This window comes from Variovorax sp. 05L425 (genome assembly GCF_056397705.1).
Genome location: NZ_JBFTNY010000031.1, coordinates 1 through 54,721, shown reverse-complemented (window position 1 = coordinate 54,721; position 54,721 = coordinate 1). Strand labels below are relative to the sequence as shown.

The window sequence follows — 54,721 nt, the reverse complement described above, 5'->3', positions numbered from 1 at the left end:
TGGCAGGTCAGCACATAGCCGTTCTCGGCCTCGTCGTCGGCGAGCGCATCCTCGATGTAGTCGCCCATGGTGAAGCTGCCGCTCTCGCAGTGGCACTTGCAGGTGCCGCAGGCGCCGTCGCGGCAGTCGAGCGGGATGTTGATCTTGGCGCGGTACGCGGCGTCGGCGACCAGTTCGTTGGGCTCGCACGGGATGATGCGCGAGACGCCGTCCTCGAACTGCAGGGCGATGTTGTACGTCATGGTTGTCTCCTTGACCCTTGAAAAGCTAGATGTGATAGATGTCGAGCAGGTGGTGGATGTAGTCGTTCTTCAACACCACGTACTTGCGCTTGATCAGCGGCTTCTCGCCTCGCGTGTCGAGCGTGTATTGCGAGCTGCCGAAATAGACGTCGACGATGTCGTAGCGGAAGCTGTGCGTGGTCCAGTTGAAGGACACGACGCATTGCTCTTCGTCCTGGGACAGGACCTCGAGGTTGTTGATCGCATGGCCCGTTCGTGTGTCGGGCATCGTGGCGCTGGAGCGCTCGGTCTGGATGCGGAAGACGCGGTCCTCGAGCCCCTGCTTGTCGGGGTAGTAGATCAGCGAGACCTCGTTGTGCGGATCCGTCGTGAGCCTGTCGTCGTCATCCCACGAGGGCATGAAGAATTCGGCGTCGTCCGCGTAGTACGCAAGCCAGTCGGCCCAGCGGTGTTCGTCGAGCGCGCGGGCTTCCGAGTAGACGAAGGCCTGGAGTTGTTGGTAGGTCAACATCACTGGCCTCCTGCGGCGTGTTCGGCAACCACGGCCTTCTTCATCGTGTCGAGCCAGTACTCGTGCTGTCCGATGTAGAGGCCTTCGTCCTCGGTCTTCACGCAACTGAGGTCAGGCTTGAGGTCGATCAGGTCGGCGGTGGCATCGGGCCCCTTGATCCAGTGCGTGGCGCCGCGGCTCATGTCGTTCCACTTCACGGCCCGCGCGCCGTAGCCGTGCTGGCAGGAGCGGAACTCCTCCAGGTCGTCGGGCGTGGCCATGCCGGTCGCGTTGAAGAAATCCTCGTACTGGCGCAGGCGCCGCGTGCGTGCTTCCGGCGCCTCGCCCTTCGGCGCGATGCAATAGATCGTCACTTCCGTCTTGTTGACCGAGATCGGCCGCACGATGCGAATCTGCGAGCTGAACTGGTCCATCAAATAGACGTTGGGGTAAAGGCACAGGTTGCGGGACTTGCCCAGCATCCAGTCGGTGCGCGCTTCTCCGAACTTGCCGATCCACTCGTCCCGCTTCGAGTACAGCGGCCGGTCTTCCGGGTTCGCCCAGTTCGTCCACAGCAGCAGATGGCCGTGCTTGAAGGTGTAGGAGCCGCCGCCTTGTTGCGCCCACTTGCCCGCGTTCATGGCCTTCACGGTGTCGACCTTGCCGTCGACGCTGCGGCGGCTGGTGGTGGCCGCGTAGTTCCAGTGCACGGACGACACGTGGTAGCCGTCGGCGCCGTTCTCCGCGCCGAGCTTCCAGTTGCCGTCGAAGGTGTAGGTGGAAGCACCGCGCAGCACTTCGAGGCCGTCGGGCGACTGGTCGACGATCATGTCGATGATCTTGGCGGCCTCGCCGAGGTGCTCCTTCAGCGGCACGACGTCAGGGTTGACGCTGCCGAACAGGAAGCCGCGGTAGTTCTCGAACGCGCCGAGCTTCGCCAGGTCATGGCTGCCTTCGCAGTTGAAGCTCGAGGGGTAGCCGGCCTCGGCGCTGTTGTCCTTGACCTTCAGCAGCTTGCCTGCGTTGTTGAAAGTCCAGCCGTGGAACGGACAGGTGAAGCTGGACTTGTTGCCCTTCTTGTGACGGCACAGGATGGCGCCGCGGTGTGTGCAGGTGTTGGCCAGCGCGTTCAGCTTGCCGTCCTTGCTGCGCGTGATGACGACCGGTTGCCGGCCGACATACACGGTCAGGTAGTCGTTGACGTTGGCGATCTGGCTCTCGTGCGCCAGGTAGACCCAGTTGCCTTCGAAGATGTGCTTCATCTCCAGGTCGAACAACTGCTCATCGGTGAAGACGGAACGGTCGAGGCGGTACTTGTGTTCGACCGGATCGTCTTCGAGCAAGGCGTCGAGCTTGGCGAGGTTCGGCGTCGACGGGACGGGGTAGATGGGGATCATGCGTGTCTCCTCGGAGGTAAGCGAATGGGAATTCACTGAAAGGCGGTCGTCGCCAGGCCGAAGCACGCTGCTTCACGCATCGACGATCGGTATGGAAATGGGCTGGAATGGACTCCTGGCCGGCCAGCCCTGCCGGCTCAGGAGCAGCAGCGTCGGATCAGCCGACGGCGCGGGCCACGCGGGCCTGGGGAGAGGCCTCGCTCTCGTCAACGGCCGGCTGCATGACGAAGTCGAACGGCACGCGGGTGAAGGGTTCGTTCACGCCGAGCGATTCGTAACCCTTGGCAGGCGTGTTCTTCTCGAGCTGGAGGATCAACCCGTCACGCGTCGCGAAGGCGAAGTCATCGTCGATGAAGCTGTCGCCCGGAACGTTGACTTGCGTCGTGAGCGTGCGCAGGCCCGGTGCGACCACGAGGAAGTGGATGTGCGCCGGACGGTTGCCGTGGCGTCCGATCGCGGTGAACAACTCCGAGGTCGGGCTGTCCGGGGGAATCGCATAGCCCGGCGGCAGGAAGCTGCGGAAGCGATAGCGGCCTTCGGCATCGGTCTCGATGCGGCGGCGCAGGGCGTACTCGGCCTGGTCCGGATCGAAGTGCGAATAGCGGCCCAGTTCGTTGGCGTGCCACACATCGACGATCGCGCCAGCCACGGGCTTGCCGTGGATGTCGAGCACGCGGCCTTCCATCACCATCGTTTCGCCGCGCTTGGCGTCGCCTTCTTCATCGACGCGCACTTCGTACTTGGCGAGCGGCGCTCCGGCGATATACAGCGGCCCTTCGATGGCGCGCGGCGTGCCGGCATTGCGGCCTGCGCGTTCGTCGGCTTCGTCGAGGCGGATGTCCAGCAGGCGATCGAAGCCGAGGCCGGCGGTGATCAGGCCGGCCTGGCCGCTCGATGCCAGGCGCGAAAGCCAGTCGACGCCAGCCCAGAACTCGTCGGGCTGGATGTCCAGGTCGTCGATCGCCCGAAAAAGGTCACCGACGATGCGCGCCGTGATCTTCTGGACGCGCGGGTTGCCGTTGGGCCGGTTCGAGTGGGTGACTCTTTCCAGCAGTTGGGTCTTGCTCATTTCGTTCATGGCTTTGTCTCCGTGGGGTCGTGGGGGTGGGTTGAAGAAAAACGGAAGTCAGCGGTCGTCTTGATGAATGGACGAGGCGTGACGACAGAGCGGCCGCACCTCGATATCCATGTAGGGGAACAAGGGCAGCGTTATCAGCGTGTCGTGCAAGGCCGCGTTGTCGGCCACGTCGAAGATGCTGACGTTGGCGTAGCGCCCGGCAACGCGCCACAGGTGGCGCCAGACGCCGTCGCGCTGCAGGCCCTGCGCAATTTCCTTCTCGCGCGCCTTGAGCTGGTCGGCTTGCGCCGGTGGCATGTCGTGCGGGAGGCGAACGGTCATTTCGACGTGGAACAGCATGGTGAGGACCCTCAGGCGGTGACGGCGACGGACTGCGAGGCGCGGTCGCGGCGATAGAAGTCGAGCTTGTCGAGATCGAGTTCCACGCCCAGGCCGGGCACTTGCGGCAGTTGCAACTCGAAATCGCGGTAGTCGGGACGCTTGACGACGATGTCGTCCTTGAGCAGCAGGGGTCCGAATAGTTCGGTGCCCCAGGCGAGCGTCGGGCAGGCCGCAAACACATGGGCGGCGGCGATGCTGCCAATGCTGCCTTCGAGCAAGGTGCCGCCGTAGATGCCGACGCCGCCGGCGTCGGCAACGGCCGCGGCACGCAAGGTCGGCCAGAGGCCGCCGGCTTGCGAGATCTTGAGCGCATAGACGTCCGCAGCGGCGTTCGCGGCCAGGTCGAAGGCATCGATGGCGTCGTGCACCGCTTCGTCGGCCATGATGGCCACGTCGAAGCGGGAAGCGAGCCGCTGCAATGCACGGCGATTGCGGCGTGCCACAGGTTGCTCGATGAGGCCGACGCCGATCGCTTCGAGCGCCGCGATACCTTGCACGGCGGTGGTCTCATCCCAAGCCTGGTTGACGTCGACGGTGAGCATCACGCCATCGCCAAGACCGCGTCGAATGGCTTGCACGTGGGCAATGTCTTCGGCCAGCGGGTGGCTGCCGATCTTCAGCTTGAAGACGTTGTGGCGGCGCGCCTCGATCAAGGCAAGCGCCTCGTCGACATCGCGTGTGGCATCGCCGCTGGCGAGCGTCCAGAGGACAGGAAGCGCACTGCGCATCGCGCCGCCCAGCAAGGCGTGGACGGGAAGGCCGAGGCGTTGGCCCTGCGCATCGAGCAGTGCGGTTTCAATCGCCGACTTGGCGAACGAGTTGCCTTGCACGGCGGCCGACACGCGCTGCATCGCGACGTTGACACCGGTCGCGTCCGTGCCGACCAGCAGCGGGGCGAGGTAGTTGTCGATCGCGCTCTTGATGCTTTCCGGGCTCTGGTCGCCGTAGGCGAGGCCGCCGATGGTGGTGGCCTCGCCGATACCGGTGAGGCCGTCGCTGCAGACGAGGCGAATGATCACGAGCGTCTGGCGCATCATGGTGGTCATTGCCAGCTTGTGCGCACGGATGGTCGGCAGGTCGACCAGGACGGCTTCGATGGATTGAATGGTGGGGCTCGTGTTCATGGGTTGAATGTTCTTCTTCACGATGCCTTTGGTCCAATATCGATTGGGTCCGGCAAAATACCTTCAAGGTATGGAGACATCGGGTTTCCACTGACCCGCGCATTCTTCGAACAGGAGATTCCATGCACCTCGAATTGCGTCACTTGCGCTATTTCTGCGCGGTCGCGCGCGAACTGAACTTCAGCCGCGCGGCCGAGCAGTTGCACATTGCACAGCCGCCCTTGAGCCGACAGATCCGCACGCTCGAAGAGGAACTTGGCGTGGAGTTGCTGGACCGCAGTTCGCGGCCGCTGCGTCTCACGCCGGCCGGTCGGTTCTTCCAGATCCAGGCGCAACAGTTGCTCGATCGCATGGCGGAGGTGCAAGCCGCAACGGTACGCATCGCCGGCGGCCGGCGCACCTGGTACGCGATCGGCTTCGCGCCCTCCACGTTGTATGGCAAGTTGCCGGACGTGATCCGGCAATTCCGCGCAGCCCAGCCGACGGTCGAGTTGAACCTCTACGAGATGACGACGGTGCAGCAGGTGGAGGGCCTCAAGGCGGGCCGTATCGACGTGGGCTTCGGGCGGCTGAACTTCGACGATGATGACGTCGTTGGCGAACTGGTCCGCGAGGAGCCCGTGATGGTGGCCTTGCCCGTGAACCACCGCCTGGTCAAGCACAAGAAGATCGGCCTGGCCAAGCTGGCGACGGAGCCGCTCCTGCTGTACCCCGCAAAACCACGGCCGAGCTATGCCGACCAGGTGCTGGAAATGTTCCAGTCGCGTGGATTGAAGCCCATGATCGCGCTGGAGGCCAACGAGGTGCAGACCGCCATCGGGCTCGTGGTTGCCGGCCTCGGCTATGCGCTGGTGCCGCAGTCGGTGCAGAACCTGCACCGGGAAGGCGTGCTCTACCTGCCTTTGAGCGACGAAGGCGTGACGACGCCCGTGATCATGAATCGCCGCCGGAACGATGAATCCGAGCTGACGACCTATCTGGCCGAGATGGTTCGGTCATTGCCGAGCTCTGTACGCAGCATGGGCAGGCGGGCGGAATAGGGCGGCGGATCAAGGTCCGATCAAGGCTTGTCCTTGACTGGCCGACGGCGCGCGACCAGTTCGAGGAAGCCAGTCGCTGCGTCATGCTCGCGCAGCAACTCCCAATCCGATGCCTGCACAAGCAGCAGTTCGGCCGTGGTCCTGACCACATTGCCGTACACGACGTGCCCACCCCTGACATCACCTTCCGAAGACGCGATGCTCATGTGCAGATGCGCGCCCTGAGGGGTCACGGTGCCGGTCAGGGTGAGGATCTCGAATGGGCCTTCGTAGCACGCTTCCTCGCTCTCCCCGGCCAGCCGAAGTCTTGGATCGATGAGACTGCCGATGCCGCAAAGCACGAAGGCGCCATTCTGGAATTGATCACGGCAAAGCGTCTCCAGCGCGCGCCTGAGATCGCAGCCGGGCGGAAGGCGAACGGGCAGTGGGTGCATTCGCGAAGGGTACACGGCGGGCTACGCACTGGAAACGACATGCACGCCCGCGGCCACCCAAAGCGCGGCGAGAACGCCGTTGCTGGCGGCAAACGCGGCCAGCCGATGCGGAACCCGGTTGTAGGTCAGGTGAATCAGGCTGTGAACAATGCGCAGTGCGACGTACGCCCATGCCAGCACGAGGGCCTGAAGCGTCACGCCGGAAGTGACGTACAACAGCAGGCACACGACATAGAACAGCATCGGCGCTTCGAGCAGGTTCATGTAGTTCCGATTGGGAATGCTCACCCGTGTCGGCACGGACGCCGATTCCCCGAACCTGAAGTCCAGGAAGGTGACTTCGCGCCGATGGCCCGCGCGAAACCGCGCGACGGGAATCAGCAACAGCACGAGGCCGGTCCAGGCCGCCAGCGCGAGAACCGGGTAGAGGATTTCAGCGGCACGCATCGACATCCGCGAATTGTCGGCCGCGAAACGCTCATTGGGGCATTGGCCGGTCGCTGCCAGCGGGGAAGTCGGCGCCGAGCGTGGTCGACTCCCACCGATCGAAGTCGCCGCGCATGAAATCGAGCTTCTTGCGTGCCAGTTCCAGCGCCGTCTTGCCGAGCAGCAGCCGCAAGGGCGGGGTATCGGAGAGCGCGGCGTCGATGATGGCCTGGGCCGCGCGAACCGGATCGCCCGCCTGGTTGCCGCTGCGCGCCTCGGTTTGCTTGCGGCGCTCGCCAGCGGTCGCGTCGTACGCGTCGATGCGCGTGGCGGACTGCTTGATGGAAGGGCCGGCCCAGTTCGTGCGAAACGGGCCCGGCTCGACGATCAGCACATCGATCCCCAATGGCTTGACTTCGGTCGCAAGCGATTCGGAAATGCCTTCGACCGCGTATTTGGTGCCGTGGTAGTAGCCGGTTGCGGCAAAGCTCGAGAGGCCGCCAATCGACGACACGTTGACGATGAGCCCGCTCTTCTGCGCGCGCATGGTTGGAAGGACCGCCTTGGTCATGTCGATCAGGCCGAAGACATTGGTCTCGAACATCGCGCGAACCTCCGCATCTTCGCCTTCCTCGATGGCTGCGAGATAGCCGTAGCCCGCGTTGTTGACCAATGCGTCGATGCGGCCGAAGCGCTGCTTCGCCTGCGCGACGACGTCGCCGATCTGTTCAGGCCGGGTCACGTCGAGCGGGAGCACGAGGGCCCTGTCGCCATGGCCTTCGGCGATGTCCTTGACCTGTTCGGGCTTGCGCGCCGTCACGACGGCACGCCATCCACGCGCCAGCACCAGCTTGGCCAGTTCACGGCCGAAGCCGGTGGAGCAGCCGGTGATCAGCCAGACAGGTTCGGATCGATTCATCATGAGGAGGCTCCTTGAAGGTTGGTGAAGCAGTGCCAGGGCGCGAACCCAGCAGTCTAGCCATGCGATCGGCATGCCGGCGTAGGACCTCGCCGATGGCAGTCCATCACACTCAGCCGTTGCGAAAGAGGAAGCTGTAGGCGTTGAGGGCCGGCACGCCACCAAGATGCGCATAGAGAATCTTCGAGCCCGCGGGAAATTCGCCGAGCCTCACCTTCTCCATCATCCCGTGCATCGACTTGCCCTCGTACACCGGGTCGGTGAGCATGGCCTCCATGCGGGCGCTCAGACGGATCGCTTCGAGCGTTCCTTCGTTGGGCAGGCCGTACTCCGGCCCACCGAAGCGCGTGTCGAGCACCACGTCCTTCTCCGTGATCTCGCGGCCGAGACCGACCAACTCGGCCGTGTGCCTCGAGATGCGCAAGATCTGGTCGAAGGTCTGCCGTGGCTTGGCCGATGCGTCGATGCCGATCACGCGATCGGCGCGCCCGTCGGCCGCAAAGCCCACCACCATGCCGGCTTGCGTGCTCCCGGTGACGGAACAGGTGACGATGTAGTCGAACTTGAAGCCGAGCTCCGTTTCCTGCTGCCGCACTTCTTCCGCGAAGCCCACGAAGCCGAGCCCGCCCTTCGGATGCTCGGAGCAGCCCGCGGGAATCGGGAAGGGCTTGCCGCCGGCCTGGCGCACGCTGTCCATCGCGTCTTCCCAACTCTTGCGAATGCCGATGTCGAACCCGGCGGCATCGAGCCGCACGTCTGCGCCCATGATGCGCGACATCTCGATGTTGCCCACGCGGTCGTACACCGCATCTGAATAGTTGACCCAGTTCTCCTGCACCAGCACGCATTTCATGCCGAGGTGGGCCGCCACCGCCGCGACCTGCCGCGTCTGGTTCGACTGGATGCCGCCGATGGACACGAGCGTGTCGTATCCGCCTTCGATGGCCTCGGGGATCAGGTACTCGAGCTTGCGCGTCTTGTTGCCCCCGAAGGCCAGGCCGCTGTTGCAGTCCTCGCGCTTGGCATAGAGCTCGACCTTGCCGCCCAGATGCGCGCTGAGCCGCCGCAACGGCTGGATAGGCGTAGGCCCGAAGGTGAGCGGATAGCGCGGAAATTGGTGCAGGTTCATTGCGATTCCTTGTTCAAGAGATGAAGTGAATCGTAGAAAGAATCGCTTGAACGAGGGTTGCAAAATCATGGCGATTCACGACACTAAGAATCGCTGGTTGAACAAACGACCGAGATTCATGCTGCGAAAGGCGCCATGAGCACAACAAAATTGCAAGACAAGAATGGACTGGACCGAACCGATCGCGCCATTCTTCGGGCGCTGCAACGCGATGCTTCGGTGTCGAACGTGGCGCTCGCTGCCAAGGTCAACCTGAGCGCGCCGGCCTGCCTGCGGCGAGTCGAGCGACTCAAGTCGCTGGGGCTGATCAAGAAGGTGGTGGCGCTGCTCGATCCGGCGGCGCTGGACTTCGGCACGCTGGTGATGATTGGCGTGGTGCTCGACCGCTCCACGCCAGAGTCGTTCGCCAGTTTCGAAAAGGCCGTGCAGAAAGTGTCGGGTTGCCTGGAGTGTCACGTGGTCACCGGTGAGTTCGACTACTTCATGCTCGTGCGCACGCGCGACAACGACAGCTACAACCGCTTGCACGCCGAGCAACTGCTGTACCTGCCCGGTGTGCGGCAGATACGGACCTTCATGGTGCTCAAGCAGGTGATGTCGACGACGCAGTTGCCGCTGCAGGCATGAGGCAGCGCCGGCGCCCTAAGTCAACACCGCCAGCAAGCTGACAACGCCGATTCCCACCGCCGCCAACGCATCGCCGGCGATCAACCCTCCGCCGAACAGCGAAGCGCTGCTCATGTCCTCCGGCACATCGCGCCGCGCGGGCGCGCGTGCCGTCCACAGGCTGCCGGCGACGCCGCCCGCACCGAGCCACAGCGATGTCGGCAGGTTGACGAAGCCGCCGAATGAAAGCGCATAGGGCGAAGGCAACACGATGGCGTCGAGCACGAAGCTGCGCGGTCGCAGCCATTTGCGCAGTACCTCCACGGCCAAGCCAGCTGCAATGCCCACGCCGATCGCGGTGCGCTGGAACGGCAGGTCATTGGTCAGGCTTCGCAGCACGCCGACGAACTTGTACGTCATGGCCGAGCTCCACTCGGCCGGCTGCTGGTCGGCCTTCAGCACCGTCTGGTCCAGCAACAGCACCGGATAAGCCGCCATGAACAGTCGCGCGAAGACCACCGCCAGCGTGGCGCCCACGACGATGCCCAGCACCTGGTAGCGGAACTGCATCACGCGCGGGGTGCCGAGCCGCCAGCCGGTGGAGCGGTCCTGCTGCATGTCGCAGGCCACGCTGGTCGCCACCAGCAGCACCGCGCCGGCCATCAGGCCCACGCCGGGGTCGCGCAAGCCCAGGGCGGCAAGGATGACGATCGTCACGACGAAGGCGGAGGAGATCGGATTGGAGTCGCTGACGCCCACCGAGATGCCGTTGACCAGCGCAAAGAGAAAGACCAGTGCCACTGCCACGACGAGAAAGAAGAGCGGCTGTCCCAACAGCCAATGGCCGCAGGCCACCGTGGCGCCGGCCCAGAAAAGCACCCACCGAATGAGGCGCGTGCTGTTGATGCGGCGCCAATCGTCGACGACCGGCGGCTGGGCATCGCGTGCAGCCTGAAGTCGCGCGCGCGGAAGGGCTCGCGCGAAGATCAGCGCCATGTCCACCAGCGCAGCGCCCATGATCGTGCCCAAGGCAATGAGGAACATGATCTTGCGCGGAGGGTCGCCCGGCTGCAACCAGCCGATCGAGACGAAGTACGGCTGCAATACGACACCGATCAGACCCCCGATGACCGCGGGAATGCCGATGCGCGCGCCGATCACGAGCCCCGCGCCGAAAGTGGATGCGGACAGGCCGATGGCGCCCAGCAGCGGCACGCGGGCCGAAGCCAGGCCCGTCACCAATCCGACAGTGATGCCGCCTCCGAGTTGCCGCACCGAGCGCCGCAAGAGCGCGGGGTCGGTCAGCGCCCGCAGAATGTTGGCGACCGCCAGCCCGGAAGGAAAGGCCAGACGCATCCTGTCCACGAGCACCGGCGTGTAAAGCATGCCCACGCCGACGCCGAACATGCCGACGCAGGCGAGATACAGCACCATCTGCCAGGCCGGCGGCTGCGCCAGGCCCATCCACGCCATGGCCTGGAGCAGCACGCCCATACCGCTCATGCTGGCCACCGAGGCGGCGGCGGTCTGGATGTAGTTGGCGCCGTGGCGCCCCGGCGCACCGTAGCCCGCGGTGACGGCGGAGCCGAGCAGGCCCGCCAGCACCTGCCCGCCCACAAAGAAGCCGAGCGAGAAGTTCATGTAGGCCGCGGTCACGCCGGCCAGCGGCCCCAGAATGAACATGCCCGTCCCGGCCAGGAGCAGGTGGTATCGCCAGCTGCCCTCGACGGGTAACCAGCGCCAGCGGGGGCCTTGGTGTGGGTGCATGGACGCGAATGATCTCGCACTCTCGTCCGCGTCGTCGGAGACTCTGCCTTGCCCTCGCTTCAGGCGGCCTTCAAGAGGCCGAGTTGGGTCAACGCCTTCACGCCGTCGTCCAGACCAATCTCCTCGACAATCTTTCCGTCCTTCAGGCGCAGTACCGTCGTTCCGGTGAAGTGCATCTTCCGACCCGTGGCCGCCGGCAGTCCGCCGACCAGGAAGTCGTCGAACGCGGGACCCGTGTGCGTACCGCCGCCTTCCCACCGTCCGACCACGTAGTCACCTTCCGCGATCAGGTCCGCAGCGCCCCAGAAGTCGAGATCGGGAAACGCCTTGCGGAAGTCCGTCATGAAGGCCTTGATGGCCTCCCGGCCACGACGCGGCTCGTGCAGCGAGTACTGCAAGAGCATGTCGGACGCAGCGATTTCATCGACGATGCCGAGATCGCAGGTCTTGCCCCAGAAACTGGTGAACCAGCGGCCGACGATGGCCTTGTTGTCTTGCTCGATGGACATGAGAGTGCTCCTTCTTGAGAGTGGGTGATGAAGGGAGCGTAGTGAACATGTCCGCGAAGAACGATCCGTTTCTTGCGCTTGAACTCACACGGGCAACGCGATATCGATCGCAAGGACCGGAGTGACCCAACCCCCTTGCGTTCCTAAGCTGTGATCACTGCAACACCAACTTCACCTTGCCCAAAGCCTGGTGAGCGAGGAACGACCATGAAGATGATCCTGAGTGACCTGACGTCGCCCTTGGGTGCGATGCTGCTTGCCGCCGACGAACGCGGTCATGTCCGTGCGCTGGAATTCGCGGAACGGCGTTCGCGCATGCATCGCAACCTGCGCGAGCAGTACGGCACGTATGAACTGATCGAAGGACCGGCACCGAAAGCCGTGGCCGAAGCACTGCAGCAGTACTTCGTCGGGCAACTGGACGCGCTCGGCAACATCGAAGTGGCGACGGCCGGTACCGAGCAGCAGGAAAGCGCATGGGCAGCGCTGCGCCGCATTCCCGCAGGGCAGACGACGACCTATGGGTCAGTCGGCAAGGCGATGGGCATCGATGACTGGCGTGCGGCTGTTGACGCGGGTTCGGCGGTGGGCGCGAATCCGATCGCCATCATCGTGCCATGTCACCGCGTTCTTGGCGCGGGCGGCGACCTCAAGGGCTATGCATGGGGGCTGCACCGCAAGCGGTGGCTGCTGGAGCACGAGAAAGCCATCGAGACTCGCCCTGCCGCCCCGCAGACCGGTAGGCAGCAGGCCGCCCGACCTACAACCGGAACGACTTCGCCATCTCCACCACGGCCTGCTTGTCGAAGGCATTGACCTCGTCGATCAGTTCGTTCGTGAACAGACGATTCGGATCGCCCAGTTCTTCGCCCAGCTTCGGGTTCTTGCTGCTTTCGGCGGCCATCTCGATGTTGGCCTTCCACTCGGCCGGCGTCGATGCGCCCATGCGCTGGTCCGGATCGTCGGGGCGGCGCATCCAGCTGTTCTTGCGGTCCTTCAGGATGAACGACAGCTCCTTGCGTGCTTCTTCCTCGCTGCGGCCCTTCGGTCGGCTCTCGGGGTACACGGCCCAGTGCAGGTCGATGGCGGCGTCGAGGTTGCTGTTCGCGAAGATGGTGGACTTGGCGATGCCGCGAAACAGCGCCACCAGGTTCTTGTGCTCGTCCTTGAGAAGTTTGCGCGGCACGCAGATCCAGCCCGAACCCACCTGCGCAAACTTCGGCGTCAGCGGCACGTAGCGCAGCGGCGTGCCCACCAGTTCGATGCGGGCCGCGGCCGTGTCGAAGGCCACCATTGCATCGACACGGTCGTTGTCGATCGCCGCGCCGGCCGGCGCGCCGTCGCCGATGGCGATGTATTCGCACTTGTCGTCCTTCAGGCCGAGTTCGGCGAGCATGGTCCGGGTGATCACGATCCCGGTGTCGCCCTGGCTGCGCACGCCGATGCGCTTGCCCGCCAGGTCCGCCGCCGTCTTGATCGGGCTGCCCGGCTTCACCACGATCACGTTGGCATTGCGGGGCAGCCACTTGTACACGCTCACGAGGTCCAGCGTCGGGTCCTTGGCCATCGCCGGCAGCAGGATGCCGGGCACGGCTGGCCCGAAATCCACATGACCGGCGCGCAGGCTTTGCAGCGCCTGGGTCATGCTCGACATGTTCACGTACTCCACATCCACGCCGCCGGGCTTGTAGAAGTCGAGCTTCGGGTACTGCCCCGCGGTCACGAAGCACTGCTGCGGGTCGTTGACCGCGGCAGTGTTCGCCACCTTCATCACGCGCAGGTTCTGTGCCATGGCAGGCAAGCCGCCGCCCACGAGACCCAGGGCGCCGATGCCCAATCCGAAATCACGTCGTGTCAACATGGTCCGCTCCTTGCCGGCATCACGCCGGCGATGTTCGAGAAAAATCTAGACATTCACCGTGCGCTGCGAGGTGTCGGCGGGCATCCAGTGCAGCACCCGCCGTTGAATGCGGCGCAGCAACACCGTCAGCGCGATGCCGATCACCGAGAGAACGACGCACACTGCGAAGCTGCCGCCGGTGTCGGCCTGCGCTTCCATCTGCAGGATCAGCACGCCGAGGCCCGCCTGCGCGCCGACGAATTCGCCCACCACGGCGCCCACGACGCTGAAGGCCGCGGCCATGTTGAGACCCGCGAAGACGTAGGGCAGGGCGCTCGGGAACTTGGCCTTGCGGAAGATCTGCCAGGGCGTGGCGGACAGCGAGCGCAGCAGGTCGATGCGGTCCGGGTCCACCGCCTTGAAGCCCGCGATGCTGGTGACCAGCACCGGGAAGAAGGTCAGCAGGCAGATGATCATCACCTTGGAGCCGATGCCAAAGCCGAGCCACACCACGATGATCGGCGCCACCGCCACCTTGGGCACGCTCTGCAGCGCCGCCACGTAGGGTTCCAGCAGTGCCTCCACCTTGGGCATCTGCGACACCACGATGCCGATCGCCAGGCCGACGCCGCTGCCGATCAGGAAGCCCAGCAGGATCTCCGCAAGCGTGACGCCGCCGTGGTACCAGAAGCCGTCCTTGGCCAACGGTCCCGTGGCCAGGCCACGCCAGAGTGCGACCGCGATGTCGCTGACCGGCGGGACCAGGTGCTGGGGCACCTTGAACAGCCGCACCGCCGCCTCCCACGCGCCGAGCAAGGTGACCAGCAGCAGGATGGATTGCACTCGGGTGGACGCCAGCGGGTTGGCACGGCGCGGGCGCGGCGGCTTCGCGGGCCTGACGCCGGTGGAATCGGAAGTCAACGTGGCAGTGGTCATGGCAGCACCCTTTCAATCGAACGAAGCGGCATGCGAGAAGCGCTCGCGAATCGAAGCGGCCGCCGATGCGAAGACCGGATGCGACATCGCTTCCATCGTCCGTGGTCGTGGCAGGTCGATGGGCAGCACGCGTTCCAGCGTGCCGGGGCGAGGCGACATCACGAACACCTGGTCGCCCAGGAACACGGCCTCGGGGATCGAGTGCGTGATCAGCACCACGGTCTTTCCGCTTTCCATCCAGATGCGCTGCAGTTCGAGGTTCATGCGCTCGCGCGTCATCGCGTCCAGCGCGCCAAAGGGCTCGTCCATCAGCAGGATCTTGGGGTCGTGCAGCAGGGCGCGCGCGATGGAGGCGCGCTGTTGCATGCCGCCGCTCAACTGGCGCGGCAGCTTGTGCTCGAAGCCCTCGAGGCGGACCATGTGCAGCAATTGCATGGCGCGTTCGCGTGCCACTTTCCTGTCCAGGCCGAGCACTTCGGCCGGCAGCATCACGTTCTCGATGATGGTGCGCCACGGCAGCAGGATGGAGCTCTGGAACACCACGCCCACATCGCGCCGCGTGCCGCGAACGGGTTGGCCGTCGAGCAGCACGCTGCCGACTTCATAGTCGAGCAGTCCGGCCAGGATGCGCAGCAGCGTGCTCTTGCCGCAGCCGCTGGGGCCGACGATGGTGACGAAGCTTCCCTGGCGGATCGTGCAGTCGATCTCCTTGAGCGCAAGCACGCCGTCGTTGCCGCCGCCGAATGTCTTGGAGAGTCCTGCGATGCGGATGTAGTCGGGTCTGCCATTCGTCGTGTTCATGCCTTGACTCCCGCGGGGCTCAGGAAACGAACCATGTGATGGGCGAGCACTTCCGGCGCCTGCATGGCCGTCACGTGGCCGATGGATGGCAGCAGGACGGCATCGGCACCGCGGATGCGCCCCGCCATGGCCAGCGTCACGCTGGGCGGCACCACGCGATCCAGCTCGCCGGCCAGCACGAGGGTGGGTGCCACGATGTCCGCAACGCCGTGGTCCAGCGTCGTAGCCACCGTGGCTGATCGCCGCGCGGCGCGAGCCGACACCGGCCGGGCATTCGTGAAGACGCGACGCAGTTCCGGACGCTGCGCAAGAAAGGCTTCGGGGAAGAACCATGTCGCCAGCTCTTCCGCCGTGCCGGGCAGGCCCTGCCGCAACTCGGCCAGTCGGTGTGCGTCCGGGCACAGCTCTTCGTACGGGCGCGGCAGCGGCCAGGTGCTCGCGAGCACGAGGTGATCGATCGACTTCGGATACAGCAGCGCCAGGGCCTGCGCCACGCGTCCGCCGAAGGACGAGCCGAACACATGCGCGCGCTTGAACCCCATCGCCCTGATGAACTGGTGAGCGTCGTTCGCCAGGTCCGCCAGCGTCGACGCGCGCTCGGGTGCCTGCGTGTCGCCGCAATCGCGCTGGTCGTACGTGAGCACGGTGAAGTGCTTCGCGAGATGTGGCACCAGCGCGGCGAACATCTGGCGCGAGGCCTCCGCGCCGTGCATCAGCACCAGCGCTGGGCCCCGGCCTTGGCGCTCGAAGGCGACACGCACTTCGCCGGCCTGAATGAAGTCGGTCATGTCGCGTTCCCTTCTTCCTGGCCCATCCAGAAGGTCATCTCGATCTTCAGCCCGCGTGGATCGTGGAGGAACAACTGATGGATATCCCATCCCGGAATCGGCGCCTCTGCAAACGGCACGCCCATCGCACCGAGGTGCTCGCGCATCTCCTTCAGGCCGCGCGAGCGGAACGAGATGTGGTCCAGGGGGCCGGTCACCGGCTGGGTTGCGGCGTCGGGCGCCGACAGATGCGCATACAGGTGCACGATCGGCTGGCCGTCCGCGTACAGCCATGCACCGGGTGCAGGGATTTCAGGCCGGGCGCCGACTTGCAGGCGCATCACGCGCGTGTAGAAATCGACCAGCGGCGGCAACTCGTCCGGCGTGCACCGGATCGTGTAGTGGTGGAGTGCGGTGACGGGCATGGCATCAGTCCAGTAGTCGGGCGAGCGCGGCCGACAGCTCGGCGGCCGGATCCGATGGCGTCCATGGCATGCGGAACGCCACATGCCCGTCAGGCCGCACGAGCACCGCACCGCGCAGGCCGAGCAGCAGGCCGTCCTTCTCGTGCGAGTCGTCCAACTGGTGAGCCTGCACCGTGCGTCCGTTCTTGCCGGACACAGCACTCGCTGCCTCCATCCATCCATCCGCCTTCGGCCCCGCCACCAGCACGAAGTCCTTGTCGAACCAGTCGAGCGTGGTGTGGCGCCGCGCCAGGTCCAGCCACAGGTGCGGAAAGCGCATGCCCGGCCGGTCGCTCGGCTCGTAGCAGCGCGCGCGCATCACATGCTTGCCCGTGCCGTCTGGGATGACAGCACCATCCTCGTAGCAAAAGCCCAGCGACTGCCCGATGCTGTGGATGTGGTTGTCGCTGTCGCGGATCCAGAAGTCGATGCGGTCCGGGTTGCCGGAGCGCAGGGCCTCGTCGCACTGGATGAAGCGCGTCGCGTTGTGCAGGCTGAAGTCGGCGTTCGATTCCGCCACGGGGCGGCGTTCGCTCTCGTAGCTGTCCAGCAGGCGCGCGCTGGCGCGACCTGTGATGACGAAGGCCAGCTTCCATGCGAGGTTGTGCGCGTCCTGGATGCCGGAGTTCATGCCGTAGCCGCCGTTCGGCGGAAAGCGATGCGCCGAGTCGCCCACGAGCAAGACGCGCCCCTTGCGAAAGCTCGCGGCCACCTGGCGGCTCATGCGCCACACCGAGCGATTGATCACCTTCACATCGAGGTTGGGAACGCCCGAGATAGTGCGGGCGAGTTGCACCACTTCGTCATCGTTGCGTTCGCCGATGCGTTCGTCCACCTCGCGTCCCACCGGCAGGAGGTTCAGCCATCGGTCCTTGCCGTTGGTGTTGAGCACGGTCGTGATCGGGTAGGGCGAATCCTTGGCATACACGCGCCAGCCGGCGCAGGTGGCCGCGTCGCGCACGTGGGAGAGGTCGGCCTGCCAGAATTCGTTGGCCATCACGGCCAGCGTGGCGGGTCCGCGCATCTCGATGTCGGCCTGGCGGCGCACAGCGCTCGTGGCGCCGTCCGCGGCAATCAGGTACTGCGCGTGCCAGGTCATGGTCTCGCCGGTGTCGAGCTTGCGGCCGGTCACCGCAATGCCGCTGCCGCCCTCGTCGTAGTGCAGGAACTCGTGGCCGAACAGGAAGCGGCCGACTTCGCTCTTGCGTGCATGGTCCAGCAGCTCCGTCTCCACCGTGTCCTGCGACTGGATGATCTTCCAGCACGGCGAGTGGCCCACGTTGGGCTCCGGGGTGGTGCGGCCCCATTCGTGGCCCGTCATCGACTCGCAGAAGGAGAAGAAGTCGGCGCCGTCCGGCAGCGCATGGCGCTTCATCAGGCCGTCGATGCCCCACTGGCGAAAGATCTCCATCGTCCGCGTGTAGGTGCCCCGCGCCTTGGGGTGGGTCGTGGTCGTCGGGCTGCGTTCGAGCAGCACGAAGTCGATGCCGAAGCGCTGCAGCAGGATCCCCATCGAAAGGCCCACCGGGCCGCCGCCGACGATCACGACAGGTACTTTGCTTTGCATGGTCAAGCCTCCAGAGGATGGGTAAGGGATGCGCCCGCGAAGCGGTACGACAGGCCGATTGCGCGCGGCACCCAGCGCGCCGCGGCGAGGGCCAGCAGGCGGATGCCGAGGACCTCCTGCGGCAGCCAGTGCGCCCGGGTGCCGAAGACGTTGAAGGTGGCGTAGCAGAGGTTCCCGTGGAGCAGCGGCACGTTGATCACGCTGCGCAGGCCGTAGGGACGCATCTGGTCGAAGTCGTCGAAATGGCTTGCCAGCGTCTCCTCGCCCTCGCCGACGAAAACGCGGCCCTGTATGAAGAGGCACTCGGTCCACGGCGTGAGCGTCTTGCGCTTGGCGCCGTTCACCGGATAGTGCTCCGACACCGATGAATAGAAGCGGCGCAGCCGGATCTCGTCGACGGGGTCGCGTTCGGTCGTCACGTTCTGCTGGATGCTGAACACGCTGTCGCCGGCGATGAGGGTTCGGCAGCGGTCGACCTCGCGCATGGCGGCGTCGGCATTGCGCGCTGCTTCGAGCCCATCGAGGAGCTTGGCCGTGAAGACCGTGGAGATCGATTCGGTGGCTGTCGTCGCGGAGGGCATGGAGAAAGTCTAGGCGCCTCAATTCACCGAAATGCATTAAATTCTGATGGACCGATAACCATGGAGTTATGGCTTGCCGACCGCCCGCGACCCCGCCGCCGACCTGCAGCACGCGCTGCTCTCTCGCCTGAAGCTGCGGCAGTTGTCGCTGCTGCAGGCCATCGACCGCCATCGCACGCTTGGCCGCGTGGCCGCCGAGATGCGGTTGAGCCAGCCGGCCATCACCAAGGCCTTGCGCGAAGCGGAGGACATCTTCGGCAGCCGACTCTTCGAACGCACGAGCCGCGGCCTAGTGCCCACACCTTCAGGTGACGCGGTGCTGCACTACGCGCGGCGTTGGCTTGCGGAACTGGAAGCCACCACGCGCGTCCTCACCTCGCTCGAAGCTGGCCGCAGCGGGCGCCTGCGCCTGGGCCTGACGCAACAGGTGCCCCAACAACTGCTGTCCGCAGCGCTCACCCATTTGCTGGATCGAAGCCCGCGCATGGCGGTGATGACGCGCGAAGGCACGACCGACGAACTCGTCGCCGGACTCATCGCGCGCGAACTCGATTGCGCCATCGGACGCTCTTATGACGGCGATGCGACAGGCCTCGTGCAGGAGGCGATCTACGAGCAGGCGCCTTGCCTGGTGGTGGCCGCCAAGAGCTTGAAGCGTTTGTCCCGCGGGCCGCTGGACTGGGCGCGATTGGCGCAACTCGACTGGATCCTGCCGCCGCCGAACACGCCCATGCGCAGGACCTACAACGCCATCTTCGTGGGCGCCGGCGTGCAACCCCCGGTCCCGATGCTGGAGACGACGTCGATCCGCAGCATGGAGACGGTGCTGCGGACGGAGCCGAACGCGATCTCCATCCTGGCCCGCGACGTCGTGGCCGAGATGGAGCAGGCAGGAAACTGCGCGGCGCTACCCCATCGCCTGAGCTGGAACTTGCCGCCGGTGAGTTTCTTCACGCTCAAGGAATTGGATGAGCACCCGATGGTGCAGTCCCTCAGGACGGTGGTGAGGAATGTCGCGCGGGGCATGCAGCGCAGGGCTGGATAACGCGTCGGCGCGATTCAGCGGCGGCGTTCGCCACCTATGAGCACTTGGGCGCGCAGACCAGATGGTTCTTGCCGAGGAATCGGCGCGACGTCATCGAAGTGCGAATGACGAACTTGCCGCACTTGAAGCAAGACATCATGGATTCGGCGCGGGGCGTGGTGATGATGGAGCCTGGCGCCTTCTTGACATAGCGCAGGCCATCCTGGGTGAGTTGGGTATCGGTCATGGGGGCAGCATTTTACCCGGATTAATTCCTATCACCGATCCCTACGGGTATGTCCCAGCCTCAGATCCGCTTGCGCCGCGGCACCACGTTGAGTTGCAGAGTGGCCTTCGCAGGTGCGTCGTCGAGCATCACCTGGAGCGGCGCGATGTCGATGAGCTGGTCCGCGTGCCACACCTTGATCGACGCGGCGCCCTCCGGGACATCGAGCGCGGCGATGCCGTCCGGGCCCGTCAGCGCCGCCCAGGGCGAGTCGCTCACGTAGACATGCCCGCGCATCGAGCTGTGCAGGTGACAGCCGAGCAGCACGGCGCCGGCCTTGTCGAAGGTGGCATCAGCGACCTTGCCGGGCTTGCCCTCTGGCTTGCCTGCGATCATCAGCTCGAAGCCGCCCCCCGGACCCACATCGAACTGCGCAACGCCGGCGGCGGAAGCGCGCACATGGTGCTCCCACGGGTCGTTGTTGACGAAGTGCGCCTTGGCACCGGGGGCGACCAGGCTCACGGCCGGCACGAAGCGCATCCTTTCCTGGCTGATCGTCACTTCCTTGGGCAGCGGCCGGGACGGTGCGGCCTTCGAAGCGGTGACCACGACGACCACCGCATCGACGACGGGTTGTCCGTCCTTGTCGAGGACGCTGACCTGCAGAGGCGTCGCCGCACAGAGCGCGCAAAGAAGGGCGCCGGCCAACGCGACGACTGAACTGCGCACGCCCGGCATGCGCAAGGATGAAGGGTTGCGCATGTGATCAGAGCTGGCTCGTCTTGATGACGTGCCAGACGTTGTCGTAGTTGTCGCCGTAGACGTCGCCGGGCTCCTGGTCCTCGGGCCAGGTGTAGAGCGGTTGACCCTTGAAGGCCCACTGCTTGCCACCGTCGTCACGGGTGATCATCGACAGGCTGCCGCTCGGCTTGGCGCCTTCGGGGGCAATGACCGGCGGCCACGTCACGGCACAGTTGCCGTAGCAGACCGAGCGGCCGCTGTTCGGTGCGTCCTTGTCGAAGGTATAGAGAGTGAACCCCTTGTCGTTGACAAGCATGCCGTTGAGAAGCTTCACGGAAGAGACTTCCTTGACGGCGGTCGGCGCATGCGTCGCGCAACCGGTGAGAAAGGTCAGGACGAAGGCGAGACTGGCAGCTGCAATACGCACGAAGTGGCTCCTTTGTGATCGCGAGGGGGAGTTCGCCACGTATTAAACATTTGGATACAGTCTTGTCGCTGCGTAATTTGTCACGAGCGGAATGCTTTCGTTTGCCGGAGGTCGCGTCGAGAGCCGGCATGGAAAGAGGCATCAATCAGACGTCCCTCACGTCGTCGCACATTGCGGAGATGGAGGCCTCGGGCGGCATCGACACCCCCGCGCTGAGGCATGGACTGAGGCGCTTGAGGTGCTAGCGTTGGAGGCATTACCGGGCCTGTGGGCGGCGTGAATACGGGCTTCGGAATGGGAGGTGGCGGGTTAGTCATGCGTCCTCGAATCTCCTGCACGACCATGGTCATGTTGGGATTGGAAGGGTTCTGATTGGCGTTGCGCTCGGCGAGCGTCACAAGATTCTGAACGGGCGAATCCGGCGTTGCGGAGGCCAGTAGTGGCGCAGCCTGCGGAGACGCAAGATAGCCCATGACCTTGCGTGGATCGGTTCCGGGCTCGCTCAATTTGGCAACGATGATGTCGTCTACGCTGCGACCAGTGTTCGCGTTCTCGATAGCCGCGCTTGCCTGCATCCATTCCGTGTATTGAACGGCTACTCCCAAACTGAATTGACCGACCGCCGATGGGAATTGCGGTTCTGTCTCGCGCAACAGCGCCGCCATGTCTTCAGAAGTTTTGAGAAAAGGTGCGGCATTGACATCTGCGCCAGAATTCAGTGCGGAGGAAAGAATAGCGGACGCGTATTTGTTCGACGATGCTTTAATTTCTGCCAAAAATTCCTTTTGCTTGTCTGGAGGCGAGGTCGGGATGAGATGGGCAAGCTCACCGTAGTAGTCATCCTGCTGAAGAACACCCTTGCCAAAGGCTTCTTTGAGAACAGACTCCGTTCCAGGCAGATATCCCAAGCGGGAGAGGCCGATAGCGGCCCGTCCGGCTACTTGCTTGTCTGAGTCGGCGGCGAGTGCCCTCAACTCCAATTCAATATCGCTGTTCTCGCCAGTGGAATTGTCCCGATTGTGAAGACCCTCAAGCATGCGGATCAAAGGAAGTTTTTCATCCCGACTTAATTGCCCTCTCTTCAGAAGAGCTTTTATTGCATCAACTGATTGCGCGGTTGCAGGTAAACCATTGAAATAGATCTCGTCCAACGCATTGCGCCCATCGATACCGGGCTTCGGTGTGTATAAAGCCAGCGGGTGCTTCTCATCGATTCTTGATCTGGTAATGGCAAGGTTTGCCATGTATTCGGCCGCACCGTCTGTTTTGGTGACCGATTCGGAAGCGCCCGCGATAGCACTCCTCGATATCGTAGAGTCAATGGAATTCAATTGCTCCGATTCCGAAGGAAACGCATAGGCGATCATCGCACCTACCACAAGAGCACCTCCGACGCCGACAATCCAACAAATTGTTTTTAGTTTCATTTGCATTTCAACCGGTGAAGCTCTTCAATTTATTGAAAATAGTTAACGGAGTAACGAGGCTGAGATTTCCATTCAAATCATTCGCCCTGAAGTTAATCCATCGAGCAAGCGCCGGCCAATTGAAAATTGCATCCACCGACAACTCAGTGCCATTCGCGTCCGATATAATTCCGTTGTCTGCATAGACATCCAACACGTATGTGTCGCAGCGATAGACGCCCCGTATGGGTTGATGGTTCCGAGAATTCGGTTCGGCGCGAGTGTAATAGGTGATGTACGTGTAATCGACGCCTATTTGCCAAATTTGATTGGCGCGCAATACCATCATCCAGCGCGCCGCAAGCGTTTGATTGTCGTTACCATCTCTGCAGGACGGCTTATAGCAACCCCAAACAAAATAATCTGGAATACTAGGTGAAGCCCCGCCCCAATATCCATTGAAAGCCCTCCTTTTAAATTCATCAACCGAATTGTAGGCGGCGGCATTGGGTGCCCCATCGTTAAGCACCTCATAGATATTGCCTCCATCAAAAAAGCCAATGTGCCCGAGAAAGGAATACGGCATATTGCTTTCCATTTCACGGCCTACGGCGTCCCCCATGAATTGAGGCTCCGGTACTGGCGGCGGCGGGCGTGTTGCGGGATCGTCTCCAATGCTCCAGAGGGCTTGCCCGTTGTGGTACACGACCAAATCGCCATTATTTTCTGCGGTCAGTATTGCGCCCGGGAACCCGCTGGTGTTGGACCACCACGTAGCATAAGTTGCGGGGGTCTCTTTTTGGTACTGAGGTACACCACCTTTACCGGGAAGAATCACTGGGGGTGTGTAGTACGTCACCGCATTCCCGTCGCCCTGCATGGTGAGTGTGGTTCCCGGAAGACCTGCTGTGTTGGTATACCAGCGTACGGCCCAATCGGAAGTCCTGTAATACACAAGGTTGCCATCGCTCTGCATCGTCAGCAAATATCGACCATCATCCGAGTAGACGCCTTGACCTGGGGATAACGTCCAGCCTGATGGCAAATTGGCGGCGCTACTCAAATTGGCCATGCAAAAAAAGACGATCGAGAACAACCAACGCGCAACAGTATTCATCTTCTTTTCCGATTTATAGAATTTTCATAGCGTCCTTTCTCGTGATCGGTGCTTCAATGAGACTTATCTGAAAAGCGATTTTTGGGTACTTGGCCGATTGTCAAGGGCGACCGGAATGTGCACTTCGGGGCTTTTGCTGCGCGCGTCCTCAATGGGCTGTGCGTTGGTCTTCATGCGCGAGTCGCTAGTCAGCACGATGCCTGCCGGCAAGCCTCTCTGGTCTGGCGACAGTCCGACAACAACCCGACGCTTCAATCGTTCCTGACCGTCGTTTCGGGCTCCAGGCATTCCTGAGTTTCGAATCCCGCCGAAGCCATCGAGCTTCGCGCTCGTGGTGACGGTTCCACTCTCTCAGTCGTCCCGCCCTGCGGCCGGCACGCGTGTCGCGAGCGGCGCACTTCGGTACTCGGGCCGCAGGTGGCAGCCCTTGCCGAATGCGGGCTCCGTCTGCGTGCACAGCTGCGCCACCTTTTGTGGCGTCGGGCGCTCGCCGAGCTCGACCCAGTCGAGCAGCGCTCGCATCAGCGCGGGATATTCGGCATCGCTCAGATAGCTGTGCTCGGCCTCGTCGGCGAAGGTCTGCACCAGCCATTGCGAGGCGCCCGCGCTGTCGACGATCTCGCGGTAGGCGCTTTCGAGTTCGACGAACGCGGTCGGGTCGTGGATCGCATGCAGCGTCAGCACCGGCAGCCGGAGCCGGCCGCTCGGACGGCTGTCGGCCGCCAAGGCGCCGACGGCCTGCGGATCGGCCTTGTAGCGCAGCACGCCGGCATTGAGCGCCGCATCGTCGCTCGAACCGCTGTAGACGACGTGCGCATTGCCGAAGGGATTGCGGTTGCCCAGGCGCTTCTGCGTCAGATCCTGGAACAGCCAGGTGGCCCAGTTGAGGTGAGAGACCAGAGTGCGCTCCGGAATGTGCACCACCGACAGGATGGTCTTCAGATGCGCCTGCTGCTCGGGCGTGCGCTGCGCGGCCGGCAGGCCGACCCCGGTGCATTCCTTGACGCGCGCGACCAGCTCGGCGCGCGTGAGTTTCGAATCGAGCGGCAGGCCTTGCCACAGTGGGTACTGCGGCTCGTCGGGCCGCGGATGGTTGTGGCAGACGTACTGGTAGATCACGCGCAGGTCGAGCCGGAAGTCATAGGCGTTGCCGCCGCCGCCGAGCACGCCGCTGGTCAGCAGCACGCCGTCATAGGCGGGCCGCTCGCCGGGAACCGGGCCGTAGAGTTCCGCCGCCTTGGACGCGACGCCGCCGCCATAGCTCTGGCCGTGCAGGATAGTTCGCTCGGGCTGGCCGAAACGCCGCACGAACAGGCGGCGCAGACGTTCCGTGTCCTCGGCCGCCATGGTCACACCGTAGCCGCCGCGCCGGTAGGTCGAACCGGCCCATGCGTAGCCGGCCTTCACCATGACGGACCAGCGCTTCAGATCCTCGGCGCCGCGCTTGAGCGTCGGCGCGTCGACCTCGGGGCCGCCATGCGCATGCATGACCAGCACGTGGTTCCATTGCGCGGGAATCGCGATCCAGTAGAACGCGCCTTCGCGGTCGCGGCCGTTGTAGCAGTGCGCGTCGGCCGGGACGGTGGCGGGGCAGGTCGCGGTCTGCGGCTGCGTGGCGGGCTGCGCCGGAACGCTCGCGGCGAAAGCAGCCAGCGACAGGGCGCAGCCGAGGCGCGCGATGAAATGGGCGGTGTTCACTCTCTGCCTCAGCTTGCGACGTGCGCGGTCTTTGCGTTGACAAGCGCCTCGGGCTCCTGCGCCTCGATCCAGTTTTCGTTGTTCAGCCCCGCCCGCAGGCGCTCCTCGTCCAGTTCGTTCGTCCATTTGGCCACCACGATCGTGGCCACCCCATTGCCGATCAGGTTCGTCAACGCCCGCGCCTCCGACATGAACCGGTCGATCCCCAGGATCAGCGCCAGCCCCGCCACCGGCACGTGCCCCACCGCCGAGAGCGTCGCCGCCAGCACGATGAAGCCGCTGCCCGTCACCCCCGCCGCCCCCTTGGAGGTCAGCACCAGCACCGCCAGCAGCGTGATCTCCTGCATGAGGGTCATCGGCGTGTTGGTGGCCTGCGCGATGAACACCGCCGCCATCGTCAAATAGATCGACGTGCCGTCTAGATTGAACGAGTAGCCCGTGGGGATCACCAGCCCCACGCAGGTCTTCCTCGCCCCCAGGTTCTCCATCTTCTCCATCATGCGCGGCAGCACCGATTCCGAGGAGGAGGTGCCCAGCACGATCAGCAGTTCCTCCTTGATGTACTTGATGAACTTCCAGATGCTGAACCCATGGAGGCGCGCCACCAGCCCCAGGATCACGAAGATGAACAACAGGCAGGTCAGGTAGAAGGTTCCCATGAGCTTGCCCAGCGAGAACAGCGAGCCGATGCCGTACTTGCCGATGGTGAAGGCCATGGCGCCGAAGGCGCCGATGGGGGCCAGCTTCATGATGTAGTTGACGATGGTGAAGAGCACGTGCGAGCCCTTCTCGATGACGTCGAAGACCAGGGTGCCGCGCCCGCCGAAGCGGTGCAGCGCAAAGCCGAAGAGCACCGCGATCAGCAACACCTGCAGGATCTCGCCCTTGGCGAAAGCGTCAACCAGGGTGTTGGGGATGATGTTCATGAGGAAGTCGACGGTGCCCTGCATCTTGCCCGGGCCGGTGTAGGCAGCGATGGCGTGGGTGTCGATGCTGGCGGGGTCGACGTTCATGCCGGCGCCTGGCTTCAGGAGGTTGACCATCACGAGCCCCACGATCAGGGCGATCGTGCTCATGACTTCGAAGTACAACAGGGCCAACCCACCGGTCTTGCCGACCTTCTTCATGTCCTCCATGCCGGCGATACCGACCACGACGGTGCAGAAGATGATGGGCGCGATCATCATCTTGATGACCTTGATGAAGGCGTCGCCGAGCGGCTTCATGGACTCACCCACCGAGGGATGGAAGTGCCCCACCAGCACGCCGATGATCACCGCGGTGATCACCTGGGCGTAGAGGGAGCGGTAGAGCGGCAGTTTGCGCGCGGGCGCTGAAAGGGACGTGGTCAATTGCGGACTCCGAGTTGAAGGACGGCGCCGGTGCCGCTGGCGGGAACGAAGCCCAGCATGCCGGCGTTGTAGATGAAGTTGCCCGCGCTTGCGCCGACGCTCTGCACCACGCCGAGCACGGGGTTGTCGTAGGCCAGCGTGCCGCTCGCGCCGCCGAGATTGAAGCTGCTGCCGCTGACCGTGGCCTCCGACTGGCCGCCGTCGTTGTCGATGGTGACGAAGTGGCCGTCGGCCGTGCCCGGGCTCAGCGTCGTCTGCGGCGCATAGAGGCGCATGCCGTAGCTGGTGGCCGATTCGCGCACCAGCACGATCGGCACCGTGACCGCGCCGACCTGGCCGAAGATGGCCGAACCGCTCGGCGTGCCGCCGGTGGTCGTCGCGCCGCCGGTCGGCGAGGTGGCCAGCATGTCGAAGGCGTTGCGCGCGCTGTTGTAGCTGAGGTAGCCCTTGGTGGTCGATGTGCAGTTGGCGTCGTAGGTGATGAAGCCGCCGCTGATCGGGTCCTGGCAGGACTGGAAGGTGCCCGCATTGCGCACGCGCGACGAGGCCGTGTAGGCGCTGGCGGCGCCGGCGCTGCCGTACTGCACGCCCACTACGTTGAAGATGTTCGCCACCGGATTGAACACGGCCGGCGTCGACGCGTTCTGGAAGGTGTTCTGGAACGCGATCAGCGGTACGAAGCTCGCACCCGACGGCGCGGCGACGCCGCCCTGCACGGCGCCGCCCGCGCCGAAGGTGAAGCTGGCGCCGTTCTCGCCGCTCGCATAGTTGCAGTTGCCGTGGGACACCAGCGTGCCGCTGCGCTGCGTGCCGGCCGCGCGCTGCAGGCTCGCGTCGATGGTGACGGTGTAGTGCAGCGTGCCCGGGTCGACCGCCAGGCTGAGCTCCTCGCCGAACAGGTCGCCGCCCTTGTAGGTCGTCGCGCTCGCCGGCAGGTTCGGGCAGGCGAGCGGGTCGCCGACTTCCTGCACGCAGCTGTAGTTGACCGCCGCATCCATGCTGCCGCTGCCCTTGAACTTGGGCCAGGCAGGAAACTGGCACAGCGGCCGGGTGCGGCCGTAGGTGCCGGCCACGCTGTCGGAGACCACGCCGGTCGCGGGCGCGAGACCGTGCTCGACCCAGTTCTCCAGCGCCGCGAGCGAGTCCCAGGCCGGGATGAAGACGCCCGTCCCATGGCCCATGCCCGGCACGGTGTAGAAGCGGATGCCCTTGTCGACCGCAGCCTGGCCCATCGTCGCGATGAGGCGGTTGTAGTAGTCGATGGTCGAGTTGTTGCTGATCACCTCGTCGGCCAGACCCTGCATCATGATCAGCCGCCCGCCGTGCGCGAGGAAGGGCGTGAGGTCGGAATTGGTCGCATCAGTGATGGCCGAGACCGCGGCCACGCGCGCGGTGTAGGCGCCCGGGTCCAGGGGATCGAGCGTGAGCGTGTCGAAGGCCGCGTTGCGCGTCACGAAGTACTTGGCCCATTGGTCGCCGGTGACGTACATGTTGGCATCGGACGTGCTGGCCGGATTGCCCGGCACCGCGCGCGTGCCGAGGTCGCGCGAGGTGAAGGGCCCCGCCACCAGCGCGCCTTCGAGCAGGTTGTAGCCGCCGGCGCGCGTCACGCCGTTGGCCAGCGTGTAGTTCGTGAACACCAGCGGCGACTCGATCGCGCGGATGGTGGCGAGCTGCGGATCCGACAGGCAGGTGTCGCCGTTGTCGGCGCCGCCCGCGCAGCGCAGCGAGGCGAGGATCTGCGCGTTGAGCTGGCGGCAGCTCTCGACATTGCTGACGATGCCGTCGGCCGCGCCGTCGAGCTTGTCGCAGGCGGCCAGCACCGTCTTCTGCACCAGCAGCGTCTTGGCGAGGTTGACCCAGCCCACGCCGCCGTTGGCATACAGCGCGCGGCCGACCGCGACGTTCGACAGCCGCGTGCCGGTGTAGTTGAGCGCCGGCTCGTTGGCGATCACGCCGTCGTAGTCGTTCGGCCAGCGCTGGATGTGCAGCAGCGCATCGCGTCCGCCGGTCGAGGTGCCGAGGAAGTAGGCCTTGGCCGGTGCGACGCCGTAGCGCGCCTTCACCAGCAGCATTGCCACGTCGTGCGTCTTCTTGAGCGACTGGCCGCCGTAGTTGGCCAGCGCCTCGTCGTTGGCGGCGAACTTGCCGTCAGTGATGCTGCTGCTCTGGTGGCCGCTGTCGTCGCCGAAGGTGGCGTAGCCGAGCGCCAGCGGCGTCGGCTTGTCAGGCGGGCCGAATCGCACGGGCTCGGTGCCGTCGATCAGGACGCCGTCGAAGCCGCCACCGCCGAAGTGGATCACCTTGCGGTTCCATGCGTCCGGCAGATTGACCGCGAAATTGATCGCCGGTGCCTGCGGGTCTACCGGTTGGATGGTGCCGCGCACCTGGCAGTAGTCACCCGACACGTTGCCGGCATCGGCAGCCGCGATGGTGGTGGCGCCGGTGACGGTGGCGCCCTGTGTCGGCAGGCCGATCGGGCCGGCGCCGATGGCCATGCCCGCGAGCGAGGCGCAACTCGCAGCCGGCACGACGGGCGTATCGGGCGGCGTGACCGGCTCGTCCGGCGCGTCCGGCTCGGAGCCGCCCGCGGGCGGCGGGGTCGTGCCGCTCGGCGGCAGCATCGCGAAGCCGTTGCCGTTGCCGTTGCCGTTGCCACCGCCGCCACAGGCCGCGAGCACCGCGGACAGGCCGAGGATGCAGAGCAGCGCGCTGGCACGGCGCGTCGAATGAAAGGACGAAGAAAGGCGCATGGTGTGTGTCTCCGGCGCGAGGCCTCGCAGGGCCTCTTTGAAAGTAGGGCGGGCCGAAGATAGTTGGCAGGGTGACTTAGCGTCAAATAAAATAAAGAGCCACTTTCGATATGAAAAAAATATGGAGATGAGACCGCTTCGCTACTTCGCAGCCGTGGCCGAGACCGGCCACATGACGCGCGCTGCGGAAAACCTCGGCATCCAGCAGCCGCCGCTCAGCCAGCAGATCAAGGCGCTCGAACGCGAGCTCGGCGTCGAGCTGTTCCGCCGCCATCCGCGCGGCGTCGCGCTGACCGAGGCCGGGCGCCAATTCCAGATCGAGGCCACGCGCATGCTGCAGAACATGGAGGCCATGCAGCAGCGCATGGCGCGCGTGGCGCAGGGGCAGGAGGGTGCGCTGTCGGTCGGCTTCACCAGTTCGGCCGCGGCACATCGCTTCATGCCCGAGGCGCTGCGCGCGTTTCGCCGCACCTATCCCAAAGTCGAGCTGCTGCTGCGCGAGAACAACGCGGCCGAACTCACCGATGCGCTGGTGGCCGGCCGGCTGCACTGCGGTCTGCTGCGCGTGCCGGTCGCACGGCCCGAGGGGTTGCTGTTCGAGACGCTGCTGCGCGAGCCGGTCGTGGTCGCGATGCCGAGCGACCATCGCTATGCGCTCGCCCGCGCCGGCAAACGCGCGCGGCCGCTGTCGCTCGCGCAGCTGTGCACCGAAGGGCTGATCCTCGTGCGCCGGCCCGGCGCGCCGGGCCTCTATGCCGACCTGCTCGCGCTTTGCCATGCGAAGGGGCTGCAGCCGCGCGTGGTGGCCGAGGTCGATCGCATGATGACCAACCTCAACCTCGTCGCCGCGGGGGTCGGGCTGTCGGTGGTGCCGGCCTCGATGACCGGCGCCCACGCGCACGCAATCACCTACTGCGGGCTGGCCGGCAGCGGTGCCCTCGATGCACCGATCACCCTCGTTCGCCGCGCCGACGAGGACAACCTTCCGGCGCGCCACTTCGCGGCCTTGCTGCGCGAGCTCGCGGCACGATGAGCCTGCGGCGCCGCGATCTCGCACGCATGGCCCTGGGCGCCGCAGCCTTGCAGGGTATCGCGCCCGCGTTGCATGCGGCACCGGACGCCGCACCCTGGCCGAGCCGGCCGGTACGCCTGCTGGTGGTCTATCCCGCGGGTGGCGTGAGTGACGCGACAGCGCGTGCGCTGGCCGAGCAGCTCGCCCCGGCGCTTGGCGTGCCGGTGCTGGTAGAGAACCGAACCGGCGCGGGCGGAAGCGTCGGCATCGAGGTGCTGGCCCGTGCGGCACCCGACGGCCACACGCTGGCCTTCTCCGCGCTGAGCCCTGTCACGCTGCATCCGCTGCTCGTGCATGGCGACGCCGACCCGCTGCACACCGTCGTCCCGGTCGCGAGCGTGATGCGCACGCCGGTGCTGGTGGCCGCCACGCCGGCCTTTGCGGGACGCAGCTTCGACGATCTGATCGCGCAGGCGCGCGCGAATCCGGGCGCCGTGCGCTGGGCCAGCTCGGGCGTGGCGACCGTCGGCCACATGGTGCTGGCACAGGTGCGCGTGCAAAGCCACACCGCGATCACGCACGTGCCCTACCAGGGCGGCGGCCGGCAGCTCAACGATGCCCTGAGCGGACAGTTCGAGGTGCTGTCGACCAACGTCGCCGCGCTGCAGCTGCAGTACCTGCGCGCCGGCCGGCTGCGCGCGCTGGCCGTCGGCGCGCCCGAGCGACTCGACGTGCTGCCCGAGGTGCCGACCCTGGCCGAGCTCGGCTATCCGCAGGCCAACCTCGTGTCGTTGTTCGGCATCTTCGCGCCGGCGCATACGCCGGCCGCAGTGGTCTATCGGCTCAATGCCGAGATCAACCGCGCGCTCGACAGCGAACTGCTGATCGCGCGGCTGCGCGTTGCGCACAACATGGCGGTCCATGGCAGCCTCGAGGCCTTCGCGCAGGATGTCGCGGAAGACCGCCGGCGCAATCGGGCGCTGGTCCATGGGCTGGGGACGCGGCTCGAATAGGGCGCTCGGCCGTTGAGCCCGAGGGCATCCAGACGGCGATCGCCTACGAGCGCTCGGGATCGGGACGCACGCGTGTTCCTGGCGGGTCGCGCTAGGTTGATCCAACAGCCATCGACAGCTTCTTATGACGATCAGCCTTGGGCATTTCCGGCCTCGGTTTCAGCGTGAGTTCCGCTTTCAGCGCAAGCGGCCGTGGGGACGACGCGGCTTGGCATTCTTGACCCTTTTTCTGATCGCGACGTTTGCGTTTGCACAGCAGCCGTCGGATGCGGTGCCGCCATCGCAACGAGCCCCAGCCGAAATTTCGAAGGGTACGCCTGTGCCGGCGCCGTCCGACGCGAAGGGCGCCCCTGCTCCCGGCGATCCGCATTTGCAAACCCACCCGAGTCCTGCCGCCGCCGCCAACGCGCAACGGGCTGCGCGTCAACCGGACGAACCAGGTGTTGCCGAGCGCCAGGATCCTGACGTGACGGCCCCACAGCCCGCTGCGCGGTCGAAAAGAGCCGCCCCGCCGCCGCCCTGACGTCGCCATCGGGCAGCCCGTCAATTCCTCTCCGCCAACTGCGCAAGCACGGCGGGGTTCTCCAGCGTCGAGGTGTCTTGCGTGATCGCCTCGTCCTTGGCCAGCGATCGCAACAGGCGCCGCATGATTTTTCCGCTGCGCGTCTTTGGCAACTGGTCGCCGAAGCGGATCTCCTTCGGCTTGGCGATCGGCCCGATCTCGCGACCGACCCAGTTGCGCAATTCCGTGGCGATCTTCTTCGCTTCGTCACCCGTTGGCCGTGAGCGCTTCAGCACGACGAAGGCACAGATTGCCTCGCCCGTCGTGTCGTCCGGGCGACCGACCACGGCCGCCTCGGCCACCAGGTCGGTGCAGGAGACCAGTGCCGACTCGATCTCCATCGTTCCCATGCGGTGGCCGGACACGTTCAGCACGTCATCGATGCGGCCGGTGATGGTGAAGTAGCCCGTTTTCTCGTCGCGGATCGCGCCGTCGCCCGCGAGGTAGCAGCCTTTGAGTTCCGGCGGGAAGTAGCTGCTCTTGAAGCGCTCAGGTTCGCCCCAGATGGTGCGGATCATGCTGGGCCATGGTTTCTTCACCACCAGGATGCCGCCCTGTCCGTTGGGCACGTCGTTGCCGGTCTCGTCGACGATCGCCGCCGAGATGCCCGGGAAAGGCAGCGTGCACGAGCCAGGCACCAGCGGCGTGGCGCCGGGCAGGGGCGTGATCATGTGACCGCCCGTCTCGGTCTGCCAGAAGGTGTCGACAATCGGACAGCGCCCACCGCCCACGTGCTGGTGGTACCACTCCCAGGCTGCAGGGTTGATCGGCTCGCCCACGGAGCCGAGGATGCGCAGGCTCGACAGGTCGAAGCGCTTCGGGTGCACGGCTGCATCCCCCTCGGCCAGCTTGATCAGGGAGCGAATGGCAGTCGGCGCCGTGTAGAACACGGTGACCTTGTGGTCCTGGATCATCTTCCAGAAGCGCCCCGCATCCGGATAGCTCGGCACGCCTTCGAACACCACTTCGGTCGCACCCAGCGCCAACGGGCCATAGGCGATGTAGGTGTGGCCGGTGACCCAGCCGATGTCGGCCGTGCACCAGAACACGTCATCGTCCTTCAGGTCGAAGGTCCACTTCGTCGTGAGCGCGGCATGAAGCAGATAGCCGCCGGTCGAGTGCTGCACGCCCTTGGGCTTGCCGGTCGACCCCGAGGTGTACAGCAGGAAGAGCGGGTGCTCGGCGCCGACCCATTCAGGCTCGCAAACGTCCGGCTGGCCTCGCGTCTCCTCGTGCATCCAGCGGTCTCGCGATGGCTGCCAGGCGATGCTGCCGCCGGTGCGGCGATAGACGATCACATCCTTGACCGACTCGCAGCCGCCGAGCGCGATGGCGTCGTCGACGATGGCCTTGAGCGGCAGGTGCTTGCCGCCGCGGGCCTGCTCGTCGGCCGTGATCACCATCACCGCGCCGGCGCCTTCGATGCGATCACGAAGGCTCTGCGCCGAAAAGCCGCCGAACACCACCGAGTGGGTGGCGCCGATGCGCGCGCAGGCTTGCATCGCGACCACGCCCTCGACGCTCATCGCCATGTAGATGACGACGCGGTCGCCTTTCTTCACGCCACGCGTCTTCAGCGCATTGGCCAGGCGACAGGTTCGTGCGAGCAAGTCGCTGTAGGTGACGCGGGTGACTTCGCTGTCGTCGGCTTCGAAGACGATCGCGACCTTGTTGCCGAGGCCGCGATCGACGTGACGGTCGAGGCAGTTGTACGAGGCGTTCAGCGTCCCGTCCTCGAACCACTTGAAGAAGGGCGCGTTACTGTCGTCGAGCGATCGCGAGAAGGGTGTCTTCCACGTGACGAACTCGCGCGCAAGGCGGGCCCAGTAGCCGGCGTAGTCGGCCTCGGCCTCGGCCACCAGCGCTTCGTAGGCGGCCATGCCGTTGACGTGCGCGCGCTGCAGTTCGACTTTGGGTGCGGCGCGGGTGATTGCTTCGACGCTCATGGTGTGGGTCCTTGGTTTCAGTTCAAAAAGAGGGTGATGGCGAAATTCAGTCATCCGAATGCGCGCGCAGCCAACTCGCGATGGCGGCAACGCTGCGGAAGTCGTCGCAGGCGCGCGCCGGGATGGCCGGGTAGCGCTGGTTCCACATGCGCGTGAGCGCCTGGCCCGGGCCGATCTCGAGCACGCAACGCACCTGGCGCGCAGCGATGTTCTCCATGCACTCGTCCCAGCGCACTGTCTGCGCGATCTGGGCCGCGAGCGCTGCTCTGGCGGCGCGGGCATCGCCAACGCGATCGCCTGCATTGCTGAACAGCACGATTTGCGGCGATTCGAAGGGCACGTCCGCGAGCGTTCGCGCAAAGCGTTCGGCCGCCTCGCGCATCCATGGCGTGTGGGATGCGACGTTGATCTTCAGCCGGGTGCATTGCCCGCCTTCGCTTGCGGCGATCCGTTGCGCCTGCTCCAGCGCTGCCGTCGGGCCGCCCAGCACGACGCTCTCGATGCCGTTGCGGATGGCGAGGGCCAGGCCGGTGTTTGCGCGCAGTTGCTCCAGCGCGGATTCCGCAAGGCCGTTGATGGCGAGCAGGCCACCCGGCACATGCGCGGCGCTCTTGTCCATGGCGGCGGCGCGCAAGGGCGCCAGGGCCGTCGCGGTGGCGATGCCGAACGCGCCTGCGGCACTGAAGGCAGCGAGTTCGCCGACGCTGTAGCCCGCCACGGCTGCAGGCGGCGGGACCATCGGCGCAAGCTGAGCCCATGCTGCCAGTGCGAGGCCAGTCAGCAGTGTCTGTGCGTTGGCATTGTTTGCCGCCCACGCCGGATCTTCGAGGCTGCGTCGCCAATCGTCCACGCCGAGCCGAGTACGCATCTCGGCCACGCGTTCGTCTTCGGCGAGCCAGGGCATCATGGCCGCGTGCTGGGTGCCTTGGCCGGAGAAGAGCAGTGCGAAGCTCATGGTGCTGCACAAATGCGCATGACACAGCATGCCGCGGCGAGCGTGTCCGCCGCGCCGCCGGGCGAGAGGCGCCGGGCGACGAAGTCATCGGCGATCGATCGGGCTCGCGCCAACGCGTCGGTGCTCGCAACGCCGCCGTCGTCGATGAACTTCCGCGCAGCGGTTTGCGCGTGGCGCAATCCGGCCAGTCCGCCGCGATGCGCGAGGTTGCTGTCGTCGAGGACGGCCATCACATGGAACAAGGTGTCGAGCCTCGCGAACTGTGGCGACAGGCCCCTTGCGAGCCCATTCGCCAACGTCGGTACAGCCACCTCGAACAACACCGGGAAACCCAACGCCGCTTCTTCCGACGCGCCGCGCAAGCCCAGTAGCCGCGTAGCGATGCCGCCGGGCAGCGTCGACACGCGCCGGCTGCGTGCGGTCAACGCAGCGCCCCAATGCCGGCGCAAGGCGTCGCGCAGTTGAACGGCGTGCATCGCGCCATCGCATTCGCGAGCCACAGTGCCGGCTGCCGCACACACCAGGCCGAGCATGAAGATCGCGCCACGATGCGTGTTGACACCCTGGGTCGCGGCCAGCATGCGCGCTTCGGCGGCGATGCCGCAGCGCTCGAGTTCGCTGAAATCCGCACCTGCATGGCCGGCCTCGGCAATCCGCACGAAGTAGCTGCGCAATGCGAACAGGCTTCGCATGAAGGTGTGTGCGTCCATGTCGTCGTGGCTGCCGTTGTCGAATGGCGTGACGAGACCAGGCTTGGGCGCCAGCGCCAGTTCGTCGTGCAGCGCGAGCGTCGCGGCGTGTCCGATCGCCGCCGGCGTGAGCGTTGAACCGAGCCTGACCGGGAAGGTGGCCGCGTTCATGCTTCAAGCGCCGCAAGGGAGGCGTTGCGCAACAACATCGCGCCGGTCAGCCGCTTGACCAGCACGGCGCGCGTGCGAGCCGCACGCCACTGAGACCACTCGCGCCAGGCGACTGCGCTGCCATCGGGAAACATGAGCTCCCCATCCAGTCGAGGTTGCGCTATCGCAGAGTTGCCCAGTCGATGCGCCACGTCATCCGCGTGTGCGGCATCTTCAACCTGCACCAAGACATCCAGGTCGGAACCCGGCCGAACGTGATCGAGGCCGGTGAGTGCTTGCCATCCGTAGCTGCCGAAGACACGCGCACTTGCGCCGCAACCCCTCAGGCCGGCTTGCAGATCGCAAGCTGCGGCCCGCGCCGATTCCGGCAACAACGTCAGCACCGCGGCCAGTTCGGGGAACTCCTCGAAGCCGAGGAGGGAAGAGGCCGCAACGTGCAGCGCAATACGCCGGCGTTCCCAGCAAGCAGGAGCAGGCAAGCCGAGGGCGGTCACGTCGCTGCCGGCGACAGGCGATTGCCGCGTCACGACCAGCGGCAAACCGTTGGCCGCCCAGTGCGCCAGGCAGTCGCGTGCCGGCGCGTCCCAAGGCCGGGCCAGCACGGTGGCCCAGCCATCCGAGGTCAGGCGAACGAGCCGATGCCTGCGCAGCGCTTCCATGGTGCATGTCCGTTTCGTCATGCCTCGGCCAGCACGCGCTGGACCACGGATGCCGCGAGCTTGCGTCCACCACGCTCGGCGCCGTCCTGCGCGCGCGTGTCCTCGACAGGCGTGTTCGCCAGGGCGTCGCGCAGTGCGGCTGCAAGGTCGCCGTCCCACAACGCGCGAACGCCGCCCATCGCCACGTAGTTGCCAACGCCTGGCGCGAACACCGGGTTCGATTGCGACAACGCCGTGAGTATTTCTTCGGAAAGCTTGGTCACCCTCGCCATCGCCGGAATCCGCATCACCCGGATCTCGGCCTCGGGCAAGGCGTAGCAGCCATCCGCGATCAGCCCCGAGGTGATGAAGCCACCCGACAGCGCCTGGTCGTAAACCAGTCCGATGACGGGATGGCCGCGTCGACGCGCCATGTCGATGCACATCCCCAGGTGCGCCATCGCGCGATTGATGCCGAGGGTCTCGTCGCGTCGGCGCAGCTGCTGGCCCTGCGTGTCGATCAGCAGCAGGATCGGACGCCTCGGATGCTGCTCGATCGTGTCGAGGATCACGCGGGCCTGTGCCAGGGCCAGTGCGACGCCGATGGGCGCGTGGTTCGTGGTCCCGACGACCGTGAGGGGGCGGCCTTCGAAAATCAAGTCGCCTTTGAGAAAGTCGCCTGCAGCGCGCATGCCGTGATAAGACCCGAAGAGCCGGGTCACAACGTGGTTCCAGTTCATGTTCGTTCGCCTTGTTATGCCGTGCGCAGATCGCGCACCGCGCCTACATCCAGTTCGGGCACGCACTCGGCCTTGTCGATGCCGAGTTCACGCCACAGCCACGTCGCCGCATCGGCGCCATCGGTTTCCTGCGGAAGCAAGTGCAGGCGCGTTTCGAGCAGTGCGTGCTCGGCCTCGAGCGTTTCGAGGGTGACTGGCCGCGACTTCTTGATCGCGGCCATCGCCGCTGCACGGAAAGCCTGCACGTCGTCCTCGACGAGCGCGTCGCAATCCCCCGTCAGCCAGCGATGCTTGCCACCGCTGGTGCGCCACACCAACGCCCGATCACGCGAGTCGTATTCCTCCACGCCATGCGATGCCTCGATGACTTCGGGCCCCGACATCGCGAGCCGCCCGACATCGCTCATCACGATGAAGTCGGCGCAGCGCGCGACGATGCCCATGCCGCCGAAGCAGCCGTTCGCGCCGCCGATCAGCACGACCACCGGGATGCCGGCTGCACGCACGTCGAGCACGGCGCGCATCACTTCCGACACTGCGATCAATCCAGCATTGGCTTCGTGCAGGCGCACGCCGCCGGATTCCGCCAACAGCACCACGGCGGCAGGCCGGTCGCGCAAGGCGCGCCGGAGCAAGCCGACCAGCTTGGCGCCGTGCACCTCGCCGACGCCGCCACCCATGAAGGCGCCTTCCTGTGCAGCGACGAATACGTCATGTCCATCGAGCTTCGCGCGCCCGATGGCGACACCGTCATCGAACGCCGAAGGCACGCCCAGCTGTGCCAGATGCGGACTGGTCAGCCGCTCGGATGGCGGAATCCATTCGTGAAAGCTGCCCGCGTCGAGCAACAGGGCGAGGCGCTCACGTGCGGAGCATTCGGCAAAGCTGATCATGCGGATGCTCCTTCAGGCAGTTCGGCCACGGCCTGGTCCAGCCGCAGGCTCACGACGGCGGGCGTCGCGCCCATGTCGTTGATCGAGACGCGCACGCCGCCGATCGGGTGGCGCGCAAAGAAGTCTTCGGCGACGGCTTGCCAGATCGGACCGAAGCCGCGCGCGGAAGTCTCGACGCGCACTGCGCAGCTGTCGCCGGCGGCGGCTTCGAGCATCACTTCGAGATTGCCCGAGCCCACCACGCCGACGAGCACCGGCGCAAAGGCGCCGACAGCTCGGCCGCCCGCGAAAGAAAAGTCCAGGGTTTCGAGCCCGACGGGAATGTCGCTCATGTTGAATCCTTCACCAGTTGCGGAAGCGCTTGGGCGGCTGGTACAGGCCGCCGGATGCGCGCACGAGGTCGCGCATGCTGCGCGCGGCCAGCAGGTTGCGCGTGGCATCGCGCGGGTCGATGCCGAGGTCTTGCGGCCGGCGGATCACGCCGCGGTCGCGCAGGTTCTCCACCGCGCGCTTGTCGCGTCCCAGCCCCACGGCGGTGTAGCCGGCCACGCCGCGGATCGCCTGTTCTCGCTCGGCATCGCTGCGGCACATCAGCAGGTTGGCGATGCCTTCCTCGGTGAGGATGTGCGTCACGTCATCGGCGTAGATCATGATCGGCGGCAGTTCCATGCCGGCCTGCTCCTGCAGCGTCCAGGCATCGAGCCGGTCGACGAAGGCCGGCTGCATGTGCTCGCGGAAGGTCTCGACCATCTGCACTACCAGCTTCTGTCCTCGCGGCGTGCCGGCAGCGCCGCTGCGTCCGGCGCGTGCCTCGCGGCCGGCCTTCAGCCAGGCGGGGCTGGAGTGCCGCCGGCCGCGCGCATCGGCCCCCATGTTGGGCGCGCCGCCGAAGCCCGCGATGCGGCCCAGCGTCGCGGTCGAACTGTTGCCGTCGAGGTCGATCTGCAGGGTCGACCCGATGAACAGGTCGCAGGCGTAGTGGCCTGCCGCCTGGCATAAGGCGCGGTTGCTGCGCAGGCTGCCATCGGGACCGGTGAAGAACACGTCGGAGCGCGCGCGGATGTAGTCCTCCATGCCCAGCTCGGAACCGAACGAGTGCACCGACTCGACCCATCCCGCCTCGATCGCCGGGATCAGCGCCGGGTGCGGATTCAATGCCCAGTGCTTCGCGATCTTTCCCTTGAGGCCCAGCGATTCGCCGTAGGTCGGCAGCAGCAGCTCGATGGCCGCGGTGTCGAAACCGATGCCGTGGTTCAGGCGCTGCACACCGTACTCGCCGTAGATGCCCTTGATCGCCATCATGGCCATCAAGACCTGGATCTCGCTGATCTGCGCAGGGTCGCGCGTGAACAGCGGCTCGATGAAGTTCGGGCGCGGCGCCTTCACCACGTAGCTGACCCAGTCGGCCGGGATGTCGATACGCGGCAACGTGGTCGTCGTGCCGTCGACCAGTTCGTTGACCTGCGCGATGACGATGCCGCCCGAAAACGCGGTTGCCTCGACGATGGCGGGCGTGTCCTCGGTGTTGGGGCCGGTGTAGAGATTTCCCTCGGCATCGGCCGCCTGAGCCGCCACCAGCGCCACCTTGGGCGTGAGGTCGACAAAATACCGTGCGAACAGTTCGAGGTAGGTGTGGATCGCGCCGATCTCGATGCGCCCCGCCGACACCAGCTTGGCCAGCCGCGCGCCCTGCGGCCCCGAAAAGCTGAAGTCGAGGCGCGAGGCAATGCCGTTCTCGAAGAGGTCCAGATGCTCCGGCAGCGCCAGCACTGACTGCACCATGTGCAAGCGATTCACGCGCTGGGGATCGAGGCCCACCAGTGCCTTCGCCAGGAAGTCGGCCTGCTTCTGGTTGTTGCCTTCGAGGCAGACGCGGTCGCCGGGTTCGAGCACGGCTTCGAGCAGCGTGGCAATGGCTTCGGTGGCCACCACCTTGCCAGCGCGCTTCGCGCCGAGGGCTTGCGAGACCCTTGCCAGCCGCGCCGTGCGGTTGGCGGTCTTGGAGTTCCAGTTCATGCGGTCCATGGGGGTGATGTCCTCAATGCACGAAGGCCTTGACGGCGAAGAACAGCAGCGACGGGCCGAGCAGGCAGCCGAGGCCGGTGTGGAAGGTCGCGACCAGCGCGCCGTAGGGCACCAGCTTGCGATCGGTGGCGGCAAGGCCTGCGGACACACCGCTGACCGTGCCTGCCAGGCCGCCGAACACCATCGCGGAGCGCGGCGTCTTCAAGGCGAGGAACTTCGCCGCGATCGGCGTGCCGACCATGACGATGATGGCTTTCACCAGGCCGGTGGCGATGCTTAGTGCCATCACGTCGGGGGTGGCCCCAATGGCTGCGCCGGTGACCGGGCCGACGATGTAGGTCACCGCACCGGCGCCGATGGTCGTCATGCTCACGGCGTCCGAGTAGCCGAAGCTCCAGGCGACGGCAGCGCCGACGATGAAGGGCAGCACCGTGCCCAGCAACAACGCGACCACGCCGATCAAACCCGCCTTGCGCGCTTCGGTCGCTTGCACCTCGAAGGCGGTTGCGACGATGGCGAAGTCGCGCAGCATCGCACCACCCATCAGGCCGATGCCTCCGAACAGCGACATGTCGGCCAGGCCCTTGTGGCCGCCGGTTTGTGTGCCGCCCCAATAGGCAAGCCCCAGGCCGATCACGATGGCGATGGCCGAGCCATGGACGCGGCCGAAAGTCAGCCGGCGCGAGATCTGCCCCGAGATGAGAACGATGAAGCCGACGATGGCGAATGCGGTCACGAGCCCGTTCAGGGCGGCGGCTTTTTCGAGGATTTCGAGCATGGTGGTCACTCCACTTCGGCGAGCAGGGGGTTGTCGTGCAGCATGGGGGAGGGCGCAGGTTCGTGCGCCGGACGCTCGGTGCGATTGATCGCCGCGATGACCACGGCGCAGGCAGCGACCGCCCCGATCGCCGACAACAGCGCCACGGGGCCGCCGCGCAGGGCCGACACCATGTCTTGCTGTGCTGCCATGGCGACGACGACCGGGATGTACATCGCGCCCCAGTACTCCACGCCGACCTCGGTGAGCTTGGGCAGCATGTTCTTCTTCTGCATGTAGATGCGGGCGAAGATCAGCAACAGCATGGCGATGCCGACACCGCCTACGTTGGTCTTGACGCCCAGTGCCTGCCCGAGCAAGTCGCCGATGAAGATGCCGAGCAGATGGCAGACTGCCAGCAGCGCGGTGCCGTAGATGATCATGAGTGGTCTCCTTGGTTCGCGCCGCGCGACTGCGCGACCCGGAGGAACTTGGCCTTGCCTGCCTGGCAGAAAAAGCGCTGTTCCCTGGAGACGAAAGGTATCGGGCGCCCCGGATGCGATCAATTAACCACCCGCGCGCAAAAACGCTCGGAATGAAACGATCGAGGGTTAACCCTGAACCGGCGAGATGGGCTCGCGCCCGCTCAGGCCAACTCTGCGCGCGCCATCCGGCACACCGCCAGCAGCGCCAGCAGATTGGGGTCGCGCTCCCGCGTGCGCAGAAAGCTGACGCCGATCTTCTGGCGCATGAGATAGCGCTTCTGCAGGGGAATCAACTGCACGCGCTGCGGCATCACGCCGCGCACGCGGCCCGGCAGCAGCGTGTAGCCGATGCCGCCGCTCACGAGGTTCATCAACGAAAAGATGTCGCCGGTTTCCATGACCACGTTGGGGGTGAAGCCGGCAACGCGAAACGAGTCCCGGAAGCCGGTGTACGTCACGAAGCCTTCGCCCAGGCTCACGAAACGCTCGTTGACGCAGGCGCCCAGGTCGACCTGCTGCATCTCGCCGTAGGGCGAGCCCGTGGGCGCGGCAAAGAAGATGTCATCCTCGAACAGAAGCTCCGATTCCACGTCGGCCGCGCCTTCGGGCAGGCCGAGCAGCGCGGCGTCGATCACGCCATCGCGCAGCCGTTGCAGCAGGTCGGCATTGGAGCCGAGCACCAGTTCCAGGTGCAGTTCGGGCTTGCGCACCTTCATCCCCATCACGATGCTCGGCACCGTCCGGCTGGTCAGCGAATAGAGCGATCCGATGCGGATCCGGTCAGCCGAATAGCCGGCCACGTCGCGCGTCGCGCGGATGCCTTCGGACATCGTGCGCAGCACGTCGCGCGCCGCTTCGGCCAGCGTGTTCGCCGCGTCGGTGGGATGCAGGTTGCGGCCTTCGTGGCGGAAGAGCGCGCATCGCATGCCCGTCTCGAGCGAATGAAGCGCGCGGTGCACGCTCACGGTGCTGATGTCGAGCCGCTCGGCAGCCCGCGCAAGATTGCCTGTTTCCATGAAGGCCAGGAGGATCTCGAGCTTGCGAAATGTGATGTCCTCGTCGATGCGTATGAGCATTGGGCGGATCGTCCTTGAAGGACTCATCGTAGTGCCAATGCGTAGGTCTTCGAGCTCTTCGAGTTGTCGCTGAAGGAAAATGTCGGCTTTCTCATTCGACCCGCAAGACCATGCCGAAGCTCGACGACCCCCTCCACGATGCCGAGATCGGCTCGCGCGACAGCACCATCGACACCACCCGCATCGATGACGTGCGCATCGGCGCGGTTCGCCCGCTGATGACGCCGGCGCTCCTGCAGGAGCGAGTGCCGGTCCAGGACGACACGCTCGCCCTCGTGGAAGCCAGCCGCGCCGCGATCGCCAATATCCTGCACGGTCGCGACGACCGATTGATCGTCGTGGTCGGGCCTTGTTCGATCCACGACCATGACCAGGCCATCGAATACGCCCACCAACTGAAGAAGGCGGCTGACGATCTCGAAGACGACCTCCTGATCGTCATGCGCACCTATTTCGAGAAGCCGCGCACGACCGTGGGCTGGAAGGGCTACATCAATGACCCGCATCTGGATGGCAGCTTCGCCATCAACGAGGGCCTGGAGCGCGCGCGGCGCCTGCTTCTCGAGCTGACGCTGCTGGGGCTCCCGACGGGTACCGAGTTTCTCGACCTGTTGAGTCCCCAGTTCATCGCCGACCTCATCGCATGGGGCGCCATCGGAGCGCGCACTACAGAAAGCCAGAGCCATCGCCAACTCGCCTCAGGGCTCAGCTGCCCGGTCGGCTTCAAGAACGGGACTGACGGCAGCATCAAGGTGGCCGCCGACGCCATCCTTGCCGCGAGGGCTCCGCACGCTTTCATGGGCATGACCAAGATGGGAATGGCGGCGATCTTCGAGACCCGCGGCAACGACGACTGTCACGTGATCCTGCGTGGTGGAAAAACGCCGAACTATTCGGCCGCAGACGTGGCTGCGAGTTGCGAGGCCCTGCGTGCCGGTGGCCTGAGGGAGCAGGTCATGATCGACGTATCGCACGGCAACAGCAGCAAGCAGCATCAGCGCCAGATCGTCGTGGCACGCGATGTGGCGGAGCAGATCTCCGCAGGCGAACGACGCATCACCGGCGTCATGATCGAAAGCAATCTCGAGGAAGGCCGACAGGATCTGGTTCCCGGCGTGGCGCTCAAGCGCGGCGTCTCGATCACGGACGCCTGCATCAGTTTTGCGCAGACGCTTCCGGTCCTGAATGAGCTGGCAAGCTCGGTGCGCAGCCGACGACGTTAGCGTTAACATTTGGAGTCCTTTCTTCGGAGTCCTTTTCTTGAGCCAGCACACCACCTCCGGCAGAGCATCGCGGCGCGGCACGGGTGGCATTACGCTGAACGACGTCTCCAGGCTGGCGGGGGTCTCGGCCATCACCGTCTCGCGTGCGCTCAATACACCCGACCTGGTGTCGCCGGAGACACGCGAGAAGGTGCGGCTGGCCGTGGAGCGCACCGGATACGTGCCCAACATGCTGGCAGGCGGGTTGGCATCGAACCGTAGCCGTCTGGTCGCGGCGCTGGTGCCGACGATTGCCGGGCCGGTGTTCCTGGAGACGATCCAGGCCTTGACGGAGGCGCTCGCCGAGAAGGGCTACCAACTCATGCTGGGGCAGAGCGGCTACAACAATTCGCGCGAGGACGCACTGATCGACGCCATCATCGGCCGGCGCCCGGACGGCATCGTGCTGACCGGCATCATGCGTTCGGCCGAGGGACGGCGCCGCCTGCTGGCCTCTGGCATTCCTGTCGTCGAGACCTGGGACCTGACTCCGACACCCGTCGACATGCTGGTCGGCTTCTCGCACGAGAAAGCGGGTTCCGCCACAGCGCAATACCTGCACCGCAAGGGCTACAGAAGGCCCGCGATCGTCACCGGCGACGATCGGCGCGCGAACTTGCGCCGCGCCGGCTTCGAAGAGGCCTGGAAGGCGCTCGGCGGCTCGACCGTGCCGGTACACAACGTGCCGGCGCCGACGACCCTGGGCAGCGGCCGCACCGCGCTCGCCGACGTGCTGAACGCCCATCCGGCCACGGATGTCGTGGCCTGCAGCTCCGACGCGCTGGCCCATGGCGTGATCACGGAGGCGCAGGCACGTGGATTGCGCGTGCCGCAGGACCTCGCCGTCATCGGCTTCGGCGATCTGGCCTTTGCACAACACGCGCACCCGGCCATCACCACCGTTCGCATCGACGGCACAGGCATCGGCCGGCAGGCGGCGCGCTTCATCGTCGACCGGGCCGAGGGGCGCGAGGTCGAACAGAAGGTCATCGACCTCGGCTTCTCGCTGATCGAGCGTCAGAGCACCTGAGATCTCCTTGTTGGCAACCGACTGAAATTGGCGGTTGACCGCTGCTGCAGTTGTTGTCTATGATGTAATGACAGCGCTAACATTTGACGCGCAAGAAGAGACAACCCCATGAGTTCACGCAAGAAACCGGAAGACCTTCGTTCGCACCGCTGGTACGGCGTGAAAGATCTGCGCAGCTTCGGCCACCGGTCGCGCACGGCGCAGATGGGCCTGAGCCGCGACGACTACCTGGGCAAGCCGGTGATCGCGATCCTCAACACCTGGAGCGACATGAACTCCTGCCACACCCACTTCAAGCAGAGGGTGGAGGAGGTCAAGCGCGGCGTCTGGCAGGCCGGAGGCTTTCCGGTCGAGATCCCGACGATGAGCCTCGGAGAGGCCTTTCAGAAGCCGACCACCATGCTGTATCGCAACCTGCTGGCCATGGAGGCGGAAGAACTGCTGCGCTCCTATCCCGCCGACGGCTGCGTGCTCATGGGCGGCTGCGACAAGACCACGCCGGGTCTGGTGATGGGCGCCCTGGCGATGAACCTCCCGACCATCTTCGTTCCCGCCGGCCCGATGCTGCGCGGCGACTACAAGGGCAGTTTTCTCGGCTCGGGTTCGGACACCTGGAAGTACTGGGCCGAACTGCGGGCGGGAAACATCTCCGAGCAGGACTGGCAGGACGTGGAAGACGGCATCGCGCGCTCGCCCGGCACTTGCATGACCATGGGCACGGCCAGCACGATGACCAGCGCGACCGAGGTGCTCGGCCTGACGCTTCCGGGTGCCTCATCGATTCCCGCGGCCGATTCGCGTCACGCGATGATGGCCACCCACACCGGCAGGCGCATCGTCGACATGGTGTGGGAAGACCTGAAGCCGCTCGACATCCTCACGCCGGCTTCGTTCGACAACGCCGTGACTGCTGTTCTCGGGCTTGGCGGCTCGACCAACGCGATCGTGCACCTGATCGCGATGGCACGCCGCGCCAGCGTGCCGCTGGACCTCACGCGCTTCGATGAGCTGGCGCGCTCGACGCCCGTCATTGCCAACCTCCGGCCGGGCGGAAAGTACCTGATGGAAGACTTCTTCTATGCAGGCGGCCTGCGCGCCTTCCTGGTCCAGATGGGCAAGCTCATCGATGGCAGCCAGATGACTGTCAACGGCAAGACGCTGGCCGAAAACATGGCCGGCGCCGAGGTCTACAACGCCGATGTCATCCATTCGCGCGAGCAACCCTTGCTCGAGAGCGGAGGCCTCGCGGTGCTACGCGGCAACCTGGCGCCCGATGGCGCCGTCATCAAGCCGGCCGCGATGGAGCAGCATCTGCGCCGCCACACCGGTCCGGCCGTCGTTTTTCGCAACTACGACGACCTCGCCGCGCGCATCGACGCCCCTGACCTGCCAGTCACGAAAGACAGCGTGATCGTCCTGCAAAGCGCCGGCCCGCAGGGCGCGCCCGGCATGCCCGAGTGGGGTCAACTGCCCATCCCGCAGAAGCTGCTCAAGGAAGGGGTGCGCGACATGGTGCGCATCAGCGATGCGCGCATGAGTGGCACCAGCTACGGCGCCTGCGTGCTGCACGTCACGCCCGAATCGCATGTGGGCGGTCCGCTGGCGCTGGTGCGGGACGGCGATCTGGTCACGCTCGACGTCGACGCGCGCCGCATCGACATGGCGGTGAGTGAGGAGGAACTCGCGAGGCGCCGCGCCGAATGGCGCAAGCCGATCCCGAAATTCAGCCGCGGCTATGGCGTGATGTTCCTCAAGCATGTGCAGCAGGCCGACACCGGCTGCGACTTCGACTTCCTTGCGCCGGACTATGCCGAGGCGGCCGGCCCATCCGAGCCAGAGATCCACTGAACCCCCATCGAAAGAAGAGCATGGAGACACAAGCTTTCCCGCGCCGCCGTTTCGGCCGCCTCGCCACACGACTCGCGCTCGTCGCCTTGCCGCTCGTGCCCCTGGCGGCCGGTGCGCAAGTGCCGGCGGGCTGGCCGACGCGTCCCGTCACCTTCGTCGTGCCGTTCTCGCCGGGCGGCGGCACCGACATCGCCGCGCGGCTGCTGGCTGTGCGCCTTGGCAAGAAGTGGGGCCAGACGGTCGTCGTGGACAACCGCACTGGCGCGGGCGGCATCGTCGGCATGGACGTGGTGGCCAAGGCCAAACCCGACGGCTACACCTTCCTCATCGGTAACGTGGGCACGCAATCGATCAATCCTTCGCTCTACAAGATGGCCTACGAACCTGACAAGGCCTTCATGCCCGTGTCGTTGTTCGCGGACTTGCCTTTTGCTTTCGTCGTGCGGCCGGACCTGCCGGCGAAGACGCCAAAGGAGTTGATCGCGCTGGCCAAGGCTTCGCCTGACAAGTACACCTTTGCCAGTTCCGGCAGCGGTGGATCCCCGCACCTGACGGCCGAGATCTTCCAGCAGGCTGGGGACATCAAGCTCGTGCACGTGCCCTACAAAGGCGGCGGGCCGGCCATGACCGACCTCATGGCGGGGCACGTCGACATGCTTTTCGCCTCGATCCTCGAAACCTCCGGCTACGTGAAGACGGGGAAGCTGCGTGCATTGGCCGTGACCAGCGCGCAGCGCTCGCCCGCGATGCCCGACGTGCCGACGCTGGCGGAACAGGGGGTGCCCAACGCCGAGTCAGGCTCATGGGTCGCATTGCTCGCGCCCGCCGGAACGCCGCAGGCGCTTGTCGACAAGATCGCCGCCGATGTGAAGGAAGTGGTAGCCGCCGAGGACATGCGACAGGCGCTGATCGCGCAAGGCGCCACGCCGCGCGGCAGCACGCCGGCCGAACTGCAGAAGATCATCGAGACCGACAAGGCGCGCTACGGCCAGGTCATCAAGACGCGCGGCGTCAGGGTGGAGTAGAGACATGCACACCACCCGTCTTCACGCACTTCGTGCGGTGTTCCAACTGAGCGCGGCGCTCTTGCTCGCGAGCCCCGCGATCGCGCCGGCGCAGACCACCGACAAATGGCCCACGCGCCCGATCACCTACGTCGTGCCCTTCACGCCCGGCGGGTCGACCGACGTGATCGGCCGCCTCATTGCGCAGAAGCTTGGCGAAGCGCTGGGCCAGCCAGTGATCGTCGACAACAAGCCTGGCGCCGCAGGCGCCGTCGGCGCAGGCTTCGTCGCCAAGGCCAAGCCCGACGGCTACACGCTGTTCGGCGGCACGATCAGCACGCACGCGATCAACGCAAGCCTCTACAAGAACCTCCCCTATGACCCGGTGAAGGATTTCGACCCGATCTCGCTCGTGGCTTTCTTGCCGAACGTGCTCATCGTCGACCCGAATCTGGGCGTGAACTCGGTGGCGGACCTGGTCTCGCTGCTGAAGAAGGATCCGACCAGACGCACCTTCGCGTCATCGGGTGCCGGCACCTCGACACATCTTGCGGGCGAGCTGTTCGGTGACTCGATCGGCGTGAAGCTCACGCACATCCCGTACAAGGGAACGCCTCCTGCGATGCTCGACGTGTCGTCGGGACAGGTGACCTTCATGTTCGACCAGATCACGGCCGCGCTGCCGCTGGTGCAAAGCGGAAAGCTCAAGCTGCTGGCCGTGACCACCGCCAGGCGCATGGCGCTCGCGCCGCAGTTGCCGACCATGCAGGAAGCGGGCGTGAAAGGCTTCGAGATGGCATCGTGGCAGGCCGTGTATGCGCCCAAGGGCCTGCCGGCGCCGATTGCACAGCGCCTTTCGTCCGAGATCGCGAAGATCCTTCAGATGCCTGAGGTGAAGGACAAGCTCACCAACCAGCTCGGCATGGAAGTGGTGGCCGGCTCGCCCGAGCAACTGGCGGCACTGATGAAGAAAGAGATCCCGCGCTGGGATGAGCTGATCCGCAAATCCGGCGCCTCCGTCAACTGATTCCATGACAGAACACGCCATGTCTTCACCTTCACCATCGCTTTCCAGCGAAGCACGCGAGCAGCTGCGCCACGTCAGCGTCGCCACGCTTTGCACGCAACTCTTCAAGCGCGGCTTTCGCAATGTGTATTTGCAAGGCGTCGGACGCCTGACCCGACCGAGCGGCGGCAATCTCGTCGGCCCGGCCTTCACGATGCGCAACATCCCGTCGCGCGAGGACCTCGATCAGATCAGCGCCTTCGACGATCCGAACCATCCACAGCGCAAGGGTATCGAGAGCGTGCCCGAGGGCCATGTGCTGGTGATCGATTGCCGCGGCGAAAAGCGCGTGGCCTCGGGCGGCCAGATTCTCACGACACGGCTCAAGGTCCGCGGCGCCGCTGGCCTCGTCTCCGACGGGCCCGTACGCGACAGCGGGCCCATTTCGCAGATGGACTTTCCCGTCTATTGCGCCGGTGGCAGTGCGCCGCTGAACCTGATTCACCACCACGCGATCGACCTCAACGTGCCGATCGGCTGCGGTGGTGTCGCGGTGTATCCGGGCGACGTGATCGTGGGCGACGACGAAGGGGTGGTCGTGATCCCGCAGCATCTGGCCGCAGAGGTCGCGCGTGATGCGACTGAGCAGGAGAAGATGGAAGCCTTCGTGCTCGAGCGCATCGAGGGTGGCGCCAAGCTGGCCGGCACCTATCCGCCGAATGCGGACACCAGGGCGGCATTCGAAGTGTGGCGAAAGGCCAAGGGCATCTGAGCTCGGCCAGCGATCATTCGGTGTCCGTGTCCTCGAGCGTCGAGAAAAGCACCTGGAAGATTTCCCTCGTGGTGACTGAGCCCTGCGCGTCCTTCTTGAGCTGGATGAGCTGCTGTGTGTCGGGCAAGCCGGCCGGTATCACCATCGTGCCGCCGGGCTTCAGCTGATAGATGAGCGCCGGCGGGATCAACTCGGGCGCGGCCGTCACCATGATCTTGTCGAATGGCGCGTGTTCAGGCCAGCCATGGCAACCGTTTCCGATCCTGATCTCGACATTGGTGCGCCCCTGGTCGGCCAGCCGTCGCACGGCCTGCTCGGCCAGTTCCTCGATGATCTCGACACTGAAAACGCGGTGCGCGAGTTCCGCCAGGATGGCCGACTGATAGCCCAGCCCGGTGCCGACCTCGAGCACCGTGTCGGTCGGTTGCACGCCGAGCAGGTCGGTCATCACCGCGACGATGAAGGGTTGAGAGATCGTCTTTCGGAAGCCGATCGGCAAGGGCGAATCGACGTAGGCATAGGGACGCAGTTCGAACGGCACGAACGCGTGGCGCGGCACCGTCGCCATGGCGTTCATGACCCTCGAATCCAGTGCCGCCTTGCCCAGGTACGTGGTCGAGAAAATCGTCTTGGCGGCGATCTCGGCCAGCATGCGCTGCCGCAGCATCGTGAAATCCGGTTCGCTCATGGCGCCTGCCGGGTGTCGGGCGAGCCTATTCGCTCGGGGTGCGGATGTTGGGGAAGGCGTGCGCGAGTTCCTTGCGCTGCACATCGGCGTCGTACCAGCAGAGCGTTCCCTCCTGCTCATCGCGTGTCAGCTTGTGCGTACCGTCGCAGAAGGGCTGGGTCGCCGACAGGCCGCAACCGCAGATGAATTGCGTCTCGCCGCCGATGTCCACCGGATAGGGCTTGCTGCGCGTGCGCATGACCAGTCTTGCCATGATTGCCTCCACAGGGTTGGGGCCTGTTAACAGGCCCTAGAAGCACACGCGCAAAAAGGCGCTTGTTTCCGCATTTGAGCAAAGCGCTCCTGCAACTTCAACCGGGAGACCCTTGGACGAGGAGGCACTCCGCCCAGGGCGCCTGCAAGTTCCTCAAAATGGGTGGGTAGCGGTGTTTCGCTGGAAGGAGACTGCCGTGGAACTCACAACCGTCCCGATCGACAAGCCGGCCGACATGAACTTCATCCTCGGTCAGTCGCACTTCATCAAGACGATCGAAGATCTGCACGAGGCGATCGTTCAGACGGCGCCCCAAATGAAGTTCGGCATCGCGTTCTGCGAGTCGAGTGGCCCCGCACTGGTTCGTCGAACCGGGAACGACGCGCAACTCATCGAACTGGCGCAGAGGAACGCCTTGGCGCTTGGCTGCGGGCATTCCTTCATCATCTTCATGACCGGCGGATTTCCGATCAACATCCTGAACACCATCAAGGCGGTGCCGGAGGTTTGCGGCATCTACTGCGCGACGGCCAATCCGACGGAAGTCGTCGTGGCCGAGACCGGGAGCGGGCGCGGGATTCTCGGCGTCGTGGATGGCGCGACCAGCAAGGGCATCGAAACCGAATCCGACGTCGAGGCGCGAAAGGGCTTGCTGCGCCAGTTCGGCTACAAGCTCTGAGCCGACCATGCTGCGCACTCTGTCCGCCTGGATGACTTGCTGGACCTTGCTCGCCGCAGTGCCCCATGCCGCCACCGCGGCCGACACCGGCCGCGCGGCGCAGGCGATGACGGCCGCGGCGCGGGCGTTGCTGGAGGCGACGCCGGCGGCGCAGCGGCCAGAACTGGTGCGGCCGTTCACCCTGGAGGCGCGTGGCGATTGGAACTACACGCCGCGCAGGCGGCCCGGCATTGCATTCAAGACCATGGAGGATGCCCAGCGCAAGGCAGCGCAGCAGTTGCTGGCCGCGGCCTTGTCGGAGCCGGGGCTGGTCAAGGTGCAGGCCATCATCGCCTTGGAGATCGCGCTGCGCGAGATCGAGTCCTTCGGCCCCTCGCGCGATCCGGAGAACTACGCATTCGTGTTGTTCGGCACGCCGGACGCCACTGCGCCCTGGGGCTGGCGGATCGAAGGGCACCATCTCTCGCTGCATTTCACATTGGCCGACGGCCAGGTGGTGGCCACGCTGCCGCAGTTCCTGGGTGCCAATCCGGCGCAAGTTCCGCGCGACATCGGCAACGGGGGCCCGCGCAAGGGTCAGCGCGCGCTGGGCGAGGAAGAAGACCGCGCCTTTGCACTGCTGGCCGCCTTCTCGGCGGCGCAGCGCCAGCAGGCCATCTTCAGTGCCCAGCCATTCGGTGACATCGTCACGCGCAATGCGGCGCAGCTGGATCCAATGGCACCTGTGGGTGTGGCCTTCAGCGCCATGGACGCAGCGCAGCAGGCCATGCTGCTGCGCATCATCGAGTCGCTGGCCTCGGTGGCCGAACCGTCGTTGGCGCAGCAGCGGCTGGAACGCGTGCGTGCGGGCGGCCTGGACGGCATCCGCTTCGGATGGGCCGGCGCCACCGAGCGCGGCCAGCCGCACTACTGGCGCGTCCAGGGCGCGCGCTTCCTGATCGAATGGGACAACTCGGGCGGCAACCACATCCACAGCGTGTGGCGCGACTTCGAGGGCGACTGGGGGCGCGACGTGCTCGCCGAGCACTACCGCCTCGCACGCGCAAGCAGCCACCGGCACTGAGTGTTGCCCTCCCCGATCTGAAAGAATGGATGCGTGCCCCAGCCAGTACCATTTCAATCATCAACCGGCAGATGACCGCCACCGCGTCGCCATTGGTCGAGACACTCACCGAGCTCAACATCGTCGACCTGATGGATTCGGTGGGCCTGCTGGGCCTCCGCCGCACGCCTGTGGGCCGCTTGTTTCAGCCTGCGGCCCGCCGCTTCGCATGGACTGCGCACGAGTTCGACAACCGCGTCGGCCAGCATGGCCTTGCGCAAGGCAGCGCGTGGCTGATGAGCCGGATGACCGCCGGCATCGTCACCTCCGGCCTGGAATACGTTCCGCCGCAAGGTCCCGTGATCATTCTGGCAAACCACCCCGGAATGACCGACACGGTCGCACTCTTCACCAGTCTTGCGTCTCGTCCCGACCTTCGGGTGATTGCCTCGGATCGCCCGTTTCTTCGCGCCTTGCCCAATGTCGCGCGGCAACTGATCTTTCTGCCTGATGAAGAAAGCGGGCGGATGGCCGTCATTCGAACTGCCGGCAGGCACTTGCAAGAGGGCGGCGCTCTGCTGACATTCCCGGCGGGAGAGATCGAGCCCGATCCCGCCACCTTTGGTCCGCACCGGGCAGCGGCGTCATTGCGGAACTGGTCCAGCAGCTATACCTTGTTCGCCCGGATGGCCCCTCGAACGCGGTTCGTGCCCGCGCTGGTGAGCCATGTCATTTCGCCGGATGCACAGAGGCATCCGCTCACTCTGTTGCGTCGCACGGAGCGCAACAAGGAAAAGCTCGCTGCAGCGCTGCAGGTGGCGCTGCCACGCTACCGCGATCTGGTCGCCAGGGTCACATTCGGCAATTCGCCGAGCGCGGGGCCGGACGGGGCGCAGCCGCTCGACGCATCCATCGCAGCGCAGATGCGCGACCTCATCTTCGCGACCGGGTCGGCTCAGCGCACGGCCGGGGAGGCGAGTCAGACGTGATCGCGCATGCGGTTGGAAGGCGTCTTACACAGTTTCCATTTCAGCTCGCCATACTGAGTGCGGAAGCGCGCTGAGGTGGCCAATGAGAACCGATCTTTTTCGGGCACGCGGCACGGACGGACGAATCCATATCGTCTTTCGCCGCACTCCAACATACGCTGTCAAGAGTGTGTACGGAACGATCACTCGGCAGCGGGAGCCCAAGTTCTATCTCGGCAACGGCGACCCGCTGGAGTGTGCCGAGACCTATGACACTTTCAGGACGCCGGCAGGCGACCTGGTCGTTCGGCTGATACTTCCCAAGTCCGCCCTGCGCAGGTGGAGGGGCTGACGGGTTAGTCGGCTCCCAATTGCGTTTTCAGGAATGCAACCGTGCGCGACCAGGCGAGCTGGGCGGCTGCCGCGTCGTATCGCGGCGTGGTGTCGTTGTTGAAGCCGTGCTGTGTGCCGGGATACTGATAGGCCGTGAAGCGCACGCCCGCAGCACGCAGGGCCGCTTCGTAGGCGGGCCATGCCGCATTGATTCGCTCGTCGATTTCGGCGCGCTGGATGAGCAGGGGCGCCTTGACCTTGGCCGCTTCCGCGGGCGCAGGCGTGTTGCCGTAAAAAGGGACGCCTGCATCGAGGTCAGGCAGCCTGACCGCCAACTGGTGGACGATGCCGCCACCGTAGCAAAAGCCGACGACGCCAAGCTTGCCGGTGGCATCGGGTCGCGATCTCAGCAAGGTTGCGGCTGCCAGGAAGTCATTGAGTGCATGGGCCTGGTCCAATTTCGCGAAAGCCTCGCGCGCCTTGTCCTCGTCGCCCGGATAGCCGCCAAGGGGTGTCAGGGCGTCCGGTGCGAAAGCCATGAAGCCGTCAACCGCCAGGCGCCGCGCGATGTCCTCGATGTGCGGATTGAGGCCGCGGTTCTCGTGAATGACGAGCACTGCGGGCAGCCGCTTCTCGCCGGCGCTCGCCGGGCGCACCAGGTAGCCGCGTACCGTGCCACTGCCGGAAGGCGAGGGATAGCTCACGCGCTCGATCTTGAGCCTCGGATCGCCGGGCGGTACTTGCTGCCCGGCCGCGAAATTGGGGCTCAGCGCCGCCAGCAATGTCGTGGCCGCGACGCCCGCCTTGGCAAATTTCTGTGCCTGGCTCAGGAACGAGCGCCGGTCCAGATCGCCATGGACGTAGGCGTCGAAAAGAATGAGCAGTTCCTGGTCGAAATCGTTGGCGGTAAGACGTGGCGGCATGGCGGGGCGTGTGAAGTCAAGACGCACAGAATAGCCCGGACGCCGGTAGCCAATCAAGGTGGGTGTATGCGTCTCTGCAGCCTCAACCTCTCATTCGACCGTTGCGCCCGAGCGCTTCACGACCTCAGCCCACTTGACGCGCTCGGATTGGATGTATTTCGTGAGTTCCTCCGGCGTCGAGCCGATGGGCTTGACGCCGTCCGACGCGAAGCGCTCGCGCAATTCCTTCGATTGAAGCGCAGCCACCGATCCGTCATGCAGGCGCTTGACGATTTCCGGGGGCGTGCCGTGCGGCGCGAGCAGCGCATACCAGACGCCGGATTCATAGCCCGGAACACCTGCCTCGGCGATGGTCGGCACATCCGGCAGTGCTGGCGAGCGTTGGCTGGACGTCACCGCGAGAACCCGGATCTTGCCCGCCTTGATCTGCGCGTTGCCGGTCCCATAGCTCACGAACATCGCCTGCACATTGCCCGAGAGAAGGTCAGTCAGTGCCGCGCCGCCGCCCTTGTAAGGCACGTGCACGAGATCGATGCCGGCCATCGACTTGAGCAGTTCCATCGTAAGCGATCAAACAAGCACGCCCTTCCTTGCAACGCGATGAACTGAGAGGCTACCTGTCCATGTAGATCAACATGGACAGGTGGACATGACAGAAAAGCACGCAGAGTTGAAGGCCCGATTGGTCGTGGGGTACAAGCGCGACGGT

Annotated in this window: 57 protein-coding genes (1 of these 57 cut by a window edge); 15 read left to right on the top strand and 42 right to left on the bottom strand. The window is 65.4% G+C overall.

Going from position 1 to position 54,721, the window contains the following annotated elements:
* The 6 genes from benC to AC1DN9_RS26460 form a co-directional block, all read right to left on the bottom strand.
* Window positions 1–242 carry the 5' portion of a benzoate 1,2-dioxygenase electron transfer component BenC gene (gene benC, locus AC1DN9_RS26485; RefSeq protein ID WP_478104929.1) on the bottom strand. 775 nt of this gene lie to the left of the window's left edge, so the window shows 242 of its 1,017 coding nt (coding positions 1–242); the start codon lies at window positions 240–242; the stop codon falls past the left edge of the window.
* A gap of 25 nt (window positions 243–267) precedes the next feature.
* On the bottom strand, window positions 268–753 hold the full coding sequence (gene benB / locus AC1DN9_RS26480; protein WP_478104928.1) for a benzoate 1,2-dioxygenase small subunit: 486 nt from the start codon (window positions 751–753) through the stop codon (window positions 268–270).
* The gene (gene benA / locus AC1DN9_RS26475; RefSeq protein ID WP_478104926.1) at window positions 753–2,129 is read right to left on the bottom strand and encodes a benzoate 1,2-dioxygenase large subunit; all 1,377 of its coding nucleotides are present in this window, start codon (window positions 2,127–2,129) and stop codon (window positions 753–755) included. The genes benB and benA overlap by 1 nt, the downstream gene beginning before the upstream one ends.
* A gap of 157 nt (window positions 2,130–2,286) precedes the next feature.
* On the bottom strand, window positions 2,287–3,207 hold the full coding sequence (locus tag AC1DN9_RS26470) for a dioxygenase family protein (RefSeq protein WP_478104925.1): 921 nt from the start codon (window positions 3,205–3,207) through the stop codon (window positions 2,287–2,289).
* A 48-nt stretch (window positions 3,208–3,255) separates the two neighbouring features.
* Window positions 3,256–3,546: a muconolactone Delta-isomerase gene (gene catC, locus AC1DN9_RS26465; protein ID WP_478104923.1), complete on the bottom strand. Its 291-nt coding sequence runs from the start codon at window positions 3,544–3,546 to the stop codon at window positions 3,256–3,258.
* A gap of 11 nt (window positions 3,547–3,557) precedes the next feature.
* Complete coding sequence (locus AC1DN9_RS26460; protein ID WP_478104922.1) at window positions 3,558–4,712, bottom strand: muconate/chloromuconate family cycloisomerase; 1,155 nt, start codon at window positions 4,710–4,712, stop codon at window positions 3,558–3,560.
* 122 nt (window positions 4,713–4,834) lie between these two features.
* On the opposite strand from AC1DN9_RS26460, the gene AC1DN9_RS26455 reads away from it, so the two are divergent.
* The gene (locus AC1DN9_RS26455) at window positions 4,835–5,752 is read left to right on the top strand and encodes a LysR family transcriptional regulator (RefSeq protein ID WP_478104920.1); all 918 of its coding nucleotides are present in this window, start codon (window positions 4,835–4,837) and stop codon (window positions 5,750–5,752) included.
* Window positions 5,753–5,772: 20 nt separating this feature from the next.
* On the opposite strand, the gene AC1DN9_RS26450 is transcribed toward AC1DN9_RS26455, so the two are convergent.
* The 4 genes from AC1DN9_RS26450 to AC1DN9_RS26435 form a co-directional block, all read right to left on the bottom strand.
* Window positions 5,773–6,186: a PPC domain-containing DNA-binding protein gene (locus AC1DN9_RS26450; protein WP_478104918.1), complete on the bottom strand. Its 414-nt coding sequence runs from the start codon at window positions 6,184–6,186 to the stop codon at window positions 5,773–5,775.
* A gap of 21 nt (window positions 6,187–6,207) precedes the next feature.
* On the bottom strand, window positions 6,208–6,639 hold the full coding sequence (locus AC1DN9_RS26445) for an MAPEG family protein (RefSeq protein WP_478104916.1): 432 nt from the start codon (window positions 6,637–6,639) through the stop codon (window positions 6,208–6,210).
* A 25-nt stretch (window positions 6,640–6,664) separates the two neighbouring features.
* Window positions 6,665–7,534, bottom strand: coding sequence for an oxidoreductase (locus tag AC1DN9_RS26440; RefSeq protein WP_478104914.1), 870 nt, complete (start codon window positions 7,532–7,534; stop codon window positions 6,665–6,667).
* A gap of 109 nt (window positions 7,535–7,643) precedes the next feature.
* Entirely contained in the window at window positions 7,644–8,660 is a 1,017-nt protein-coding gene (locus AC1DN9_RS26435; protein WP_478104912.1) for a 1-aminocyclopropane-1-carboxylate deaminase, read from the bottom strand.
* Between the two features lie 135 nt (window positions 8,661–8,795).
* Between AC1DN9_RS26435 and AC1DN9_RS26430 the strand changes: the two genes are divergently transcribed.
* Complete coding sequence (locus AC1DN9_RS26430) at window positions 8,796–9,287, top strand: Lrp/AsnC family transcriptional regulator (RefSeq protein WP_478104911.1); 492 nt, start codon at window positions 8,796–8,798, stop codon at window positions 9,285–9,287.
* Between the two features lie 15 nt (window positions 9,288–9,302).
* Here the strand turns inward: AC1DN9_RS26430 and AC1DN9_RS26425 are convergent, their stop codons facing one another.
* On the bottom strand, window positions 9,303–11,033 hold the full coding sequence (locus AC1DN9_RS26425; RefSeq protein WP_478104910.1) for an OPT/YSL family transporter: 1,731 nt from the start codon (window positions 11,031–11,033) through the stop codon (window positions 9,303–9,305).
* Window positions 11,034–11,092: 59 nt separating this feature from the next.
* On the bottom strand, window positions 11,093–11,542 hold the full coding sequence (locus tag AC1DN9_RS26420; protein WP_478104909.1) for an ester cyclase: 450 nt from the start codon (window positions 11,540–11,542) through the stop codon (window positions 11,093–11,095).
* Between the two features lie 207 nt (window positions 11,543–11,749).
* Here AC1DN9_RS26420 and AC1DN9_RS26415 point away from each other — a divergent pair, with 207 nt between their 5' ends.
* Window positions 11,750–12,358 (top strand): methylated-DNA--[protein]-cysteine S-methyltransferase, encoded by a 609-nt coding sequence (locus AC1DN9_RS26415; RefSeq protein WP_478104907.1) that lies wholly within the window; start codon window positions 11,750–11,752, stop codon window positions 12,356–12,358.
* Here the strand turns inward: AC1DN9_RS26415 and AC1DN9_RS26410 are convergent.
* From AC1DN9_RS26410 to AC1DN9_RS26380, 7 genes are read right to left on the bottom strand one after another with little or no spacing between them, the layout of a single operon-like run.
* Entirely contained in the window at window positions 12,303–13,403 is a 1,101-nt protein-coding gene (locus AC1DN9_RS26410) for an ABC transporter substrate-binding protein (RefSeq protein WP_478104906.1), read from the bottom strand. The genes AC1DN9_RS26415 and AC1DN9_RS26410 overlap by 56 nt on opposite strands.
* Window positions 13,404–13,448: 45 nt before the next feature.
* Window positions 13,449–14,318: an ABC transporter permease gene (locus AC1DN9_RS26405; RefSeq protein WP_478104905.1), complete on the bottom strand. Its 870-nt coding sequence runs from the start codon at window positions 14,316–14,318 to the stop codon at window positions 13,449–13,451.
* A gap of 12 nt (window positions 14,319–14,330) precedes the next feature.
* Complete coding sequence (locus AC1DN9_RS26400) at window positions 14,331–15,119, bottom strand: ABC transporter ATP-binding protein (protein WP_478104903.1); 789 nt, start codon at window positions 15,117–15,119, stop codon at window positions 14,331–14,333.
* Window positions 15,116–15,907 carry an alpha/beta fold hydrolase gene (locus tag AC1DN9_RS26395; RefSeq protein ID WP_478104902.1) on the bottom strand — a complete coding sequence of 264 codons (792 nt, stop codon included), beginning with the start codon at window positions 15,905–15,907 and terminating at the stop codon, window positions 15,116–15,118. Before AC1DN9_RS26395 ends, AC1DN9_RS26400 begins: the two co-directional genes overlap by 4 nt.
* Window positions 15,904–16,311: a VOC family protein gene (locus AC1DN9_RS26390; protein ID WP_478104901.1), complete on the bottom strand. Its 408-nt coding sequence runs from the start codon at window positions 16,309–16,311 to the stop codon at window positions 15,904–15,906. The genes AC1DN9_RS26395 and AC1DN9_RS26390 overlap by 4 nt, the downstream gene beginning before the upstream one ends.
* Before the next feature lie 4 nt (window positions 16,312–16,315).
* On the bottom strand, window positions 16,316–17,917 hold the full coding sequence (locus AC1DN9_RS26385; RefSeq protein ID WP_478104899.1) for an FAD-dependent monooxygenase: 1,602 nt from the start codon (window positions 17,915–17,917) through the stop codon (window positions 16,316–16,318).
* A gap of 2 nt (window positions 17,918–17,919) precedes the next feature.
* On the bottom strand, window positions 17,920–18,498 hold the full coding sequence (locus tag AC1DN9_RS26380) for a GAF domain-containing protein (protein ID WP_478104898.1): 579 nt from the start codon (window positions 18,496–18,498) through the stop codon (window positions 17,920–17,922).
* Between the two features lie 73 nt (window positions 18,499–18,571).
* Between AC1DN9_RS26380 and AC1DN9_RS26375 the strand changes: the two genes are divergently transcribed.
* Window positions 18,572–19,543 carry a LysR family transcriptional regulator gene (locus tag AC1DN9_RS26375; protein WP_478104896.1) on the top strand — a complete coding sequence of 324 codons (972 nt, stop codon included), beginning with the start codon at window positions 18,572–18,574 and terminating at the stop codon, window positions 19,541–19,543.
* A 34-nt stretch (window positions 19,544–19,577) separates the two neighbouring features.
* Here AC1DN9_RS26375 and AC1DN9_RS26370 read toward each other — a convergent pair whose 3' ends face one another.
* From AC1DN9_RS26370 to AC1DN9_RS26335, 8 genes are all read right to left on the bottom strand, one after another.
* A complete protein-coding gene (locus tag AC1DN9_RS26370) occupies window positions 19,578–19,769 on the bottom strand; it encodes a hypothetical protein (protein WP_478104895.1) in 192 nt (63 codons plus the stop codon).
* A 60-nt stretch (window positions 19,770–19,829) separates the two neighbouring features.
* Window positions 19,830–20,510, bottom strand: a complete 681-nt coding sequence (locus tag AC1DN9_RS26365; protein ID WP_478104893.1) for a cupredoxin domain-containing protein — start codon at window positions 20,508–20,510, stop codon at window positions 19,830–19,832.
* A gap of 4 nt (window positions 20,511–20,514) precedes the next feature.
* Entirely contained in the window at window positions 20,515–20,916 is a 402-nt protein-coding gene (locus tag AC1DN9_RS26360; protein WP_478104892.1) for a COG4315 family predicted lipoprotein, read from the bottom strand.
* 80 nt (window positions 20,917–20,996) lie between these two features.
* Entirely contained in the window at window positions 20,997–22,343 is a 1,347-nt protein-coding gene (locus AC1DN9_RS26355; RefSeq protein WP_478104891.1) for a hypothetical protein, read from the bottom strand.
* 7 nt (window positions 22,344–22,350) lie between these two features.
* Window positions 22,351–23,439 (bottom strand): hypothetical protein, encoded by a 1,089-nt coding sequence (locus AC1DN9_RS26350; protein ID WP_478104890.1) that lies wholly within the window; start codon window positions 23,437–23,439, stop codon window positions 22,351–22,353.
* 351 nt (window positions 23,440–23,790) lie between these two features.
* Window positions 23,791–25,137, bottom strand: a complete 1,347-nt coding sequence (locus tag AC1DN9_RS26345) for a hypothetical protein (RefSeq protein ID WP_478104888.1) — start codon at window positions 25,135–25,137, stop codon at window positions 23,791–23,793.
* An 8-nt stretch (window positions 25,138–25,145) separates the two neighbouring features.
* Window positions 25,146–26,489 carry a dicarboxylate/amino acid:cation symporter gene (locus AC1DN9_RS26340; protein WP_478104887.1) on the bottom strand — a complete coding sequence of 448 codons (1,344 nt, stop codon included), beginning with the start codon at window positions 26,487–26,489 and terminating at the stop codon, window positions 25,146–25,148.
* Entirely contained in the window at window positions 26,486–29,242 is a 2,757-nt protein-coding gene (locus AC1DN9_RS26335) for a tannase/feruloyl esterase family alpha/beta hydrolase (RefSeq protein WP_478104886.1), read from the bottom strand. Before AC1DN9_RS26335 ends, AC1DN9_RS26340 begins: the two co-directional genes overlap by 4 nt.
* Window positions 29,243–29,363: 121 nt before the next feature.
* Between AC1DN9_RS26335 and AC1DN9_RS26330 the strand changes: the two genes are divergently transcribed.
* Both AC1DN9_RS26330 and AC1DN9_RS26325 read left to right on the top strand, forming a co-directional pair.
* Window positions 29,364–30,275 (top strand): LysR substrate-binding domain-containing protein, encoded by a 912-nt coding sequence (locus AC1DN9_RS26330; protein ID WP_478104884.1) that lies wholly within the window; start codon window positions 29,364–29,366, stop codon window positions 30,273–30,275.
* On the top strand, window positions 30,272–31,267 hold the full coding sequence (locus AC1DN9_RS26325) for a Bug family tripartite tricarboxylate transporter substrate binding protein (protein WP_478104882.1): 996 nt from the start codon (window positions 30,272–30,274) through the stop codon (window positions 31,265–31,267). The genes AC1DN9_RS26330 and AC1DN9_RS26325 overlap by 4 nt, the downstream gene beginning before the upstream one ends.
* A gap of 543 nt (window positions 31,268–31,810) precedes the next feature.
* On the opposite strand, the gene acs is transcribed toward AC1DN9_RS26325, so the two are convergent.
* The 11 genes from acs to AC1DN9_RS26270 all read right to left on the bottom strand — a co-directional run bounded on the left by acs (window position 31,811) and on the right by AC1DN9_RS26270 (window position 42,204).
* Window positions 31,811–33,775: an acetate--CoA ligase gene (gene acs / locus AC1DN9_RS26320; RefSeq protein WP_478104881.1), complete on the bottom strand. Its 1,965-nt coding sequence runs from the start codon at window positions 33,773–33,775 to the stop codon at window positions 31,811–31,813.
* A gap of 46 nt (window positions 33,776–33,821) precedes the next feature.
* Window positions 33,822–34,730 (bottom strand): acyltransferase domain-containing protein, encoded by a 909-nt coding sequence (locus AC1DN9_RS26315; protein ID WP_478104879.1) that lies wholly within the window; start codon window positions 34,728–34,730, stop codon window positions 33,822–33,824.
* Window positions 34,727–35,590 (bottom strand): triphosphoribosyl-dephospho-CoA synthase, encoded by an 864-nt coding sequence (locus AC1DN9_RS26310; RefSeq protein WP_478104877.1) that lies wholly within the window; start codon window positions 35,588–35,590, stop codon window positions 34,727–34,729. Before AC1DN9_RS26310 ends, AC1DN9_RS26315 begins: the two co-directional genes overlap by 4 nt.
* Window positions 35,587–36,249, bottom strand: coding sequence for a malonate decarboxylase holo-[acyl-carrier-protein] synthase (gene mdcG, locus AC1DN9_RS26305; protein WP_478104876.1), 663 nt, complete (start codon window positions 36,247–36,249; stop codon window positions 35,587–35,589). Before mdcG ends, AC1DN9_RS26310 begins: the two co-directional genes overlap by 4 nt.
* Window positions 36,250–36,266: 17 nt before the next feature.
* The gene (locus tag AC1DN9_RS26300) at window positions 36,267–36,968 is read right to left on the bottom strand and encodes a biotin-independent malonate decarboxylase subunit gamma (protein WP_478104874.1); all 702 of its coding nucleotides are present in this window, start codon (window positions 36,966–36,968) and stop codon (window positions 36,267–36,269) included.
* Window positions 36,969–36,982: 14 nt separating this feature from the next.
* The gene (locus tag AC1DN9_RS26295; protein ID WP_478104873.1) at window positions 36,983–37,861 is read right to left on the bottom strand and encodes a biotin-independent malonate decarboxylase subunit beta; all 879 of its coding nucleotides are present in this window, start codon (window positions 37,859–37,861) and stop codon (window positions 36,983–36,985) included.
* Complete coding sequence (gene mdcC / locus AC1DN9_RS26290; protein WP_478104870.1) at window positions 37,858–38,193, bottom strand: malonate decarboxylase acyl carrier protein; 336 nt, start codon at window positions 38,191–38,193, stop codon at window positions 37,858–37,860. Before mdcC ends, AC1DN9_RS26295 begins: the two co-directional genes overlap by 4 nt.
* Window positions 38,194–38,203: 10 nt before the next feature.
* A complete protein-coding gene (gene mdcA, locus AC1DN9_RS26285; protein ID WP_478104868.1) occupies window positions 38,204–39,886 on the bottom strand; it encodes a malonate decarboxylase subunit alpha in 1,683 nt (560 codons plus the stop codon).
* 13 nt (window positions 39,887–39,899) lie between these two features.
* Window positions 39,900–40,664 carry a malonate transporter subunit MadM gene (gene madM / locus AC1DN9_RS26280; RefSeq protein WP_478104866.1) on the bottom strand — a complete coding sequence of 255 codons (765 nt, stop codon included), beginning with the start codon at window positions 40,662–40,664 and terminating at the stop codon, window positions 39,900–39,902.
* A gap of 5 nt (window positions 40,665–40,669) precedes the next feature.
* The gene (gene madL, locus AC1DN9_RS26275) at window positions 40,670–41,086 is read right to left on the bottom strand and encodes a malonate transporter subunit MadL (protein ID WP_478104863.1); all 417 of its coding nucleotides are present in this window, start codon (window positions 41,084–41,086) and stop codon (window positions 40,670–40,672) included.
* Between the two features lie 203 nt (window positions 41,087–41,289).
* Complete coding sequence (locus tag AC1DN9_RS26270; RefSeq protein WP_478104861.1) at window positions 41,290–42,204, bottom strand: LysR family transcriptional regulator; 915 nt, start codon at window positions 42,202–42,204, stop codon at window positions 41,290–41,292.
* A gap of 110 nt (window positions 42,205–42,314) precedes the next feature.
* On the opposite strand from AC1DN9_RS26270, the gene AC1DN9_RS26265 reads away from it, so the two are divergent.
* From AC1DN9_RS26265 to AC1DN9_RS26240, 6 genes are all read left to right on the top strand, one after another.
* Window positions 42,315–43,427, top strand: coding sequence for a 3-deoxy-7-phosphoheptulonate synthase (locus AC1DN9_RS26265; protein ID WP_478104860.1), 1,113 nt, complete (start codon window positions 42,315–42,317; stop codon window positions 43,425–43,427).
* 37 nt (window positions 43,428–43,464) lie between these two features.
* Window positions 43,465–44,496 carry a LacI family DNA-binding transcriptional regulator gene (locus tag AC1DN9_RS26260; protein ID WP_478104858.1) on the top strand — a complete coding sequence of 344 codons (1,032 nt, stop codon included), beginning with the start codon at window positions 43,465–43,467 and terminating at the stop codon, window positions 44,494–44,496.
* Window positions 44,497–44,604: 108 nt separating this feature from the next.
* Entirely contained in the window at window positions 44,605–46,344 is a 1,740-nt protein-coding gene (gene araD / locus AC1DN9_RS26255) for an L-arabinonate dehydratase (protein WP_478104857.1), read from the top strand.
* Between the two features lie 20 nt (window positions 46,345–46,364).
* Window positions 46,365–47,369 carry a Bug family tripartite tricarboxylate transporter substrate binding protein gene (locus AC1DN9_RS26250; protein ID WP_478104855.1) on the top strand — a complete coding sequence of 335 codons (1,005 nt, stop codon included), beginning with the start codon at window positions 46,365–46,367 and terminating at the stop codon, window positions 47,367–47,369.
* Window positions 47,370–47,373: 4 nt separating this feature from the next.
* A complete protein-coding gene (locus tag AC1DN9_RS26245; protein WP_478104854.1) occupies window positions 47,374–48,375 on the top strand; it encodes a Bug family tripartite tricarboxylate transporter substrate binding protein in 1,002 nt (333 codons plus the stop codon).
* Between the two features lie 19 nt (window positions 48,376–48,394).
* Window positions 48,395–49,126: a ribonuclease activity regulator RraA gene (locus AC1DN9_RS26240; protein ID WP_478104853.1), complete on the top strand. Its 732-nt coding sequence runs from the start codon at window positions 48,395–48,397 to the stop codon at window positions 49,124–49,126.
* Window positions 49,127–49,139: 13 nt separating this feature from the next.
* Here AC1DN9_RS26240 and AC1DN9_RS26235 read toward each other — a convergent pair whose 3' ends face one another.
* Together AC1DN9_RS26235 and AC1DN9_RS26230 are read right to left on the bottom strand one after the other, a co-directional pair.
* Complete coding sequence (locus AC1DN9_RS26235; protein ID WP_478104852.1) at window positions 49,140–49,814, bottom strand: protein-L-isoaspartate(D-aspartate) O-methyltransferase; 675 nt, start codon at window positions 49,812–49,814, stop codon at window positions 49,140–49,142.
* Window positions 49,815–49,839: 25 nt separating this feature from the next.
* Window positions 49,840–50,067, bottom strand: coding sequence for a CDGSH iron-sulfur domain-containing protein (locus AC1DN9_RS26230; protein WP_478104850.1), 228 nt, complete (start codon window positions 50,065–50,067; stop codon window positions 49,840–49,842).
* 196 nt (window positions 50,068–50,263) lie between these two features.
* On the opposite strand from AC1DN9_RS26230, the gene AC1DN9_RS26225 reads away from it, so the two are divergent.
* The 3 genes from AC1DN9_RS26225 (at window position 50,264) to AC1DN9_RS26215 (ending at window position 52,777) form a co-directional block, all read left to right on the top strand.
* Window positions 50,264–50,746, top strand: a complete 483-nt coding sequence (locus tag AC1DN9_RS26225; RefSeq protein ID WP_478104849.1) for an adenosine-specific kinase — start codon at window positions 50,264–50,266, stop codon at window positions 50,744–50,746.
* Between the two features lie 7 nt (window positions 50,747–50,753).
* Window positions 50,754–51,809, top strand: a complete 1,056-nt coding sequence (locus AC1DN9_RS26220) for a DUF3500 domain-containing protein (RefSeq protein ID WP_478104848.1) — start codon at window positions 50,754–50,756, stop codon at window positions 51,807–51,809.
* Window positions 51,810–51,880: 71 nt separating this feature from the next.
* Window positions 51,881–52,777: a 1-acyl-sn-glycerol-3-phosphate acyltransferase gene (locus AC1DN9_RS26215; RefSeq protein WP_478104846.1), complete on the top strand. Its 897-nt coding sequence runs from the start codon at window positions 51,881–51,883 to the stop codon at window positions 52,775–52,777.
* A gap of 335 nt (window positions 52,778–53,112) precedes the next feature.
* Here AC1DN9_RS26215 and AC1DN9_RS26210 read toward each other — a convergent pair whose 3' ends face one another.
* Window positions 53,113–54,012 carry a dienelactone hydrolase family protein gene (locus AC1DN9_RS26210; RefSeq protein ID WP_478104844.1) on the bottom strand — a complete coding sequence of 300 codons (900 nt, stop codon included), beginning with the start codon at window positions 54,010–54,012 and terminating at the stop codon, window positions 53,113–53,115.
* A 90-nt stretch (window positions 54,013–54,102) separates the two neighbouring features.
* Window positions 54,103–54,573, bottom strand: coding sequence for a Bug family tripartite tricarboxylate transporter substrate binding protein (locus tag AC1DN9_RS26205; protein WP_478104843.1), 471 nt, complete (start codon window positions 54,571–54,573; stop codon window positions 54,103–54,105).
* Window positions 54,574–54,721 lie beyond the last annotated feature (148 nt).

Bases quoted from the DNA above. Each gene is read 5' to 3' on its own strand.
- benB (WP_478104928.1), bottom strand. From the start codon at position 753: ATGTTGACCTACCAACAACTCCAGGCCTTCGTCTACTCGGAAGCCCGC.
- benA (WP_478104926.1), bottom strand. From the start codon at position 2,129: ATGATCCCCATCTACCCCGTCCCGTCGACGCCGAACCTCGCCAAGCTC.
- AC1DN9_RS26470 (WP_478104925.1), bottom strand. From the start codon at position 3,207: ATGAACGAAATGAGCAAGACCCAACTGCTGGAAAGAGTCACCCACTCG.
- catC (WP_478104923.1), bottom strand. From the start codon at position 3,546: ATGCTGTTCCACGTCGAAATGACCGTTCGCCTCCCGCACGACATGCCA.
- AC1DN9_RS26460 (WP_478104922.1), bottom strand. From the start codon at position 4,712: ATGAACACGAGCCCCACCATTCAATCCATCGAAGCCGTCCTGGTCGAC.
- AC1DN9_RS26455 (WP_478104920.1), top strand. From the start codon at position 4,835: ATGCACCTCGAATTGCGTCACTTGCGCTATTTCTGCGCGGTCGCGCGC.
- AC1DN9_RS26450 (WP_478104918.1), bottom strand. From the start codon at position 6,186: ATGCACCCACTGCCCGTTCGCCTTCCGCCCGGCTGCGATCTCAGGCGC.
- AC1DN9_RS26445 (WP_478104916.1), bottom strand. From the start codon at position 6,639: ATGTCGATGCGTGCCGCTGAAATCCTCTACCCGGTTCTCGCGCTGGCG.
- AC1DN9_RS26440 (WP_478104914.1), bottom strand. From the start codon at position 7,534: ATGATGAATCGATCCGAACCTGTCTGGCTGATCACCGGCTGCTCCACC.
- AC1DN9_RS26435 (WP_478104912.1), bottom strand. From the start codon at position 8,660: ATGAACCTGCACCAATTTCCGCGCTATCCGCTCACCTTCGGGCCTACG.
- AC1DN9_RS26430 (WP_478104911.1), top strand. From the start codon at position 8,796: ATGAGCACAACAAAATTGCAAGACAAGAATGGACTGGACCGAACCGAT.
- AC1DN9_RS26425 (WP_478104910.1), bottom strand. From the start codon at position 11,033: ATGCACCCACACCAAGGCCCCCGCTGGCGCTGGTTACCCGTCGAGGGC.
- AC1DN9_RS26420 (WP_478104909.1), bottom strand. From the start codon at position 11,542: ATGTCCATCGAGCAAGACAACAAGGCCATCGTCGGCCGCTGGTTCACC.
- AC1DN9_RS26415 (WP_478104907.1), top strand. From the start codon at position 11,750: ATGAAGATGATCCTGAGTGACCTGACGTCGCCCTTGGGTGCGATGCTG.
- AC1DN9_RS26410 (WP_478104906.1), bottom strand. From the start codon at position 13,403: ATGTTGACACGACGTGATTTCGGATTGGGCATCGGCGCCCTGGGTCTC.
- AC1DN9_RS26405 (WP_478104905.1), bottom strand. From the start codon at position 14,318: ATGACCACTGCCACGTTGACTTCCGATTCCACCGGCGTCAGGCCCGCG.
- AC1DN9_RS26400 (WP_478104903.1), bottom strand. From the start codon at position 15,119: ATGAACACGACGAATGGCAGACCCGACTACATCCGCATCGCAGGACTC.
- AC1DN9_RS26395 (WP_478104902.1), bottom strand. From the start codon at position 15,907: ATGACCGACTTCATTCAGGCCGGCGAAGTGCGTGTCGCCTTCGAGCGC.
- AC1DN9_RS26390 (WP_478104901.1), bottom strand. From the start codon at position 16,311: ATGCCCGTCACCGCACTCCACCACTACACGATCCGGTGCACGCCGGAC.
- AC1DN9_RS26385 (WP_478104899.1), bottom strand. From the start codon at position 17,917: ATGCAAAGCAAAGTACCTGTCGTGATCGTCGGCGGCGGCCCGGTGGGC.
- AC1DN9_RS26380 (WP_478104898.1), bottom strand. From the start codon at position 18,498: ATGCCCTCCGCGACGACAGCCACCGAATCGATCTCCACGGTCTTCACG.
- AC1DN9_RS26370 (WP_478104895.1), bottom strand. From the start codon at position 19,769: ATGACCGATACCCAACTCACCCAGGATGGCCTGCGCTATGTCAAGAAG.
- AC1DN9_RS26365 (WP_478104893.1), bottom strand. From the start codon at position 20,510: ATGCGCAACCCTTCATCCTTGCGCATGCCGGGCGTGCGCAGTTCAGTC.
- AC1DN9_RS26355 (WP_478104891.1), bottom strand. From the start codon at position 22,343: ATGAAACTAAAAACAATTTGTTGGATTGTCGGCGTCGGAGGTGCTCTT.
- AC1DN9_RS26350 (WP_478104890.1), bottom strand. From the start codon at position 23,439: ATGAATACTGTTGCGCGTTGGTTGTTCTCGATCGTCTTTTTTTGCATG.
- AC1DN9_RS26335 (WP_478104886.1), bottom strand. From the start codon at position 29,242: ATGCGCCTTTCTTCGTCCTTTCATTCGACGCGCCGTGCCAGCGCGCTG.
- AC1DN9_RS26330 (WP_478104884.1), top strand. From the start codon at position 29,364: ATGGAGATGAGACCGCTTCGCTACTTCGCAGCCGTGGCCGAGACCGGC.
- AC1DN9_RS26325 (WP_478104882.1), top strand. From the start codon at position 30,272: ATGAGCCTGCGGCGCCGCGATCTCGCACGCATGGCCCTGGGCGCCGCA.
- acs (WP_478104881.1), bottom strand. From the start codon at position 33,775: ATGAGCGTCGAAGCAATCACCCGCGCCGCACCCAAAGTCGAACTGCAG.
- AC1DN9_RS26315 (WP_478104879.1), bottom strand. From the start codon at position 34,730: ATGAGCTTCGCACTGCTCTTCTCCGGCCAAGGCACCCAGCACGCGGCC.
- AC1DN9_RS26310 (WP_478104877.1), bottom strand. From the start codon at position 35,590: ATGAACGCGGCCACCTTCCCGGTCAGGCTCGGTTCAACGCTCACGCCG.
- mdcG (WP_478104876.1), bottom strand. From the start codon at position 36,249: ATGGAAGCGCTGCGCAGGCATCGGCTCGTTCGCCTGACCTCGGATGGC.
- AC1DN9_RS26300 (WP_478104874.1), bottom strand. From the start codon at position 36,968: ATGAACTGGAACCACGTTGTGACCCGGCTCTTCGGGTCTTATCACGGC.
- AC1DN9_RS26295 (WP_478104873.1), bottom strand. From the start codon at position 37,861: ATGATCAGCTTTGCCGAATGCTCCGCACGTGAGCGCCTCGCCCTGTTG.
- mdcC (WP_478104870.1), bottom strand. From the start codon at position 38,193: ATGAGCGACATTCCCGTCGGGCTCGAAACCCTGGACTTTTCTTTCGCG.
- mdcA (WP_478104868.1), bottom strand. From the start codon at position 39,886: ATGGACCGCATGAACTGGAACTCCAAGACCGCCAACCGCACGGCGCGG.
- madM (WP_478104866.1), bottom strand. From the start codon at position 40,664: ATGCTCGAAATCCTCGAAAAAGCCGCCGCCCTGAACGGGCTCGTGACC.
- madL (WP_478104863.1), bottom strand. From the start codon at position 41,086: ATGATCATCTACGGCACCGCGCTGCTGGCAGTCTGCCATCTGCTCGGC.
- AC1DN9_RS26270 (WP_478104861.1), bottom strand. From the start codon at position 42,204: ATGCTCATACGCATCGACGAGGACATCACATTTCGCAAGCTCGAGATC.
- AC1DN9_RS26265 (WP_478104860.1), top strand. From the start codon at position 42,315: ATGCCGAAGCTCGACGACCCCCTCCACGATGCCGAGATCGGCTCGCGC.
- araD (WP_478104857.1), top strand. From the start codon at position 44,605: ATGAGTTCACGCAAGAAACCGGAAGACCTTCGTTCGCACCGCTGGTAC.
- AC1DN9_RS26250 (WP_478104855.1), top strand. From the start codon at position 46,365: ATGGAGACACAAGCTTTCCCGCGCCGCCGTTTCGGCCGCCTCGCCACA.
- AC1DN9_RS26245 (WP_478104854.1), top strand. From the start codon at position 47,374: ATGCACACCACCCGTCTTCACGCACTTCGTGCGGTGTTCCAACTGAGC.
- AC1DN9_RS26240 (WP_478104853.1), top strand. From the start codon at position 48,395: ATGTCTTCACCTTCACCATCGCTTTCCAGCGAAGCACGCGAGCAGCTG.
- AC1DN9_RS26235 (WP_478104852.1), bottom strand. From the start codon at position 49,814: ATGAGCGAACCGGATTTCACGATGCTGCGGCAGCGCATGCTGGCCGAG.
- AC1DN9_RS26230 (WP_478104850.1), bottom strand. From the start codon at position 50,067: ATGGCAAGACTGGTCATGCGCACGCGCAGCAAGCCCTATCCGGTGGAC.
- AC1DN9_RS26220 (WP_478104848.1), top strand. From the start codon at position 50,754: ATGCTGCGCACTCTGTCCGCCTGGATGACTTGCTGGACCTTGCTCGCC.
- AC1DN9_RS26215 (WP_478104846.1), top strand. From the start codon at position 51,881: ATGACCGCCACCGCGTCGCCATTGGTCGAGACACTCACCGAGCTCAAC.
- AC1DN9_RS26210 (WP_478104844.1), bottom strand. From the start codon at position 54,012: ATGCCGCCACGTCTTACCGCCAACGATTTCGACCAGGAACTGCTCATT.
- AC1DN9_RS26205 (WP_478104843.1), bottom strand. From the start codon at position 54,573: ATGGAACTGCTCAAGTCGATGGCCGGCATCGATCTCGTGCACGTGCCT.